Genomic DNA, 51,707 nt, shown 5'->3' on the forward strand with positions numbered 1-51,707 from the left:
GCTCCATGGACTCACGCAGAGGACCCCCATGCCCCCCTCGCTCGCCGCGACCACCGAGACACCCCCGCACACCGGTGGCCTGCTCCTCCTCGTCGACGGCACCGCCGGCCTCCTCACGGTCGCCGCCCTCGGCATCGCCCTGCTGCTGTTCCTGATCATCAAGGCGAGGCTCCAGCCCTTCGTCGCCCTGCTCGGCGTCTCCATAGCCGTCGGCCTGCTCGCGGGTCTCTCCGTCACCGAACTCTTCGGCACCGTCCAGCGCTCCGACGCCGTGTCCACCATCGAGTCCGGGATGGGCGGCATCCTCGGCCATGTCGCGATCATCATCGGCCTCGGCACCATGCTCGGCGCGATCCTCGAAGTCAGCGGCGGCGCCGAGGTGTTGGCGTCCCGGCTGCTGAACCTGTTCGGCGAGAAGCGGGCACCCCTCGCGATGGGCCTCACCGGCCTGATCTTCGGCATCCCGGTCTTCTTCGACGTCGGCATCTTCGTGCTCGCGCCGATCGTGTACGCGGCGGCCAAGCGCAGCGGCAAGTCGATCCTGCTCTACTGTCTGCCGCTGCTGGCGGGCCTCTCCATGACCCACGCCTTCCTGCCCCCGCACCCCGGCCCGGTCGCGGCCGCCGGTCTGCTCCACGTGGACCTCGGCTGGGTGATCCTCATGGGCATCGTCTGCGGCCTCCCGGCGGTGCTGGCCGCGTGGGCCTACTCCGCCTGGGTCGGCCGCCGCATCTTCGTCGCCGTACCGCAGGACATGGTCGAGGCGGCCGCGGAGGCCCGGCAGGCGGTCATCGAGGAGCAGCGCGCCCAGGGCGTCGCACCCCGCGAGGACCCCGTCCCGCTCGGCACGGTCCTCGGCATCATCGGCACGCCCCTCGTCCTGATCCTCGCCGCCACCTTCTCCTCGATCGCGCTCGACCCCTCCACCGGCCGCTCGGTGATCGAGTTCTTCGGCAGTCCCTTCGTGGCCCTCACGATCGCCCTGGTCCTCGCGTACTACCTGCTCGGCATCCGCCGCGGCTGGTCCCGCAAGTCCCTGGAGACGGTGTCGACCGCGTCCCTCAAGCCGGTCGGCAACATCCTGCTCGTCGTCGGCGCGGGCGGGGTCTTCGGCGCGGTCCTCAAGGCCAGCGGGGTCGCCCAGGCCCTCTCCGACACCTTCAACGACGTCGGTCTGCCGGTGCTCGTGCTGTCGTACCTGATCTCGGTGGTCCTGCGCGTCGCCCAGGGCTCGGCGACGGTCGCGATCGTGACGACGGCCGGCATCGTGGCGCCGCTGCTGTCCGAGGGCCACCACTCCCAGGCCTTCGTCGCCCTCGTCATCATGGCCATCTCGGCCGGCTCCATCTTCGCCTCGCACGTCAACGACGGCGGCTTCTGGATGGTCGCCAAGTACTTCGGCATCAGCGAACGCGACACCCTGAGGACTTGGACCGTCCTGGAGTCGGTCCTGTCGGTGGCCGGGTTCGCGGTGGCGGCCGTACTGAGTGTGTTCGTGTAGGTGTTGTAGCCCCATGTAGGCGTCCGATAACGATGTAGGGGCCGGCTGTGCCGGGCACAGGATCGTCGACCATACTGCCCGCTGTGGAGCAGCGCATAGGTTCGAGCAGCCAGCCCCTGGAAGGCGCCGGATTCGACCCGGCCTACATCCCCGGGCTCACCTCGCCCGTGTCCGGCGAGGCGGAGTCCGTCCCGGAGAAGGCGGAGGTGACCGCGGAGGACGCGGTCGAGGAGCCTGCCGAGGAGGCCGTCGAGGAGGAGGCTCCCGACGGCCCCGTCTTCGAGGCCTCCGACCGCCGCGCGAGGATCGTCGCCGACCACCAGGGCGTCCGCCTCTCCCTCGACGACCAGTCCTGCGAGTTCCGCTGGGACGAGATCGGCGCGGTCGAGACGGAGACGCCCCGGTTCGGCAAGCGCTACACCATCACCGTCCACACCCCGGACCGCCGTTGGTACCCGATCGAGATCGAGGCGGCGTCACGATCCGACTTCGCCAAGTGGGACGAGCAGTTGGACGCGGTGATGGACGAGTACTTCGAAGAGGAGTCGACGGAAACCGACTAAGGGGCGCGGGGAACTGCGCGACCAGCCACAACGGACCCGCAGCTCCCCACAACCCGTCACCCCCGTCGGCGCCCTAGCAGTACTGCGCCTGCTTCCCGATGGACCGATACATGCAGTCCGAGTTCTCCAGCAGCTGCAGCACCGCGTCCCGGTTCCGTGACGTCTCCCGCTCGATCACCTCGTCGGGCGGGTAGAAACCGCCCCCGGAACTCGACGACGGATACATCTCGAAGGTGTACGAGAAGATCTTGTGCGTGCCCCAGAGATAGTCGTCGATCGACCCGTCGGTGATGTACAGGTCGCTCGCCTGCTCCGCCGTGTACCCGTTGCTCGCGGCCATCTTCTGCCCGACCGCCTTGAACACGGCGTTGTCGTCGGCCGTCATCCCGGTCGCCGTGTCGGAGTACGTGTACCCGTAGGGCCACAGCACCAGTTCGCTGTACGTGTGGAAGTCGATGTTGGTCTTGATCTGCTGCACCCCGCCGACGACCCGGCTGCGCACGAAGTTCGCGACCACCTTGACCTCGGGCGCCGACTCCGCCGCCGTACCCCGGTAGGTCTCGGAGGACGTCGAGCCGGAGGAACCGCCGCAGCAGCCCCAGCGGTAGGCCCAGTTGCGGTTGAGGTCCGTACCGACCGCGGAGGAACCGGAGTTGGGCTGCCGGTTCTTGCGCCACGAGCGGTACGAGCCGGACGCGATGTCGTACTCGCCGCCGTCCGGGTTGAGGTCGGGGATGATCCAGATCTCCCGGTTGTTGACCATGTTGGTGACCCGGGAGTCCGAGCCGTACCCCGCGCCGAGTTCGCGCAGCAGGTACAGCGCCATCTCCACGGTGAGGTGCTCACGGGCGTGCTGGTGGTGGGTGAACAGCACCTCCGGCTCGGCCTCGTCGGTCGCCACGTTGTCGCTGATCTTGATGGCCACGATGTCCCGGCCCTGGTACGACGTGCCGATGACCCGCTTGCTCATGATGTTCGGGTAGGCGGCGAGCCGTTGGTCGATCTCGGCGTTCATCTCGGCGTAGTTGTGGTAGCGCGAGTCCGCCGAGGGGAAGTCGAAGAGCCGGGCCTCATCGGGTGCCGCCCGGTCCGGGGCGGTGCCCAACGGCTGGACCTCGTAGCCGAGTTGGCGGAGCTTCTTGATCTGCGAGGCGTGGCCGGAGACGACCACCGTCTCCTCGTCCGCCTCGTCGACCGTCACGCCGGCCTGCTGGATCGCCGTACGGGTCACGGGAGTCGTGTGCTGCTGGATCTCGTACTGCCGGACGTCCTCGGCGCTCGGGGCCGCCTTCGGGGCGCTGTCGGCGTTCGCGGAGAGCGGGGCCGCGAGGGCGAGGGCCATGAGGGAGGCGACGGCGGCGAGGGTGGCGTAACGGGTGCCGCCACGGGCGCCGGAACCGCGTATGCGAAGTCGCATGAAGTCTCCTGTGTTCTCCAGGGATTCCGGGATCTCCGGAAGCGGGGAGTGGAGCGGGGGGTGGTTCAGCGACGTACAGGTGCGGGTGTGCCGCTTATCGTCCGTGCCTGACATGGTCAGGTCAAGAGGGGGTGGGGTCGGCGCAGTGTACGCGGATCGGCGCACCAGGACCCGGTCCCGGCGGAAGTACACCCGCGGGTGTGAGCCGTACGTGCATATATGTAAGAACCGGGACCACAGTGGGATCCCCGCCCCCCACTCCGGAGGACTGGCTGATCATGCGGCACCTGCCGGTCGAGACGACCAGTTTCGTCGACCGGCGCCGTGAGCAGGCCGCGGGCCGCGAACTGCTCACCCGCGCCCGCCTGGTCACACTGACCGGCCCCGGCGGCGTCGGCAAGACCCGCCTCGCCGCCCGCATCGCTGCCCGCGCGGAACGCACCTTCCCCGACGGCGTCCGCTTCGTCCACCTCGCGGGCCTGCACGACCCGGACCTGGTCCCGCTCGCCGTCGCCGACGCGCTCGGCCTCCACGACCACTCCGCCGGGCCGCCCTCGGCCGCCCTCGTCGACCGACTCCGCGACCGCAGGCTGCTGTTGGTCCTCGACAACTGCGAACACCTGCTGCCGGCCTGCGCCGACCTCGCCGCCGCGCTGCTGCACGGCACCGCCGGGGTGCGGATCCTCGCGACCAGCCGGCACCGGCTCGGTCTCACCGAGGAGAACCTCCTCGACGTACGACCGCTGCCGGTCCCCGATCCGGACGGCGACCTGTCCGCCGCCGACGGCTACCCGGCGCTGGCCCTCTTCGCCGACCGGGCCGCCGCCGTCGTGCCCGGCTTCGCGCTCACCGCCGGCAACCGGGCCGCCGTCGCCCGACTGTGCCGGCGTCTCGACGGACTCCCGCTCGCCATCGAACTCGCCGCGGTCCGCATGCGGGTGCTCGGTGTGGAACAGCTCCTGGAGCGCCTCGACGACCGCTACCGCCTCCTGACCTCCGGCAGCCCGGCCGCCCTCCCGCGCCACCGGACCCTGCGGGCCGCCGTCGACTGGAGCCACGACCTGTGCACCGCCCGCGAACAGCTGGTCTGGGCCCGGCTGTCCGTCCCGGCCGGCGGCTTCGACCTGGAGACCGCGGAGGAGGTCTGCGCGGACGGCGACCGCCTGCACCGCGCCGACGTCCTGGACGCGGTCGCCGGCCTGGTCGACAAGTCGGTGCTCTCCCGGGAGGCCGGCCCCGAAGGGGTGCGTTACCGGTTGCTGGACACCCTGCGCTGCCACGGCCTGGAGCGGCTGCGGGAGGCGCCCGGCGAGGAACTCGCCACCCGGCGCCGGCACCGTGACTGGATGCTGCGGCGGGCCGCCGCCTGCGAACGGGCCTGGTTCGGACCCGGGCAGCGGGACATCGTCGCCCGGCTCCGCGCCGACCAGGACAACCTGCGGGCCGCGCTCGACTTCAGCCTCGGGACCCCCGCCGAGGCGCTCGCCGGGCTGCGGCTCGCGGGCACGCTCTGGTTCTACTGGCACGCCTGCGGAGCGCCCCGCGAAGGACGCCACTGGATGGAGCGGGCCCTCGCCGCCAACCCGGAGCCGACCCCCGAGCGGGCCCGGGGACTGTGGGTGGCCGGACTGCTCGCCGGCTGCCCCGAGGACCTCACCCGGGGCCTGCGCCGGGCCGAGGAGGCCCGGGACCTGGCCCGCGAGCTCGGCAACGCCGCCGAAGCCGCCCACGCCGAGTACGTCATCGGTGTCGTCCGGCTCTTCGCCGACGAACTCCCCGCCGCCCTCGCCCACTTCGAGGCCGGCGTCGCCCGCGGCCCGGTCCCCGGCCAGCACCTCAGCCTCGTCGGCCTCGACCAGGTCGAACTCGCCTGCGCCCTCGGCTTCCTGGGCCACGCCGACCGGGCCGTCGAGGTCTGCGAGCGGACGCTCGGGCTCTGCGAGGAACACGGCGAGGAATGGGTCCGCTCCTACGTCCTGCGCATGCTCGCCCTCGCCCACACCGTGAAGCAGGACTGGCCCCGCGCCGAGCGGTACGCCCGCGACGCCCTCCGCCTCAAACTCGCCGTCCACGACGTCATCGGCCTCGCCCTCACGCTGGACCTCGCGGCGCGGATCGCGGCGGAGCGCTCCGCGTGCGAGCGGGCGGCGGTCCTGCTGGGCGGGGCGGACCGCGCCTGGACCGCCGTCGACCAGGGGCGCTGGGGTTCGAAGGCGCTGAACTCCGCGCGCCGCGAGACGGAGAGCCGGGCCAGGTGCGCGCTGGGGCGGGCCGCGTTCACCTCGTCCTACGACCGCGGAGCGGGGCTCAGCCTCTCCGAACTCGTCGGCTACGCCCTCCAGGAACCGGCGCTCACCGCCCGGCGCTCACCGGAGGGCCCGGAGGTCCGCCTCACCCCCCGCGAGGCCCAGGTCGCCGAACTCGTCGCCGAGGGGCTCGCCAACCAGCAGATCGCCGACCGGCTGGTCATCGCCCGCCGTACGGCTGAAGGACACGTCGAACGGATCCTCAACAAGCTCGGCTTCAACACGAGAACGCAGATCGCGACATGGGTTACTGCGCAGCGTTGACGGCTGAGGGCCGGTGGGGGCTGGTCGCGCAGTTCCCCGCGCCCCTGAGGAAGAACACCGTCCCTGTGATCAAAGGACACCTATGCCCAACCTCCCCACCCCCTTCGACCACCGCATGTCCGTCCACTCCACCGACGAGGAGTTCCTCGCCGCGGCCCTTCCCTTCCTCGGCGAAGCCCTCGATGCCTCCGGTGACCCCCCGCCCGCGGCCGTCACCTCCCCGCACAACCTCGGCCTGCTCCGGGACGCGCTCGGCGGGGACGCCCAGCGGGTGGTCCTGATCGACCACACCGACTGGTACACCGGATCCGCCGCCAACGCGGTGGCGCAGGGCGCCGGTTACCTCGCCGCCCACGCCGGACCCGGCGGGCGCATCCATCTGCTCATGGAGCCCGTCTGGAACGGCAGGGCCGGCCGGTCCCCGCGGGAGGCCGCCGAGTGGATCAGGTACGAGGCGCTCGCCAACCTGCTGTTCGCGCCGCTCGCCACCACCGCCCTGTGCGTCTACGACACCCGCACGGCGGGAGCCGCGATCGTCGAGGCCGCCCGCCGGGCCCACCCGGGGACCGGCGTGTACGAGGAGCCCGTACGGCTCGCCGCCGAGCTGGACGCCGTACCCCTGGCTCCGCCGCCGCCGGACGCGGAGCTGCTCGGCTACCTGGGCGCCGAGGCCGTACAGCTCAGGGTGCGGGGCCGTGGGCTCGCGCCGGCGGACGCCGAGCTGTTCGCGACGGCCGTCGAGGAGGCGGCCCGGGCCGTGGGGCAGCGATCCGGTACCGCGCTGCTGTGGGGCCAAGGGGCGCACTGCGTATGCGAGTTGCGCGCCGAGCGGCCGGTCGACGATCCCCTCGCCGGATTCGTGCCACCGGACGCCACCGACCTGGAGCCGGGCCAGGGGCTCTGGTACGCGCGTCAGGTGTGTGCGTACGTCGACGTGCGCGACGACCGGGACGGCTCGACCGTACGACTTCAGTACGCGTAGCCGTGCAGGTGTGGCGCAGGTAGGGAATCAGGTAGTACTCCCCGTGCGGCCGTACCCCCGCGGGAGCCACCCTGGGTACATGCTGCGACTTTCCGGCGGACGGCTCCCGGATCCCGACCCTCGCTACGCCGACTACCCGCAACCCCCGCTGGGAGCAGGTCACTTGAGCGTCGAGTACGACCCCCGCCCGTCCGCCGTGCGCGAGGCCAGGGCCGAGGTCCGCAAACAGCTGGAGGGGTGGGGGCTCGCGGAGGCCGCCGACGTGGTGGACACCGCCGAGCTTCTCGTGAGCGAACTGGCCACCAACGCCCTGCTGCACTCGGCGAGCCGCTTCACCCTCACCCTGTCGGCCGCGCACGGCGTGCTGCGCTGCGAGGTCGCCGACTCCGGCCGCCGCGCGCCGCGGGTGCTGGACGCCGGCTCCTCGGAGAGCGGTCGGGGGATGTTCCTGGTGGCGGCGCTCGCGCTGCGCTGGGGCTGTCTTCAGAACGACGGGCCGGGCAAGACGGTCTGGTTCGAACTGGGCACCTGCGGGGCCGGGGGCTGCGCCGGCGAGGTCTGACTTCCTTCACCGTATGCCCTCTTGTCGGTCCGAGATCTTTAGGGTTTCTTGACCTTCATGGCGGACACCACGGACAACACAGTGACCGGTGAGGCGACTTCCGTACCCCGCAAGTCCAGTTGGCGGTACATCGGCCCGGGGATCGTCGTCGCGGCGACCGGTGTCGGCGCCGGTGACCTGGTCGCCACGCTCATCGCGGGCAGCAACTTCGGCTACACACTGCTGTGGGCGGCGGTGATCGGCTGCCTGGTGAAGATCTCCCTCGCGGAGGCGGCGGGCCGCTGGCATCTGTCCACCGGCCGGACCCTGTTCGACGGCTGGGCGAGCCTGGGCCGTTGGACCACCTGGTTCTTCGCCGTCTACGTGGTGATCTGGGGCTTCGTGTACGGCGCGGCGGCGATGTCGTCGAGCGCGCTGCCGCTCCAGGCGCTGTTCCCGGACGTGATGGACCTCGAATGGTGGGGCGTCGGCTGCGGGTTGGTCGGTCTGGTCTTCGTCTGGTTCAACAAGTACGCGGTCTTCGAGAAGGTCATGACGGTCCTGGTGGGCGTCATGTTCGTGGTGACGGTGTACCTGGCGATCAGGGTCACCCCGAACCTGGCGGACGCCTTCGCGGGCCTGCTGCCCGTCCTGCCCGACGAGAAGGACTCGATCCTCAACACCCTCGGCCTGATCGGCGGGGTCGGCGGCACGATCACGCTGGCCGCGTACGGCTACTGGGTCAACGCCAAGGGGTGGACCGACACCGGGTGGATGAAGGTGATGCGGCTCGACAACCGGGTCGCGTACATCACCACCGGCATCTTCGTCGTCGCCATGCTCTTCGTCGGCGCGGAGCTGCTGCACTCCGCCAACGTGGCGATCGCGAGCGGCGACAAGGGGCTCATCCAGCTGAGCGACATCCTGGAGGACGAGTACGGCACGGCCACGGCCAAGTTCTTCCTGATCGGCTTCTTCGCCACGTCCTTCACCTCGCTGATCGGGGTGTGGCACGGGGTGAGCCTGATGTTCGCGGACTTCGTGGCCCGCTTCCGGGGGCAGGGCGAACAGAAGGGCGAGGAGGTGGCCTCCGGGGTGCGCGAGCGCTCCTGGCCCTTCCGCGCGTACCTGCTGTGGCTGACCTTCCCGCCCATCGTCCTGCTCTTCCAGGGCCAGCCGTTCCGTCTGATCATCATCTACGGCGTCCTCGGCGCGGCCTTCCTCCCCTTCCTGGCCGCCACCCTGCTCTGGCTCCTCAACTCCCCCCGCACACCGAGGGAGTGGCGCAACGGCCCGCTGAGCAACGGGATGCTGGCGATCGCGGGCCTGCTGTTCCTGACCCTGTGCGTAAAACAAATCTGGGACCAGCCGTGGTCGGAGTTCTTCTGACGGGGGGGTTCGTGGTCGGGGGGCTTGATGACGCGGGGTCGGGGTGTGGACGGGGGGCCACGCGGGCTCCCGGGGTGAGGCTCCGGGTGCGGGGGTGCGGTAGCGGTCGTGGCGAAGAGGCGGTGCTGGTTTGGCCGACGTGCGGGTGGGCGGGAGACGGTGAGGTGGGCGGAAGAGGGCAGGCCCGCGGGAGAGGTGAGGGGCGGGCGGCCGGGGCCGGGGCCGGGGCCGGGGGCGGGGTCTGGGGCGACGGGCGGAGCGGGAGAGTCCCGGGAACCCGGCGTCTCCTCGGCCGGAGCGGACGGGCGTCAGGAGCTTCCACCTCGGCCTGCTCGCCCTAGCGGGCAACGCGCACCTGGTCGAGGTGGTCCGGGACATCCGCAAACGGTCCCGCCTGTACGGACTCACTCCGCTGGTGAAGTTGGTCGCCCGCGACGAGGGGGCGGTACGGGCTGTGATGACGCGGCATATCGGGCATGTGCGGGGGTTGTGGGCGGCGCGGTAGGGGGGCGGGGTCGCGGGGTCGGTCGGGTCTCGGGAGCCGGGTTCCTGTGGCGTGGAGGCTCGGGTGGGCATGCGGGAGAAGGTCAAGCTGGCGGGCAGGAGAGAGTGAGGGGGCGGTGAGACGAGCGCGAGGGTGTTCCTGGACGTCCCGTCCGGCGGGGCCGGGGGGCCATCCCCGCGTCGGCCGCCGGGAGGGGCGGATATCCTCGGCCCCCGGGAACCACACCACCGACGAGGGCCGACGAAGATGACCACCCCACCGACTCCCTCAGGACCGACCCCGCCCACGGACCCACCCCAGGCAACACCGGACGCCACCGCGCAGCCCTACGACTCCTCCCCGGAATCGGACTGGCTCATCGCCCCACCGACCCAGTCCGCCACTCCAACGGCAACTCCCGAGCCCCTCCCGGCGCCGCCGGTCGACCCGCAGGCGCCGGTCGAGCCGCTCCCGGCGTCGCAGACCTCGGTCCCGCAGATGTCGGTCCAAGCATCCCCGGCTCCACAGGCCCCGGTTGGGCCGCCGCCGGCGCCGCCCGTCCCGGCCCCGCACGCCCCGGTCGAGCCGCCCCCGGCCTCGCACATGCCGGTTCAGCCATCCCCGGTCCCGCAGACCCCGCCGCCCCCGGGTGCGTGGGCGCCTGTCGCGCACCCCTCGGTTTCAGCGGTTCCCGGCGTGCAGTCACCTGCCGATGCTGGCCCCGTCCCACCGGTCGCCGACCCCTCGGTGCCCCCTCCCGTGGGCGCCCACCCCGGTTTCGGTCCGCCCGCTTCCGCCGTTGCGCCCGGTTTCGGTCCGCCGGTGCCTTCGCCGTACGCACAACCCGCCCCGTATCCGCCCCCGCCCCCGTACGGGCAACCCGTCACCCCGCAGCCGTACCCCGTGCCCCCGCCCCACCCCCAACAACCCACCAACGGCCCGGAGTTCATGGCCGTCGACCGGCGTAACTCCATCGTCGTCGACTCCGCCGGTGTCGCCTTCGAGGATCACGGGTACTCCGCCGAGTTCCCCTGGCACGAGATCCGCAGCGTCCACTACAAGGCCGGCCCCAACGGCAAGACGCTGATGATGGCCGTCGTCCACCTCGACGGACGCTTCTACGAGTGCGTCGTGGACGCGAAGAACCGGGACCTGCTGGGCCGGTGGTTCGCCCAACTGGCCCCGATTCTCGGCTACTACAAACCGCTGGCGTGAAGCCCGGACACTCCGGAGTCGTCCGCGAACTCCGCTGAGCCCGAAGATCGCAGAGACGGAGAACCCGGCCGCCGCACCCCGATCACCGCCTACGGCAACCCGTGCACATGCGGCCCCACCGCGTTGGACCACGCATTCCCCGCCGCCGCGTCCCAGTTCGTCGACCAGGTCATCGCGCCACGCAGGTCCGGGTAGGTCCTCGACGGCTTGAAGGACCCGCACCCCGTGCCCTTCGTCAGGCAGTCCAGGGCGTTGTTCACCACGCTCGGGGAGACGTACCCGCTGCCCGCCCCGCTCGTGGAGGCCGGGAGGCCGAGGCCCACCTGGGACGGGGACAGCCCGCCCTCCAACTGGATGCAGGCCAGCGCCGTCAGGAAGTCCACCGACCCCTGCGAGTACACCTTGCCGTCGCAGCCCAGCATCGAACCGCTGTTGTAGTACTGCATGTTGACGACCGTGAGGATGTCCTTCACGTTCAGCGCGGTCTGGAAGTACGTGTTCGACGTCGACTGCATGTCGATCGTCTGCGGCGCCATCGTCAGCACCAGGGACGGCCCCGCCTTCGCCGACAGCGACCGCAACGCCTGTGACATGTAGGTCGCGTTGAGCCCGTTCTCCAGATCGATGTCGACCCCGTCGAACCCGTACGTCTGCATCAGCCCGTACACCGAGTTCGCGAAGTTCGCCGCCGAGGACGAGTCGCTCACCGACACCGTGCCGTTCTGGCCGCCGACCGAGACGATGACCTTCTTGCCCGCCGCCTGCTTCGCCTTGATGTCCGCCTTGAACTGGTCGACGGTGTACCCGCCGAGCCCGGCCGAGTCCAGGTTGAAGGTCACCGCACCCGGCGTCGTCGTCGCGTCCGCGAACGCCACCGCGATGATGTCGTACTGCGACTGCACGGCCGACAGCTTCTGGACCGTCGCCCCGTTGTTGAAGTTCTGCCAGTACCCGGTCACCGCGTGCTTCGGCACCGTGCCCCCGCCGCCGCCCGTGGCCGAGGTCCGGCCCGTCACCGTCGCGGACTTCGCCGACTCACCCGCCGAGTTCGTCGCCGTGACCTGGAAGCCGTACGACGTCGACGCGGCGAGCCCGGTCACGGTCGCCGAGGCCCCCGTCACCGCCAGGACCTTGGTGTCGTCCCGGTAGACGTTGTACCCGGTCGCTCCCGACACCGCGTTCCAGGCCAGCGAGACCGACGAGGACGACGTACCGGAGACCGTCAGGCCGGCCGGCACCGAGGGGATCGTAGGGGCCGGGTCGCCGCCACCGCCGCCGTCGGGGCCGTAGACCGACACGTCGTCCGCGAGGTACGCGGCCTGGCCGTACCAGCCGTGGGTGTAGACCGTCACCGAGGTCGTCGAGGCGCCCGTCGTGAAGGTGGTCGTCAGCTGCTTCCAGGACGCGGAGTCCGGGGTCCAGGTCGACACGTCCGTGGTGCCGGTGCCGGTCGCGCCGAGGTAGGCGTAGCCGCCCTGCACCCACGCGCTCAGCGTGTACGTGGAGTTGGGCTTCACGGCGACCGTCTGAGTGCAGCGCGCGTTGTCCTGCCCGGCCGGTGTCGCCTTCAGCGCGGCCGAGCCGCCGTGCACGGGGGAGGAGACGGTCGTACCGCTGCTCGCGGAACAGGTCCATCCCGACAGGCCGGACTCGAAGCCGGCGTTCTTCGCGTTGTTGATGTCGGCGGCGGAGGCGGGGTGCGCGAACCCCAGGGCGAGGGCCGCGACGGCGGTCGTCGTCCAGAGCGTCCGGAGCCGTCTTCTGCTGAGTATGGGCATGACAAGAGAGTTGGTCCAGACCAATTCCTTGTCAAGGGCGGCGGGCGCAACTCGCCCTTCTCCGGCTCACGCACGTGGCAAGTGCGCCCCATCTAGGCGGGAATCGCCCGCTTTTGATCCCGCAGACAGGTCAGGAAGTCACAGAATCGCTGTTCTCCGGTCACAGAGCCGTGGTTACAGTGCTCAGGTAGTCACGCAGTGAAGTCGACCGGGTGCGCCGGAGTGATCCGTCGGGCCCTCGGGCATGGGATACAGGGAGCTGCGCGTGCCAACTGCCATCGCAGTGACCGGTGCCGACATGGCGCTGCCGGCGCAGGACGAGCGGACCCTGCCCGCCGTCGTGCTCGACGGCCTCGACCGGCAGCCGCTGGACCACTCGCTCGCCGCGCTCCAGACGCTGATCGACCAGCACGGCCATGTGATCGTCGTGTACTCCCATGCCGTGTCCCCGGCGGTGGACCAGCGGCTGCGCACCGTGCGGTCCCTGCTGGAGAGCGACCGGATCGCCCTGTTCCAGCCCGATCTGCCGCCCCTCGGACTCGCCGTCCTGGCGCGTCAGTTGCGACAGCTGGCCTCCTGCGACCTGAGCCCGGGTGTCCTCGCCTCGGCGGGCCGGTTGCTCACCCACTACCTCCACGCGGGCGCGCTGCTCGGCTCGGTGGCCAAGCTCGACCGGGTCCCCGTCGCGCTCAAGTCGCACGCCAAGTCCTGGGTCCCGGGCAGCCAGTTCGCCGTCCTCGCCCACCCCCAGCCGCAGCTCGTCAGGCTCGCCCCGGACGCCACGCTCGCGGGGCCGGAGTTCGCCACCTCGATGCTGGTCGCCCGCGGCCAGCTCCAGTCCGACTGGGTCTCCGGGAGCCTCGCCAAGTCCTGGCGGATCCAGGGGCTGCGGGAGACCCCGCTGCCCGCCGAGTCCGTCGAGTGGTGGGGCACCGGCAAGCTGATCGAGTTCTGCACCTTCCTGCCCGACCTGTCCGTCCTTTACCAACTGGTCACCTCGGTACGGCAGAACATCTGTCACTGGTGCGGTATCGACGTCATCGGAGACCGCTGCGTCTTCTGCTCGGCCACGGCACCGGTGGCGCCCGTACCGGAATTGCAGCAGCAGCAAAGGCACCAGCACCAACTGCCCGCCGGGTGAGCCGTACCGGATCGCCCCCGTCCCCGACTCCGCCCGACCGAGCCCCCCAACGAGGTTGTACGGTTCATGAACTCCCGTCAGCGCCGCGGCGTGATACTCCTGCTCCTGTCGGTCCTGGGCGCCCTCGCGGCCTTCGCCGGCGTGCTCTCCGTCATCAACGACGTGAAGTCCAAGGTCGGCCCCGAGGTCGCGGCGTACGAGGTCAAGGACGACATCCAGCCGTACACCCGGCTCACCGCGGCGCAGTTCGAGAAGACGGAGATGCCCGAGCGCTGGCTGTCGCCCAACGCGATCACCGATCTGGCGGCCATCAAGGACAAGATCGCCGTGACGACGCTCAAGAAGGGCTCCCTGCTCCAGAGCGACATGGTCGTCGACCAGCCCGAGCTCCAGCCGGGGCAGCAGGAGGTCGCCATCATGATCGACGCGGCGACCGGTGTCGCCGGCAAGATCACCGCGGACTCCCGGGTCAACGTCTACGCCACCTTCGAGGGCCAGAAGGAGGGTGACCCCGACCAGTCCAAGATCATCGTGATGAACGCCCGCGTGCTCGACGTCGGCGACATCACCGCCCTCCAGCCGGACGCCGACAGCCGGGAGGCGACCCGGGCCCGGCCCATCACCTTCGCCCTGTCCACCCTGGACGCCCAGCGCCTCACCTACGCCGAGTCCTTCGCCAAGCGCGTCCGGCTCGCGCTGGTCGCCCCCGGGGACACCGGCACCATCCCGGAGCAGGACCGCACCTACGAACTCACCAAGGACAAGTGAGAGGCCGCCATGCCCACGAGGATCCTCCCGGCAGTCGGCGACGCGGACGCGGTCCGCTCCCTCACCACGCTGCTCAGCCAGCTCCCGGACGCCGAACCCGTCGCCCCGGTCACCGACTCCACCCAGCTCATCGACACCCTCGCGCGCCTGGCGTCCGAGTCGATCGACGAGCTGCCCGAGGTCGTCGTGGTGCACGAGCGGATCGGGCCCGTCCCGGCCCTGGAACTGATCCGCGAGGTCGCCCTGCGCTTCCCGGCTGTCGGTGTCATCCTCGTCACCTCCGACATCAGCCCCGGCCTCTTCCAGGCCGCCATGGACTACGGCGCCCGCGGCCTCATCGCCCTCCCGCTCGGCTACGAGGAGCTCGCCACCCGGGTGCACGCGGTCGCCCAGTGGTCGGTGGGCGTACGACGGCACCTGGGCGCCACCACCGACGTGTTCACCGGCGTCGGCGGCACCGTCGTCACCGTCAGCGGCGCCAAGGGCGGTGTCGGCGCCACCACCACCGCCATCCAGCTCGCCCTCGCCGCCCAGGCCTCGGGGCGCACCACCGCCCTGCTCGACCTGGACCTCCAGACCGGTGACGTCGCCTCCTACCTGGACGTGCAGTTCCGCCGCTCGGTCGTCGACCTCGCCGCCATCACCGACATCTCCCCGCGCGTCCTCGCCGACGCCGTCTTCGCCCACGACACCGGCCTCGCCCTGCTGCTCGCCCCCGGCGAGGGCGAACGCGGCGAGGAGGTCACCGAGCGCGCGGCCCGCCAGATCGTCTCCGCCCTGCGCTCCCGCTACGAGGTCGTGGTCGTCGACTGCGGGGCCCAGCTCAGCGGGGCGGGCGCGGCGATCGTCGAGATGGCCGACACGGCTCTGCTGGTCACCACCCCGGACGTGGTCGCCGTACGCGGCGCCAAGCGAGCCGTGCGGATGTGGGACCGGCTCCAGGTCCGCAAGGCCGAGGAGACCACCGTCGTCGTCAACCGGCACAGCCGTGGCACGGAGATCCAGCCCCCGCTCATCCAGAAGATCACCGGCACGGGCGTCGCGGCGACCGTGATCCCCGCGAACTTCAAGGAGCTCCAGGGCGCGGTGGACGCGGGCCGGGTCCACGAACTCGACGCCAGGAGCACGGTGAAACAGGCCCTGTGGACCCTCGCTGGCGAACTGGGCCTGGTCAAGGGCACAGAGGCGAACTCCCACCGCAACGGCGGCCGAGACCGCGCCTCACTGAGCTTCCGACGACGGAGGGAGCTGGGGAGATGAGGGGCGCGGTGGGGTGGGGTCGGCGTTCGGATCCGGGCCGGGGCGGGAGGGGGCGCTTGCCGGTCGGGTCGGGGGGCGCGGGTGGGTGCGAGGAGGGGCGCCTGCCGGTCGAGTTGGGCGGCGCTGGCGGGTGCGAGGTGGGGCGTTTGCCGGTCGGGTCGGGGGGCGCTGGCGGGTGCGAGGAGGGGCGCCTGCCGGTCGAGTTGGGCGGCGTGGGCCGGCGTGGACAGCCGCGAGGCCGGGGCCCGGCGACCGGGGACACCGTGGCCGGGGGTTCGCTCTCCGGTGGGCCGGGTGAGGGGGGCCCGCTTTCCGAGGGCACGCGTGTCGAAGAGGCGGTCCCTAGTACCGAAGGGGTGCTCCCGAGTACCGAAGGGGCGCTTCCGCGTGCTCAAGGGGTGCTCCCGGGAGGCCCGCTCACCGTAGGCACGCGTGCCGCCTCCAGCGACACCGGGCCGGCCAACGGGCGTGGTCCGGCCCGGTCCCGCCGCGACGACGGGCAGGTGACGATCGAGTTTCTCGGGATGACCCCGCTGATCCTCATCACCCTGGTGCTGCTGTGGCAGTTCGTGCTGCTGGGGTACACCTTCACGCTCGCGGGGAATGCTGCGGACGAGGCGGTACGAGCCGCGACGGCGGCGGCGCCGGGGGAGCGGGAGGCCGCGTGCGAGCAGGCGGGACTGGACAAGCTGCCGGGCGCCTGGAGCGGCACGGTGAACTGCGCGACCGGCGGCGGCTATGTCACGGCCGACGTCCACCTCGACGTCCCCGTCCTGTTCCCGGGCACCATCGCCTTCCCCTTCCAGGTCGACGGACACGCGGGCGCCGTGGAGGAGGACAAGGACTGAGATGCCGTACTCCCGAAAGAGCCTTCGTGACCGCGGCCAGGTGGCGCTCGAGTACCTCGGCTTCATCCCGATCCTGATCCTCGTCGCCATGGCCGGCGTGCAGATCGGGCTCATCGCCTACACCGCCCAGCAGGCCGGCACCGCGGCCAGGGCCGGCGCGCGGGCCGCCTCGCTCGACCTGAGCGCGCAGGACGGCTGTGTCAACGCGATCAGCGACTGGCTGTCCGTCGCCTGCACCGAGGGCGGCGGCGACGACACGGTCACCGTCACCGCCACCGTCCAGATCCCGTCGATCGTCCCCGGCTGGGACTTCGACCCCGCCGTCAAGACCGCCACCATGCCGCTCGACCACTGAACGAGGTACCCCCATGAGCCTGCGGTCCCGCATCAACACCCCCGAGGAGAACGGCAGTCGGGGCGAGGACGGCCACCTGGTCTCCTCCTACCGGGCCAAGCTCCTCGAGGAGATCGACCTCGCGGAGATGAGCTCGCTGGCGGCGGCCGAGCGCCGGGCCCGGCTGGAGCGGGTGCTCGGGCACATCATCAGCCGCGAGGGCCCGGTCCTGTCGACCGTGGAACGCTCCCAGCTGATCCGGCGGGTGGTCGACGAGGCCCTCGGCCTCGGCATCCTGGAACCGCTGCTCGAAGACGCCTCCATCACCGAGATCATGGTCAACGGCCCGGACTCGATCTTCGTCGAACGCGGCGGCCGCGTCGAGCAGTTGCCGTTGCGCTTCCCGTCGCACGACCAGCTGATGCAGACCATCGAGCGAATAGTCTCGACAGTCAACCGGCGCGTGGACGAGACGAATCCGATGGTCGACGCCCGCCTCCCGTCCGGCGAGCGCGTCAACGTCATCATCCCGCCGCTCTCCCTGACCGGCGCGATCCTCACCATCCGCCGCTTCCCGAGGTCCTTCACCCTCCAGGAACTCGTCGGCTTCGGCTCGCTCGACGAACAGATGCTGTACCTGCTGGCGGGCCTGGTGCAGGCCCGCTTCAACATCATCGTCTCGGGCGCGACGGGCACCGGAAAGACCACCTTGCTGAACGCCCTCTCCGGCCTGATCCCCGAGGGCGACCGCATCATCACCATCGAGGACTCGGCCGAACTCCAGCTCCAGCAACGGCACGTGGTCCGCCTGGAGTCCCGCCCGCCCAACGTGGAGGGCCAGGGCCGCGTCACCATCCGCGACCTGGTCCGCAACTCCCTTCGCATGCGCCCCGACCGGATCGTGGTCGGCGAGGTCCGCGGCGGCGAGTCCCTCGACATGCTCCAGGCGATGTCGACGGGCCACGACGGCTCACTGGCCACCGTGCACGCCAACAGCGCCGAGGACGCGCTGATGCGGCTGAAGACCCTGGCGTCGATGTCGGAGGTCGAGATCCCCTTCGAGGCGCTGCACGACCAGATCAACAGTGCCGTCGACGTGATCATCCAGCTCACCCGGTTCGCCGACGGCGCCCGCCGCATCACCGAGATCGCCCTGCTCGACAGTCACGGCAGCGAGCCGTACCGGCTGGCGACGGTGGCCCGCTTCAACGCCCAGCCGATGGCGGCGGACGGCCGGATCTACGGCCGGTTCGAGTACTTCCCGCTGCCGCGCCGTACCGTCGACCGCCTCTACATGGCGAGTCAGCCCACGCCCCAGGCCTTCGGCGTGGCCGAGTCCGCAAGCCAGTTGGCCATCCGAGAAGCCAGGTAGGACAGGTAGGAAGCACCTCATGGACCTCGCGACCCTAGTCGATCTCACCACCGGCATAGCCTTGCTGACCTGCGTGGTCGCCGTCATCGGCGTCCACGTCTACGCCAAGGGCCGGGCCCAGCGGGCCGCCCTGGTCGACCGGCTGACGGCGGCGGGGCAGGTGTCGTACACCGGCCGCCGACGGCACTTCCGGGACCTGGACCGCCGGCTGCGCCGCACCCGGCTCGGCCGGCAGCTGGAACTGCGCCTCGCGGCCACCGGGCTGGACGTGACGCCGGGCGAGTTCTTCGCCGCGATGCTCGCCGTGGTGGCGGGCCTGTGGCTGATCGGCCAGGAGACGCTGGCCCCCTTCTTCGGCCCGATCCTCGGTCTCCTCGGCGTCTGGGCGGCGGTGCAGTTCCTCAACTGGCAGCGCCAGAAACGCATCGAGAGGTTCATCAACCAACTCCCCGAGCTGGCCCGCATCCTGGCCAACGCCACCCACGCCGGCCTCGCCCTGCGCACCGCCATCGGCATGGCGGCGGAGGAGCTGGAGGCCCCGGCCGGGGAGGAACTGGCCAAGGTCGCCAACGAGTTGGCGGTCGGGGTGTCCATGGAGGACGCCCTGGACGAGATGGCGAAACGGCTGCCGTCCCGCGAGCTGGTGGTCCTGGTGACCACCCTGGTTCTGTCGAACCGGGCCGGCGGCCAGGTGGTCAGCGCGCTGCGCAACCTCACCGAGACGCTGGAGGAGCGCAAGGAGACCCGGCGCGAGGTCCGCACCCAGCTCTCCCAGGTGAACATGACGTCGTACGCCGTCCCGGTCCTCGGCATCGGCTCGCTGTTCCTGATGAACGGCGTCAAGGACGGCGCGCTGGACCGCATGACGGGCTCACCGCTGGGCCAGGCCGCCGTGATCATCGCGTTCGGCCTGTACGCCGTGGGCTTCGTCCTCATCCGCCGCCTGTCCCGCATCGACGTCTGAGGGGGCGGCCGTGATCGCAATCGGACTGGCCCTGCTGATGGCCGTGAGCGTGTGGGGCGTCTTCGCCGGCATCCGCATGTACCGCGCGGAGGCGAAGCTGCCGAGCGACCTGGTGCTCGCGCTGGAGGTCGGCTCGACCCGCACCGGCGCGGTGGACTCCCTGGTCGACCGCATGGGCATGCGGTACGCCCCCGCGGTGCTGCGCCTGATGGGCCCCAAGCAGGTCGCCAAGTACCGCCGCAGGATCGACCTCGCGGGCAACCCCGGCGGCCTGACCATCAACCGCTACGCGGCCCGCCGGGCGGTCTACGGCTTCCTCGGCGCCCTGGGCTTCCTGGTCTTCCTGCTCCGCGGCCAGATCCTGGTCGCCCTGCTGCTCCTCGCCTTCGGGGCGTTCTGGACGGAGGTCGGCATCTGGTCGGCGATCCGGGTCAGGAAGGACGTCATCGAGCGCACCCTCCCCGACTTCCTGGACGTGCTGGCGGTGGTGGTGAGCGCGGGCCTGGGCTTCCGCCAGGCGCTGGACCGGGTGGCCTCCAAGTACGAGGGCCCCTGGGCCGACGAACTGCGCATCACGCTCCGCCAGATGGACCTCGGCATGAGCCGCCGCCAGGCCTTCGCGGAGCTACGGCGCCGCAACGACTCCGAACAGGTGGCGATGTTCGTGACGGCGCTCCAGCAGGGCGAGGAGCTGGGCGCGCCGATCGTGGACACCCTGGTCTCCCTGGCCAAGGACATGCGCCGCACGGACGCCCAGAACGCCCGCCGCAAGGCCGCCCGCGCGGTCCCCAAGGCCACGATGATGATCACCACGTTCATGGTCCCGGCCACGATGCTGCTGCTGGCCGCGGGCCTGCTCCTGGGCTCGGGGACGGACTTCGGGTCGATCACGGGGGAGTAAGGGGGGTGGGGGAGTAGGAGAGCTGGGAAGTGGGGGAGTGCGGGAGCTGGGGAGTGAGGGAGCTCGGGAGTGAGGGAGCTCGGGAGTGAGGGAGCCGGGGGTGGGGAGGTGACGATGACGGAGACAGGGAGGCGCCCGCCCGCGGAACGGGAGGCGGAGCCGGAGGCGACGGCGGAGCCAGAGGCGACGGCGGGGGCGAAGGCGGAGCCGGAGACAGCAGCGGGGGCGGCCGCGAAGGCGGCGGCGGGGGTTCGAGGCGGGCCTGCCGATTCGCGACCGGTGAATCCGCACGGCCGCGCGGCCGCCGACGGCGCTGCGCCCCCACAGGGGCCACCCGCACCCGACGACGACGGCCGCACGGATGGTGCGGGTGGGAGATCCCAGGACGCTCACCCCCACGCACCCGCACCCGCCCTCGACCTCCAGGTCAACGCCCTCCAAGCCATGTGCCGCCAGGTCTTCGGCTTCCGCCTCGCGATGATCGCCCTGGCCGCCCCCGCCGCCCTCCTCAACGCCAACCCCGGCCTCGGCACCCGCCTCGTCGGCGCCGCCGTGGTCGTCACCTTCATGGTCTCGTACGCCCTCTTCAGGGACTGGGAACGCTTCGGCCCCCTCCTCCTGCGCCACCCCACCCTCCTCGCCGCCGACACCGTCTTCGGCAGCCTCCTGCTGATCTCCGCAGGCCCGGACACCACGCTCGCGTACGTCAGCGTCTGCACCCCCCTCCTCGCCGGCATCGCCTACAGCTGGCGGGGCGCCGCGGTCTTCGCCTCGCTCCAGTCCCTGATCCTGCTCCTGGCCCAGACGGCGCTCCCGCACTCGCACGCCACCCCCGCGGACACCCTCCTCCTCCCCGGCTTCTGCGTGATCACCGGCGCGGTCGGCTCCACCCTGCGCAACCTCCTGCTCCGCTTCGGCACGGCCACCCAGGCCCTCACCGCGATGCGGGCCCGCCTGGCGGTGACGGAGGCGATCAGCGAGGAACGGGCGCGGCTGGCCCGGGAGATGCACGACTCCGTGGCCAAGACCCTGCACGGCGTGGCGCTGGCCGCCGAGGGCCTGGCGACCTCGGCGGCCGCCCCCACCCCCGACCCGGCCCTCCTCAAGCAACAGGCGGAACTCGTCGCCCGAGCAGCCCGCAGAGCGGCGACGGAATCCCGCGAACTCCTCACGGACCTGCGCAGCGAACGGCCTCACAGCACGGACGTACTGACGGAACTCGCGACCAGAACGGCGGAGTTCGCCCAACGCACCCCGCTCCCCACCACCTACCGACCCCCCACCCACCCCCACCCCGCCCCCGTGATCCCGCCCCCGGTGGCCCGCCACCTCCTCTCCATCACCGAGGAGGCGATGGAGAACGCCCACCGCCACGCCGAGGCCACCCTCATCGACGTGACGGCGGACATCCAGGACGGCCTGCTCAGGATCACCGTCCGGGACGACGGCCGCGGCCTCCCCGCCGACACCACCCTCGACGACCTCCGCAGGACGGGCCACTTCGGCCTGGTCGGCATGGTGGAACGCGCCGCGTCGGCGGGTGCCCGCATCCAGCTGGGCGAAGGCCCGGACTCCCGGGGCACGGAAGTACTCCTGGAACTCCCCCTGCCACCCGCGGAGACGGACCGATGACCCCCCACCCCACCACGAGAGGAGGCCGCGCAGTGCAGAACGACCCCCAGCACTCCGTCACCCCGTTCGCGCTGTTCCCGACGGCCCCGCCCAGCCCTGTCGTCCGGATCGTCGTCGTCGACGACAACCCGGTGGTCCGCGCGGGCCTCACGGCCCTCCTCTCGGGCCGTGAGGACATCACGGTCGTGGCGGAGGCGGCGGACGGCCGGGAGGCGTACGAGGCCGCGACCCGGCACCGCCCCGACGTGATCCTCCTCGACGTCCGGATGCCGGGCGTGGACGGCCTCTCGGCGCTGCCCTACCTCGTGCCGATCGCACCGGTGCTGATGCTGACGTACAGCGGAGAGCCGGACACCGTCCGCGAGGCGCTGCGCGGCGGAGCCGACGGCTACCTGGTCCACGGCGAGTTCACGACGGACCAGCTCGCCGCGGCCGTACGGGACACCGTGCGGGGTGTCACCCACCTGACCCCGACGGCGGCGAGCGCGTTGCTGCAGGAGCTGCGCGATGCGAATGCACACGTAAATGGACGTCCGACTCCCCCTCTCCCGCCGATATCTGAGAAAGTACTTTCGCAAATGCAACCACCTGTGGGACAGTTGCCCTCGGACCGGTCGCGTTTCCAACTCAGCGCAAGGGAGGCGGAGATCATGAACCTCATCGCATCCGGCATGACCAACCAGCAGATCGCCGCCGCCTGCTTCATCAGCGAGAAGACGGTCAAGAACCACATCAACCGCATCTTCGCCAAGCTCCACAGCAGCAGCCGCTCCGAGGCCGCGGCCAAGTGGCTGGGCACGGCGCCGGGTTCGCACCGGGGGGTGGGGTGACCGATGAAGACACCGGCTTGGGCCCGGATTTGGGCCCTGGGACCCTCCATCGAACCGCCGACTCCGATTTACGTTCCCAAGGTCGACAGCGATGACGCCGAAGGGGCCCACCATGAGCAACCGGTTCAACGACGACAAGGGTCAGACCGCGGTCGAGTACCTGGGGATCATCGCGGTGGTGGTGGCGATCGTGCTGGCGATCACGGGCACGGACATCGGTCAGGCCATCTACGACGCGATCGTGGACAAGATCGACGAAGTCATCGGCGCCTGACGCAGGTTCGACGGCACAGCGACGCAGGGCAGGCTTTCCCCATCTACATCACGGTGGTGGCGGGCCTGCTCTTTCTCGCGTTCGCCTTCCTGGCAGTCGGTCAGGCCGGAGCCAATCGGAACGGCGCCCAGACGGCCGCCGACGCCGCGGCGCTTGCGGCAGCTCTCGACACCAGGGACCAACTCACCGAGGAGTGGGTGCAGAACGTCCGGGACCCCAACAAGTGGCTGGACATCTTCCACGGCCTCGGGGTGCCGTTCGACGGCTGCGCCCGGGCGGACCAGCTGGCCGCACAGAACGACGCCACGGTCACCTGCACACCGCTGGAGGGGATGCCGCCGGGCTACCAGGTCGAGGCCACCACCAACAAGACGGTCGGTGACTCCATCGTCCCCGGCACCGAGAACAAGAGGTCCAGGGCGCCGGCCACGGCGGTCATCGAGTCGGCCTGCGAGTTCGTGCTCCCGGGGGAGGGGGCCGACGCGGACCTGCTGCCGACGCTCACCTGTGACGACGGCAAGTGGACCCTGGATCCGGAGGATCTCACCGACCTCCCCGGGCCCGAGGATCTCTTCGACGTCCATCTGGCCGATCGACAGACGAACAACTAGTGGTGAAGGAAGCGCAGTGATGAGCATTCGGTTCACGGCGAAGGCCCGCAGGGGGATGGTCGCGCTGACGATCGCGGCCGGTCTGGCCGTCGGCGTGGCCGGCTGCGGAAGCGGGGGCGACGACGACAAGAAGCCGGAGGCGTCCGCGTCCGCCTCCAAGGGCAGCTCCGGAGCGAGCACGCAGGAGGGCACGGACGAGCCGATCGCCGAACTCAAGGGAGAAGACGGACTCACCCTTCAGATCGACTCCGTGCAACGGGACTCCGGAGGATTCCTCACGGTGAGCGGCGAGATGAAGAACGACGGTGACAAGGCGGCCCGGGTCTCGGTGCGGACAGCGGGAGACGAGACCGAGATCATCCGGCACGGCTCATCGCTGGGCGGCGCGACCCTCGTCGACTCCAAGTCCAAGAAGCGTTACTACGTCCTGCGCGACACCGACGGGCGCCCCCTCACGACCACGGGCATGCCGAGGATCGACGCAGGTGCCTCCATCCCGGTGTTCATGCAGTTCCCGGCGCCCCCGGCCGGTACCACCAGCGTCGACTTCCAACTCCCCACATTCGCCTCGGCCACCATCCAGATCTCAGGTTGAGGCACCCATGACCACCACCCCCCGCCTCCCCCTCACCGTGACCGCCGCCACCCTCCTCACGGTCATGTTCCTCCCCGCCGCGCACGCCGACGACGGTGGCCCCAGCGTCCCCCCGGGCACCGAACCCTCCGCCACCGCCCCCGTCCAGGTCGACCCCAACGACCCGGACCTGAAACTCCCGGAAGGCGCCACGCTCGCCGAACCGAAGGTGCTGGACATCAAGCAGGTCGTCGAGGACCAGAGCGGGGACGAGCGCCGCGAGGACACCAACGCGGACGTGAAGTTCGCCCTCCAGGCGGAGGTCCTCTTCGGCAAGGACAGCGCGAAGCTGAACGGCGAGGCGAGAGCCCGCATCTCCGCCATCGCCGCGGAGATCAAGAACCAGAAGGCCACCCGGATCCGCGTCTTCGGCTTCACCGACAACCTCGGCAGCTACGCCCACGGCCTCACCCTCTCCCGCCAACGCGCCAACGCCGTACAGGACGTCCTCGACGAGGAACTGAACGACTCAGCCATCACCTACGAGGTCCGCGGCTACTCCGAGGACTACCCGATCGCCTCCAACACCACAGAATCGGGCCGCAAGAAGAACCGCCGCGTGGAGGTGTCGTTCCCGCGGGGGGAGAACTGACCGTCCACCCGTTGTCGTAGCGACGATTCAGCACCTCGTACGGTGACCCCGTGGGACTCTTCGACAAACTGACCGGAACCCGGCACCCGACCGAAGGCGCCCCATCGGCGCCCGCCGACGCGGTGCGGACAGCCCTCTTGGCCCTCAACCGGCCGGATGTTCCCTACACCATCCGCGACACCACCGAAGACGCCGAACTGGTCGCGGAGTGGCGGCTGTCGGAGCCCGCATGGCAGCCCCTCTTCGTCCGGTCCCAGCTGTCCCGCGCCGTCAGGATCAGCATGCGCCTCGACCACGAGGAGCAGGACGTACGGGCCCTTGAGGAATCGTGGGCGGTCGAACGCATCGGGAATCCACCGAGCCTCCGGGTCTCCTCGCAGTACACGCGAGGGCCGGCCAGGACCGTGTCCACCCACCGGAAGATCCAACGCGGGCCCGACGGTCGGGTCGAGGCGAACGCCTTTTTCCACTTCGACAGCTCGGAACTGCGCGAACCCCTGCGGAACACCGTCCTCGAACTGGGCTGGACCTGGCGCGGAGTCGTCTTCGGCAAGCTGTGAGACGGGCCGGAGCCGAGGACCGGGGCCGACCGCGGTGGCAGCAATCACTCGTTGCACCGCGGTGATACTTTGCTTACGCACCGCAGATGAACTCGCTTCGCACACCGGAGACTTCCGCCACTTGAGGGGCGGGAGGGAACACGGGGGACAGGACATGTCAGGCGCCACGGACATCGACGATCCGGCAGCCTTGAACCGCGCGGGCACGGGAGCGCGTGAGACGGCGGGACAGACCCGTACCGCAGGCGCGCACCCGGTGGACGAGACGCGGTCGGCCGCACGCGATCTCAGCGGCGGCAACTGGAGCGGCGGCCTGGGCGGGGCACTCAACGGCTTGGCGCAGACCTGGTCGAGCCAGGTCTCGGCGCTCGCCGCAAAGTGCGACAGCCTCGCGGGCCAGTGCGGAGGGTCGGGCCTGCTCTACCAGAACACCGAGGCGGACAACACACGGACGATGCGCTCACTGTCGGCCGGATCCTCACCTTTCGGGTGAGCCGGTCCCGCCGCCGACCGCGTCGCAGCCTACGGGCGAACACCACACGACCGGGGGACTCACCACAGCCATGCCGACGTACGAGCAGCTGTACCACCTCAACCTCAGCAACCTCAGTGCGGCCGCCGACCGTTGGGAGGAGACGGTCACCAAGTTCAAGAGCCTGCACACCGCTTTCGGCGACGAGGTCGCCAAGCCCTTCAAGCAGGCCGGCTGGCGGCAGCCGGTGCTGACGGCGGCCAAGGCGGACAACGACGTACGGGCCGCCCAGCAGGAGTTCGCGGATGCGCAGAAGGAGGCGGAAGGCATCGCCGGTGTGCTCACGACTCTGCACGCGGAGCTGAAGAAGGCCAAGGACGACCTCCACCACCTCGCGGAGGTTGAGGCCAAGAAGCAGGATCTGCATGTCAGCGCCGCCGGTGTGGTCACCCCGCGGAATGACGTCAACCAGCAGACCTGGGCTCACCACGACCCCGACGGCCAGGCCCTCATCCGCGAGCAGCAACAGGCCTGCGACGCCTTCGCCCGCCGTATCGAAGCCGTCCTCCAACGCGCCGCGGACGCGGACGAGACCGCATGTTGGGCGCTGCGCCGCGACCTCGGGAACTACACGGACAACTTCAACTCCCAGGTCGTCACCTCCCTGGACGCCGCCGACGCCACGCACGCGGCCGAGCTGATGAAGAAGGGCGACAAGCTCACCGACACCGAGCTGACCGAACTCAACCACCTGATGAAGGCCAACGCGAAAGACCCGGTCTTCGCCACGGACTTCTACAAGCAGCTCGGCCAGGAGGGCAGCCTCAAGCTCTACGGCCAGCTCGCGCTCCAGACCACCGACGCGAGCGACGAACGCAGGAAGCTGCTCCAGGAGATGCAGCGCAACATGGGCAACACCCTGGCCACCGCCACGAATGCGGGCAAGGATCCGCACCTGGACAAGCAGTGGACCGACGAGTTCCGCAAGCTCGGAACCCAGCATGTGCGGCTTTACCCGGACAGCATGAACGAGGGCCCCTACGGCTACCAGCTCCTCGGCGGCATCCTCCGCCACGGCGACTACGACCCCTCCTTCCTCACCCCGATCGCGGAGCACGTCACCCAACTGCACGCCAAGGACCCGTACTTCTTCGCCGGCACGAAGGGCGACTTCGGCGACCCGCAGTACGGCTTCAACCCGTCCGGCAAGAACGGCGCCGGGTACGACCCGATGAACAGCGTGCTGGAGGCGTTGGGCCACAGTCCGAAGGCGGCGACGGACTACTTCTCACCACCGATGCAGGAGTACGCGCAGGACGGATCCCCGAAGGGTGATCCGCAGGCCATCCTCGACGTCGACGGTTCGACCAACTACCTGGACTACCTCGTCAACAAGGACTACGAGTCCTTCCCGGACATCACGGGCCACGCCCCGGACGACGTGGCGAAGTCCATGAACAACTTCCCGGACTCCCTGGGGCATGCCCTGGAAGCCGCCACGACCGGTCGCTCCTGGGACGGGAACCCCCATGCCGATTCCGTTCCACACACGGACGACCAGGCCACTCTGGCCAGCCAGATCGTGAACAAGTTCGGTGGCGAGGAGGGCCCCGAACTCCTCAATGGCAAAGACGGTGCTCCCTATGAGGCCGCTCGGGACAGCCTGGGCAACATCGCCGCCGAATACATGGGGGATGTACAGCGTGCAGTGTCCAGCCAGGACAGCCTGTCTGTGCACGGCGTTCCCGCGCAGTTGGACCCCGCGCACACCGAAGCGTTCCTCGCGCAGGTCGGCCAGGACCCTGATGCCTACGCGGCGATCACCGCGTCGCAGCAGGCGTACACCACAGCCGAGGTCGACCGGGCCATGAACGGCGCAACGCAGTCCACTGTGTCCGTCGAAGAAAGAGCATCCAGTGCTGTCCGCCCCGGTGCCACCGTCGCAGGCATCATGAGCGAGGCCCGAGCGGACGCGGTATTCGAGAATCAGCGCGCGAGTGACGCGGACTTCAACGAGTCGGCCGAGACTGCCAGCAAGTGGGTTGGCCGAGGCCTGGGGCTGGCCACTGGTGCGATCAAGGTTCCCGTCGTCGGTGACGTAGCGGGCTGGGCGATCGAGGACATCCAGTCGAGTGTCATGGAAAGCATCCAGCGCGACACCACGTCGCAGGCGCAGGATGAGGCGGTCCGGGACTACACCAACGGCAGCACGCAGGCCCAGCGGTCGGCTCAGGCTGCCGTCGAGCAGGCAGCGCAGCGAGGCCACTACAACTCCGACACCGTGCGTGACATCCAGAACGCGGTGGCGGGGGAAGCCTTCCAAAGCCACGCTGCCGGAGCCAAATGGGAGGACGCGCACCATGGGTGACGTTCGGCGGATTCCGAGGGCGCGAGGATGGGCAGTGCTGACGGCGCTGGCGTTGCTGCCGGGGTGTTCGTCCGGGCAGCAGGTGGACTACGACTTGCCCGAGAGCCTTTGCGGAATATCCGTCAGCCGGGAGGCGATTCATTCACTCTTCCCGCCAGGCAGGGAACTGACACTGACCGGTGGCTCTCTGGCGGACGGTCAAGCACAGTCGTCCTGCTCATACCTGGTGGACGGGAACACAGCGCTGACTCTTGCGGATCAGCGTTACCAGGAGAAGCTGACTGCCCGGGAAGTCCTTGCGAAGACCGTTCCAGCCAGTCAAGCCGACGAGATCACCGTCTCCTCTTCGGGCCGCATCGCAACGTACCGAGGACACGCCGTGGGCGTAGCGGATTGCTCAGGGCTTCCGTCAGACGTCGAGGGTGAGGAGGCCCAGAGCTACGCACTCACAGTGGGCGTCGGAAGTCCCAAGAACTGGAAAGAGGCACAGACCGAACTCGCTGATTTCCTGAAGACGTTCCTCAGCGCAGCCGCGAAGGCGGATGGATGCTGATCTGGCGGACCCCCGATGGCGAGCCGGGGCGCTTCCGACGTGCCTACTGCTGGGGCGGCCATTGGCTGTGAGGCTGGGCGGGCTGCTGCTGGTAGGGATTCTGTTGTGACGGGTACGGCTCGTGCCCGTGCCGGGGATGGCCAATCGGGCCGGGGCCGACGTTGTCGTTCTGGCTCCGCCGGGAGCGCTTGACGAGCAGGAATACGACTTGGGCGGTGACGGCCAGGCCGTTGTCCCCGTCCGCTTCGTGTGCCGGCCGGTCCAACGCCAGTCGCTACTGCACACCGAGCGAACCCAGAGCGCCGCCTGACGGATCACGGTGCCTTCGAACCATCCTGCTCAGCAAACGAATTCGGGTTGGCTTCCTTCAACGCGCTTGCTTCCTGCAGCACTCGAAGGAAGCACACACGTCTTTGCACGGCTCGACTGGACTGATCCACGATCATCGTGATCTGCTGTTGGGCACCACACGTTCAGTCACGGGATGACCACACCATGAGAGCGGAAACGGCGGGCGGCCCGGCGGTCGGCGTCGGCAATCTCGAACGGGCCAGGCTGGCCGCCGAGATCCACGACCTGTACGACGGGCGAGGCAGCGGTGAGCGGCTGTTGGCGGCGTTCCGGGCGGCCGCCCTGTATGTGCCGCTCGTGGAGGACGAACCCATGTGTTCCGCCGCGGTGGACGGTGTTCAGTGGCTGTACGCCTTCACCGCCGCCGGTGAGTTGGAGCGCTTCGCGCGCGCTCGCGCCGAGGCACCGAAACAGCCCGGTCCGGTGAGCGGCCGTATCGCCTACTGGACGGTCCTCGGCTCGCGGCTGCTGGACGTCGCCGTACCCGTCGCAGTCGCCGAGACCCGTGCCGCCACCGGGGTCTCGGTGGACGTGGCCGGTGTCCGCCCGCTCCTCATGCCTCCCTTGTCCAAAGTCGTGCCGGACCCGGTGGCCGTCGACCTTCTGGACGGCGCGTGAGCGACGGCTACGGCGCGGACCCCGAGGTCCTCAAGCAGGCCGCCCAGGGCATCAACCGGACGATCGAGGAGCTCCAGGACGTCGGCATGGTCGGCGGGGGTGCGGTCGGACGCGGTTTCGGAAGCCTGCAGCTGACGCAACTGCAGATGGGCCACACCGGGTTGGCCAAAGCCTTCGCCACCTTCACCGAGCGCTGGGAGTGGGGCGTGAAGGCGCTGGTCGACGAGGGCAACGCGATCGCCGAGAAGCTCGACCTGGCGGCCGGGTACTACCACGAGGCCGAGGAGTACGCGATCGGGGTCGCCAAGGACTACGTCGTGGGCGCCTACGGCGACCCGGCCCTGTCCGGTGAGGACGCGGAGCGGATGTCGTGGAGCCAGGTCGGATCCTCGGTGCAGGGGACTTTGACGCCGGACGTCACCCCGCAGTCGGCGTCCGCATCCCTGCAGCAGATGGGACAGGCCTGGGATGGCACCGAGAAGGACCTGACCACCAGCGGTCAGTACGGAACACAATTGCGGATCGGCGAGGAGTTCGTGGACGCTGCCGCGCCTGAGGACAGCGACTGATGGGTGTCCTGGGTGAGTTGGGCGACCTGGCCGACGGCCTTGAGCAAGGCATTTCCGACGGAGTCAACGCACAAGCGGGCGCCTTGGGGGAGGCGCTGGACGGCGTCGGGCTGAAGTCCGCCGGGGAGAAGGTCCGTGACGGCGCCGAGTACCTCACCGGGGCGGTCGGCGCCATGGTGCCCGAACGGGAGCTGGGCGAGAGCGGCGAGCCGGGCGAACTCATCCACGGCTCGACTGGTGACATCGAGGAGGCCGTCCAGCACCTCAAGGCCTTCGCCACCGCCTTCGAGAACGCCGGGCAGGCGCTCGGGAAGCTCGACCCCGGCCACTGGACCGGCACCGCCGCCGACTCCTTCCGTGACTCCTTCACCACCCACCCGAAGAAGTGGCTGACGGCGTCCGACGCCTGTACGGCCGCGGCGAACGCGCTGGCGGAATACGCGCACACCGTCACCTGGGCGCGCGGCCGGGCGGCCGAGGCGATCGAGAAGTGGCAGGCCGCGGAGGCGAAGAGCTCCGCGGCCCGGCGGACGTACGAGCAGCAGGTCTGGGAGTACAAGAAGGCCTCACTGTCCCTCGGGTCCGTGCCGCTTTCCGGCGCCGAAGCTCCCATGGATCCCGGGGACTTCGTGGATCCGGGCGAACTGGGCCGTGCCGAGGCCCGGGAGATCCTCGAGAGCGCCCGCCACACGCGTGACTCCGCCGCCGAGACCGCCACGGCCAAGGTGAGCAGTGCCTACGAGGCGGCCCCGGCCGAGCCCGGCACCTGGGCCAAACTCAAGGCCGGGCTGATGGACGCCCCCCTGGCCGTCAACATGGAGCTGGAGCATTTCACCGGCGGTGTTCTCAAGGGTGGTATCGGGCTGACCCGCATGATGCGGACGCTCGACCCGATGGACCCGCACAACCTCACCCACCCCGCGGAGTACCTGCGGAACGTCTCCCTCACCGGTATGGGGCTGCTCACCTCGGCCAACCACCCGGTGCGCACCGCCAGGTCGATGCTCGGTTCGGGCTGGTCCAGCGACCCCGCCGAAGCGCTCGGCACCCTCACCTTCGACCTCGCGAGCGACGCGCTCACCGGCGGCGCGGCGACCGGCGTGGGAGCGGCCCGCCGCACCATGGCAGCGGTCGCGGAGGACGCCGTGGAGACGGCGGCGGCGCGGGCCGCCCGGGAGACGGTCGGGACGGTGGCCGGACACTCCGGGGAAGCGGTCGGGGAGGCCGCGGCCAAGAGTGGCCCGTCGTGGGACGACTTCTTCCTCAAGGAGCACGCCGCCGAGGAGGCCGCCGACGCCACGGCCGACGTGGGCAAAGGCTCCGCCCGTGACCCGTGGGACTGGGACGGCCCCTCGACCCCCGCCGAACACGAGTCTGCGATGGCCGACATCTCTCATGATGCGGTCACCTTCGAAAGCAACGCGGACGCCATGAGATACGGCGCCGAGCACTGGAACGACTATGTGGAAAACCTGCCGACCGACCAGCGGGAGGCGGTCCGGAGCTATACGGGAATCGAATTCGCGCGTGTCAACGGCTTCCTCAGGGATGGCGATTTCGCCACAGATGCCGTACGTGAGCACATCGAGCACATCGACAAAGCGCTCGCGGGGAGCCCGCTCCCCGAGGACGTCATCGTCAGGCGCGGCACGAACCTGGAGCACCATCTGCGCGAGATGGGCACCGACGACCCGTCGGCCATGGCCGGCAGGAAGTTCACGGATGATGCCTACATGTCTACGTCATTGGGAGAGGTGGCGTCAGGGTTCGACCACAAGAGCGCCGTCCTCCATCTACGAGTGCCCGCAGGAACCCCGGCCCTCTGGGTGGAGAAACTGACCCATGCCGTCGGTGAGCGTGAGCTGTTGCTCGGCCGCGGCTCCGAATACAGGATCACCAAGGTCTTCCAGGACGACGCGGGCAAGTGGCAGGTCTACGGAGAGATGCGCTGATGAACGAGCAGCACGGGCCGGACGAAAATTCCGAGGAGCGGCCGTTCTCCCGGTTGGCGGATGATCTTCGACCACGGCTGATCAGTGGGCCGACCGACTACGAGCGGCGGGCGGACGGCCCGGTGCAGTTTGTCGAGGTGGCCAACGCTGAGGGCGTTCTGGGGCTGCTGTACGCCTCGGATGCGGAAGGGGCCGTCGGCTTTGTCGTTCGTAAGGAAATGGGCTACCACGCCACCAAGTCCGTCCAGTTCTGGAAGGGGCTGTGGAGATCCGCGTTTCGACGGGGACTCGCGCCCACCGAGGCCTTGGCCGAGATGGCACAGCAGGAGGGCGGTCACCCGGTTCCGGGGCGAGTGCTGTCCGGGCCCTGGCAGGAGGCGCCCGACCTGGCAGCCCTCCGGGAAGAGATCGTCGGTGACAGCAGGTGGGTTCCGAGTCCGTCTCGACTGAAGGTCAAAGTACATCCCGTGATCGCCCTCCACGGCCCGAAGTTCCGCGCCCCCGAGGTGACCTGGGGCATGCGGCGTGCCGCCCGGCGCCACCCCGGCAAGGGGCTGTTCGCCGTCGATCCGGCCTACGACCCGCACGACGACGACATCCCGTGGCACAAGTCGCTGGGTGGCTGGCCCATCGACGAGCACGGTGAGCTCGGCGACTTCAGGTTCAACCCCCGGTACGAACCCACCCTCACCGCCCTGCGGTGGCGCGCCCCGGAGAACGAGGTGGAGCGTGCGATGCAGGGCGTCTGGTCACGCACCAGCACCGCCGAGGCATTCCTGGACGCTCTCCGCGAGGCGACTCTGTTGGTGCCCGTCGACTCGGACGGCAAGCAACTTCTCTTCGGCCGGACCCACGACGGCCGGCGTGTCCTGGACGTGTACACCAGCGCTCACTACGCCTCGCACGACGACCGGCGGCTACGGGCCATGACCGGCGCCGAGTTGGCCAAGGGCCTGTTCGGCTGCTCCATCGCGGTCAACGCAGGCAGCCGGCCCAACATGAGGATCCCGGCCTCCGACCTTGCCGTCAGCGCCTTTGGCTGAGCCGGACCACGCGTACGCCCGTCACTCCACCACAACCTCCACCCGCGCCCCCACCTCAACCCCCCACGCCTCCATCACCCCGGCCCCCGCCTCCACCACATGCCGCGACCGCACCCGCGGCAGCCCCAACCGCCCCGGGCTCATCGTGCGGACGGCGATGACGTTCAGGCGGTGGTCGAGGTACGCGACGTCGATGGGGAAGCGCATGCGGAAGGTGTGGATGCTGCTCGCGGGGGAGAGGAGGAGAGCGCCCTCCACGGAGTCCCGGCCCAGCAGGCCCCTCGTGCGGGCCCGGTAGGACGTGGCGATCTCCAGGGGGACGCGCAACTCGCCGACGATCAACTCTCCGTGTCCGTCCCGCCAGCGTCCCATGCCGCAGCCACCTCTCTCGGTACCGTGAGGTGGCCATCCTCCATCCCAGGCCCGGGGCAGGTGACCGATGCGGAAGATCGTCCTGATGATGTCCGTTTCCCTCGACGGGTATTTCGAGGGGCCCGACCACGACATCAGTTGGCATCTGGTCGACGAGGAACTCCACCAGCACATGAACGACGTCACCAGGCGGATGGGCGGTGACCTGATCGGGCGGGTCACCTTCGAGCTCATGGACGGCTACTGGCCCACGGCCGACGCCGCCCCGGACGTCACCCCGGTGGAGGCGGAGTTCGCCCAGCTCTGGCGGGAGTTGCCGAAGTACGTGTTCTCGCGGACCCTCGACCACGTCGACGACCCGAACGCCACGATCGTCCGGGAGGTCGTGCCCGAGGAGATCAGGAAGCTGAAGGAGCAGCCGGGCGGCGACCTGGTCGTCGGCGGGGCCGACCTCGCGGCCGAGTTCCTGCGGCTGGGTCTCGTCGACGAGGTGCGCATCTACGTCCATCCCGTCCTCGTCGGCCGGGGCAGGCCCCTCTTCCCGTCCGCCGACACCCTGACCTCGCTCCACCTGGTGGAGACCCACACCTTCGGCAACGGGGTCGTGCTGCTCCGGTACGAGCTGTAGAGAAGGTACGGCCCCGTAAAGGAGTTGTTCCCTGCCCCCGCCGTGGGTAGGAAGGTCCGCATGACCGCACTCGGCGCAGTGTTCCGTCCCCAGCTTCCCCCCGAGCGGCTGCGGGCCCTCGCCCGGCTCGCGGACGAGGCCGGACTCGAAGAGCTCTGGCTGTGGGAGGACTGCTTCCTGGAGGGCGGGATCTCCACCGCCGCGGCCGCCCTCGCGTGGACCGAGCGGCTCCGTGTCGGCGTCGGACTGCTCCCCGTCCCGCTGCGGAACGTCGCCATCACCGCGATGGAGGCGGCCACCCTGCACCGGATGTTCCCGGGCCGGCCGATCCTCGCCGTCGGACACGGCGTACAGGACTGGATGGGCCAGGTCGGCGCCCGGGCCGAGTCACCGCTCACCCTGCTCCGTGAGCATCTCGACGCGCTGCGCGCCCTGTTGAGCGGGGAGCGCATCACCACGCGGGGCCGGTACGTCTCCCTGGACGGCGTCGCCCTCGACTGGCCGCCCGACGGCCCCGTCGAGGTGCTCACCGGCGCCACCGGACCACGCACCCTGCGTCTCGCCGGGGAGTGCGCCGACGGCACCGTCCTCACCGCCGGCACCTCGCCCGAGGGCGTCCGCCGAGCCCGCCGGCTCATCGACGAGGGACGCCAGAAGGCGGGCCGTACCGGACAGCCGCACCAGGAGGCGGGCCGTACCGGACAGCCGCACCAGGAGTCGGGCCGTACCGGACAGCCGCACCAGGAGTCGGGCCGTACCGGACAGCCGCACGACGAGGCGGGCCGTACCGAACCGCCCCACCGGGTCGTCGTCTACCTCCTCACCGCCACCGGGCCCGACGCCACCGCCCGGCTGCACGCCGAACTCGCCCAGGAGGGCCACGCCGATGTCCCCGACCTCGGCGTCGCCGGGGACGCGGACACCGTCGCCAAGGCCGTCCAACGGCTCGCCGACGCCGGCGCCGACACGGTCGTCCTCCAACCCACGGCCGACGAACCCAACCCGGAAGCCTTCGTACGCTTCACCGCCGAGCAGGTCCGCCCGCTGCTGCCCTGACCCCGGCCCCGCCCCGCCCCGCCCCAGAAAATGGGCGGCGCTCACAGCCGTCGTACTGCCACGATCGACCCCATGACCACCCCCCGCACCCACACATTCGAAGACCTCCTCGCCGAGGGAGCCGCCGTTCCCACCGCCGGATGGGACTTCTCGTGGTTCGAGGGGCGGGCCACCGAGGCGCGGCCCTCGTGGGAGTACGCCCGCTCGCTGGCCGGACGGCTCGCCGCGGCCGGCGCCTCCCTGGACGTCCAGACCGGCGGCGGCGAGGTCTTGGCCTTCGCCCTCGACCAGGAAGAGGGAATCCAGGCACCCCTGCTCGCCGCGGCCACCGAGGGCTGGCCGCCCAACGTGGCCAAGGCCACCGCCCTGCTGCGCCCCCGCGGGATCGTGGTCGTCGCCGCCGCGGAGGACGCGCCGCTGCCCTTCGCCGACGCCACCTTCGACCTGGTCAGCAGCCGGCACCCGGTCAGCCCCCAGTGGGCGGAGATTGCCCGCGTGCTCCAGCCCGGCGGCACCTATTTCGCCCAGCACGTGGGCCCGCGCAGTGTCTTCGAGCTCGTCGAGCACTTCCTCGGCCCGCAGCCGCCGGAGCAGAGCTCCGACCGTCACCCCGACCGCGAGCGCGCGGCCGCCGAGGCGGCGGGACTGGAGGTCGTGGACCTGCGCGCCGAGCGGCTGCGGATCGAGTTCCACGACATCGCCGCCGTCGTCCACTTCCTGCGCAAGGTGGTGTGGATGGTCCCGGACTTCACCGTGGAACGTTACGAGCCCCAACTCCGGTCCCTGCACGAGCGAATGGAGTCCGAGGGCCCCTTCGTCGCCCACAGCACCCGGCATCTCGTCGAGGCACGCAAGCCGTACCTCGGTTAATCGCAAAACCGGGCAATAGGGGCACCTCGTGTCGTTCCACCCCAGATTTCCATGGTCTTCACGGGGTTTCCACATTGTTATCCCAGGCGGCTCGCGTCCGGGCCGCTTCTGACGTAAATTCAACACGAGGCAATTCGCGCCAGCAAAGCTGCGCGGTGGCACCGCGCAGAGGAGGGGGCTGCGCGGTGCCGCGCCCACTTCCCGGCGTCAAAGAAACGTTCCGACCCGGATTCACCCACGCGGGCGATGCCGTACGCCCCCATGATTCCGCCGTGATTCAGCCACGAAACCCCCATGAACTGGGCTTCGACCCGCCACCACGCCGTCGCTGCGCGACTCCGGAGAGTAGTTGTGGCACGCCGATGCACGCAGCATCACTTACGAAGGGTTATGGTGGAAACCCCCCCTCGGGCCGGTCCGTCTCCCCCCCACGGACCGGCCCGTTTTTTCATGACCGAAGCAGGGGTGCCTGCCGGGAACGGGGGCACCGCATCCACATAGGGGCGCGCCGAGCACGGGGTGCGGGCGGCCGACGGCGAGCCGCACTCGCCAACCAGGCGCAGCCACCCCATCATTAGGCGCCCCTCAACCCCCGGTACCCTTCAGTGCGCGGGGACCGCATCCGCACGGAGGGGCGACAATCACGTGAACCTGCGCGACAAGCTGCGCGGCCTGCTCGTCAGGCTCTACGCACGCCGGGTGGAGGGCCACCTGGACCACGCCCAGGTGCCCAAGCACATCGGTGTCATCGTCGACGGCAGCCGGCGCTGGGCGAAGGCCGCCGGTTCCAGCCCCGTGGACGGCCACCGCGCCGGTGCCGAGAAGATCGAGGAGTTCCTCGGCTGGTGCACCGAGACGGATGTCGAGGTCGTCACCCTCTGGCTGCTGTCGACGGACAACTTCAGCCGCCCGCCGGAGGAGCTCGGCCCCCTCCTCGGCATCATCGAGGACGTGGTGCGCACCCTCGCCGCCGACGGCCGCTGGCGGGTCCACCACGTCGGCACCCCCGACCTGCTGCCCTCCCCGATGCAGACGGCGCTGAAGGAGGCGGAGGAGTCCACCGCCCACGTCGACGGGATACTCGTCAACGTCGCCATCGGCTACGGCGGCCGCCAGGAGATCGCCGACGCCGTGCGGGCCATGCTGCTGGACGCGCACGACAAGGGCACCTCGATGGAGGAGCTCGCCGAGGCCGTCGACACCGACATGATCGGCCGCCATCTCTACACCGGCGACCAGCCCGACCCCGACCTGGTGATCCGGACCAGCGGCGAACAGCGGCTGTCCGGATTCATGCTGTGGCAGACGGCCCATTCGGAGTACTACTTCTGCGAGGTCTTCTGGCCGGCCTTCCGCAAGGTCGACTTCCTGCGAGCCCTGCGCGACTACGCGGCCCGCCACCGGCGCTACGGCGGCTGACCGGGGCACTCGCAGGCAGTCGACACGGCACTCGCGGGAAGCGGCCGTATACCCCCTTTGGGACGGAAGTAACAAGGAGTTCACCAGCGCGCCGTCATATGCGCTGGCATGGCACCGCATGTTCGAGGGCATAAGCCAAGCAGGTCGATGCCCGAACCACGGGTGTCGGATCTCAGCGGGCGGCACGGGGCCGTCCGCCCGGGAGGCCCTTTGCACCAGCCTTACCGTGCGGTTGTGGCACGGAAGAAGCAGTGGAGGGCCGGTTCCCGGCCCGTGCAAACGGGCCGTCGACCGGTCCAGCTCCACTCCGTCGCTCCCCGACCTCATCCGAGGGGGTACGTCCTTCCGTGGTGACCAGCACAAAGCGCCGTATGCCTGACCGGCGCACCTATGTTCTCGACACCAGCGTCCTGCTGGCCGACCCGAACGCCCTGAGCCGCTTCGACGAGCACGAGGTCGTGCTCCCCATCGTCGTGGTCACGGAGCTGGAGGCGAAGAGGCACCATCCCGAACTCGGCTACTTCGCCCGGCAGGCCCTGCGTCTGCTCGACGAGTTCCGGGTGCGGTACGGCCGTCTCGACGCCCCCATCCCGATCGGGGAGCTGGGCGGGACCGTCCGTGTCGAGCTCAATCACTCGGACCCCAGTGTGCTGCCCAGCGGCTACCGCCTGGGGGACAACGACTCCCGCATTCTCGCGGTCGCCCGCAATCTGCAGGCCGAGGGGTTCGACGTCACCGTCGTGTCGAAGGACCTCCCGCTCAGGATCAAGGCGTCCTCGGTCGGTCTCCTCGCCGAGGAGTACCGCGCCGAACTCGCCATCACGGACTCCTCCGGCTGGACCGGGATGTCCGAGGTGACCCTGCCCGGCGAGCAGGTGGACATCCTCTTCGAGGAAGGCCACGTCTACGTCCCCGAGGTCTCCGACCTTCCCGTGCACACCGGCCTGACCATCCACTCCGAGCGGGGCAAGGCGCTCGGCCGGGTCTCGCCCGAGGGCAACATCCGTCTGGTGCGCGGTGACCGGGAGGCGTTCGGCATCAAGGGCCGCAGCGCCGAGCAGCGCATCGCGCTGGACATCCTCCTCGACCCGGACGTCGGGATCGTGTCCATGGGCGGCCGGGCCGGCACCGGCAAGTCGGCGCTCGCGCTGTGCGCGGGCCTGGAGGCGGTCCTGGAGCGCCGCCAGCACCAGAAGGTGATGGTCTTCCGTCCGCTGTACGCGGTCGGCGGGCAGGAACTCGGCTATCTGCCGGGCTCCGAGTCCGAGAAGATGAGCCCCTGGGCGCAGGCGGTCTTCGACACGCTGTCCGCGGTCACCAGCCGCGAGGTCATCGAGGAGGTCACCGCGCGCGGGATGCTGGAGGTCCTGCCGCTCACCCACATCCGCGGCCGCTCGCTCCACGACGCGTTCGTGATCGTGGACGAGGCGCAGTCCCTGGAGCGGAACGTCCTGCTGACCGTTCTGTCCCGAATCGGCGCCAATTCGCGGGTCGTTCTGACCCATGACGTGGCACAGCGGGACAATCTCCGCGTCGGTCGCTACGACGGTGTCGTCGCCGTGGTGGAGAAGCTGAAGGGGCACCCGCTCTTCGCGCATGTGACGCTGACGAGGTCCGAGAGGTCCCAGATCGCGGCGCTTGTGACCGAAATGCTGGAGGACGGCCAAATCTGAGGTAGTACCCGCCTGTTGGCGCCGTCCGGAAAGGCCAAGAGCCTAGCCGGGCGGCGCCTTCGTGTGTCGGCGTTTCTTGAAATCCCTGGGGTCAAACGGGATGTGAGCTTTCACACGCAACTCAGAATTGCCACCCGGCGTCCGGTTACGGCAGAGTCTCGGTTCTGTCAGGCCCCGCATACGGCACACCTGTACCCCCAGCGGTACGGCACCACAGCAGCACCACGTTCAACTCCATAACGTCCGCCGTATGCCGCCCGCGCACTACGCGGCGCTCCCCGCAAGGGAGTTGCCCACCGGGCCCGTGCCTCCCGTGACCCCGTTAGTTGGGAGGCCAGTGTCCAGGGGCACGATTGCGTCCGCCAGGGTCACCGAAGCGGGCGATGCTGGAAGGAAACCGTGTGAGCCCGATTTCGGTCCGGGGATTCGCAGTGGCCTCCGCCACCGCGGTCACCGCTGTAGGTAGCGTTGTCGGAGTCGCCTCCGGCAGTGTCGCGCAGCCGAACGACGCAGAGGCGACGGCAGCGGACACGACGCTCCTGGCGGACATCCCCGCGGGTGAGCAGGCTCAGGTGCAGACCGCGTCCCTCACGCAGCAGGCCGACTACCAGGCCATCGCCGCGGACGCGAGCGCCAAGAAGATCGCTGAGGAGTCGGCCCGCAAGGCCGCCGCCAAGTCCGCGATCGAGAAGAAGGAAGCCGCCGAGCAGGCGGCCAAGGAAGCCAAGGAGCGCGCCGAGGCCAAGGAGAAGGCCAGCCGCAGCGCCTCCAGCTTCCCGGTGCAGAGCTCGTACACCGTCGCGCAGATCCAGTCGATGGCTGCCTCGATGGTGCCGAGCGGGCAGTTCCAGTGCTTCAGCAACATCGTGGACCACGAGTCCAGCTGGAACTACCGGGCCGTCAACGCCTCCTCCGGCGCCTACGGTCTCTTCCAGGCCCTGCCGGGCTCCAAGATGTCGTCGGTCGGTGCCGACTGGCAGACCAACCCGGCGACCCAGATCAAGTGGGGCCTCAACTACATGGACAGCCGGTACGGCAGCCCCTGCGAGGCCTGGTCGTTCTGGCAGGCCAACCACTGGTACTAGGCCGCAGCCGTGAGCCGGAACTCCGCGCGTGGATTCGCCGTGGTCTCGGCCACGGCGGTCACCACTGTCGGTGCCGTCATGGGGGTCGCCCAGGCCGGCACCGGACAGTCCACCGACGACGCGCAGGCGTCGGCCGGTGACGCGACGCTCCTCGCGGACATACCCGTCGGCGAACAGGCCCAGGTGCGCGCAGCCCCGCTGGCCCAGCAGGCCGAGACACAGGCCGTCGCCGCGGACGCCGTAGCCAGGAAGTCGGCGGAGGAATCGGCCCGCAAGCAGGCCGCCAAGGACGCGCGGGCCAAGCGCGAGGCCGCCGAGGAGAAGGCGAAGAGGGAGCGGGAGGCCAAAGGCATCTTCCCGCAGCAGTCGTCCTACACCGTCGCCGAGGTCCAGGCCATAGCCCGCCAGATCGTGCCCAGTGGGCAGTTCCAGTGCTTCAGCAACATCGTGAACCACGAGTCCACGTGGAACTACCTGGCGGTCAACCCGTCCTCCGGCGCCTACGGCCTCGTCCAGGCGCTGCCCGGCAACAAGATGGCCTCCGCCGGTGCCGACTGGCAGACCAACCCGGCGACCCAGATCAAGTGGGGCCTCAACTACATGAACAGCCGGTACGGCAGCCCCTGCGGCGCCTGGTCGTACTGGCAGGCCCACGGCAACTACTGATCACCGGCCGTCCCTTTCGCTCAACCCCACGCAGCCCCTCCCCGTCCTAGGGGGAGGGGCTTTCGCCCTGTACGGTCGGACCGGACGACTCCAGGGGGGAGTGGTGGGGAGAGACGGGGGAAGAGGACGGATCATGTCGCGAGTGCCAGGGTGGATCGGTCGGCTCGGTGCCCGCCTGACCGATGTGGGTGAGCGGTTGGACGAGCGCCGCGCCGAGGTGGCCCGTGAGGAGGCCGAGGCGGACCCCGCCCCGCCGCCGCCCGCGCGCAGGCCGAGGAAGCCCGCGGGCCCCGCGTCCCGGCCCGTGGTGCTCGTCCCGCGCCCCGATCCGGCGCAGGCCGTGCCGTGGGGCGTCCGGGTGGCCGCCGAGGCCGGCTGGCGGCTGCTGGTGCTCGCGGGGACCGTGTGGGTGCTGATGCGGGTCATCAGCTCCGTGCAGCTCGTCGTCTTCGCCTTCGTCGTCGCCCTGCTCATCACCGCGCTGCTCCAGCCGACGGTGGCCCGGCTCATGCGGCACGGCGTCCCGCGCGGCCCCGCCACGGCGCTCACCGCGATCCTCGGGTTCGTCATCATCGGGCTGCTGGGCTGGTTCGTGACCTGGCAGGTCATGGAGAACATCGACAACCTCTCCGACCAGATCCAGAACGGCATCGACGATCTGCGCAACTGGCTGCTGAAGAGCCCCTTCCACGTCACCGACAAGCAGATCAACCAGATCGCCAAGAACCTGCGGGAGGCGGTCGGCGCCAACACCGACCAGATCACCTCCGCCGGCCTGGAGGGCGTCCAGGTCGTCGTCGAGGCGCTCACCGGCATCCTGCTGACCTTCTTCTCCACTCTCTTCCTGCTCTACGACGGCCGCCGCATCTGGGAATGGACGCTGAAGCTGGTCCCCGCGGCCGCCCGTCCCGCCGTGGCCGGCGCCGGCCCGCGCGCCTGGCGCACCCTGACCGCCTACGTCCGCGGCACCGTCCTGGTCGCCCTCATCGACGCCGTCTTCATCGGCATCGGCATCTACTTCCTCAAGGTGCCCATGGCCGTCCCGCTGGCCGTCTTCATCTTCCTGTTCTCCTTCATCCCGCTGGTCGGCGCGGTCGCCTCCGGCGCCCTTGCGGTGCTCGTCGCGCTGGTCACCCAGGGCGTGTTCACCGCCGTGATGACGCTCGCGGTGGTCCTCGCCGTCCAGCAGATCGAGGGCCACATCCTCCAGCCGTTCATCCTCGGCCGCGCGGTCCGCGTCCACCCGCTCGCGGTCGTCCTCACGGTCGCCACCGGCGGCATGGTGGCCGGCATCGGCGGCGCGGTGGTGGCCGTACCGCTGGTGGCGGTGACGAACACGGTGGTGAGCTATCTCAAGGCGTACGCCGAGGAACAGTCGGTCGGCCCGCCCGGGGACGAGCACGAGCTCGAGGAACAGGACGAGACGGCCGTAGAAGAGGACCAGGGGCCGGAGGAACCGCCTCCGGGACCCGACAAAGCTTCCTCGGATTCGGTCAAATGAGCGCCGAACGAACTGTTTTGAACAGCCAGCCGAACTCAACTTCCGTCAACTAACGGCAGCTGGGAAACCCGCACCCGGAATATGCGTCCGGACTGATACACATTCCCTCCTCAGCGCTACGCGTCAGGCGTGTGTGCGAGGCGGCGGGGGGTGTGATGTCGGGCCACGAACACCTGGCTCAGGCCCTGGCCGAGTGCGGCCGTGACAGCTTCACCGGCGAGCTGCGGGTTTACGGCACCCCCGGCGGCACCTTCCACTTCGGGGACGGCCGGGTGGTCGCCGCGGAGTCCCCGGGCGCCCCGGGCCCCGAGGCCCTGCTGCTGCGCTCCGGGCGGGTCAGCGGCGAGCAGTGGGCCGAGCTGGTGCGGGAGTCGGGCGGCTCGCGCTGGCCGGCGACCGCGCTGATCGCGCACGGCTACGCGGGCGCCGCGCAGCTGAGGGTGGTGTGCGCGCTCGCCCTGCACGACGCCGCCTTCGCGATGGCCGCGGGCCGGGTGGACAGCTGCGAACGCGTCACCTCCACCGAGCTGTTCGCGCAGGTCCCGCTGGGTGAGCCGCCCCTGCGGCTGCTCCAGGACGCGACCCGCCGGCTCACCGCCCTGGCCGCGCTGCCGCACCCCGTCCACCCCGACCGGGAACGGCCCGTGCCCTCGGGCACCGACCACGGATCCACCGCGCTGCGGCGCGAGTTGCTCAGCCACGCCGACGGCCGCCGCACGGCCCGCGATCTCGCCTTCCGGGTCGGGCGCGGGGTCTACACCGTCACCGTCGAGGTCGCCCGGATGCTCGACGAGGGGCTCCTGGTGTGCGTCGCGCCGCCCGCGCCCGTCCCGGTCAGCTCGCTTCCGGACGGCCACGCGCTCCGGCCCCGCAAACCCCCGCAGGGGGAGGAGCCCCTGCCTGCCACGCACAGCGATCTGCCCCGCCGTAAACCAGGCAGCTTCTTCCGTCTCCGGAATGGAACACCCAAATGAAAAAGCCGATCAGATGTGAACGAATTCAGGGGAGTTGAGTACATGGATCACAAAGCCCTGGCGCTCGAAATGCGCGGTCTGCGCGAACAGGTCACCGGAATCACCGATACCGCGGTCGCCGCCGCGGACGGGCTGCTCATCGCCGCGGACACCGCCGACTCGATCGACCCGGAGGGTCTCGCCGCGCTCGCCGCGGCCGGGCTCGGACTCGCCCGGCGCACCGCCGGGGCGACCGCCCGCGGCACGCTGCGCCGGACGGTGACCTACGGCAGCCACGGCTGTGCCGCCTTCTACGCCGTCGGCGACACCGCCCTGATGGTCGTGCTCGGCGACGAGGGGATGGACGTGGAGCACCTGCACCGGGCGACCCAGCCGACCCTGAACCGGATCGGCTCGATCCTCACCGACAAGGCGACCGAGAAAGCATCAGAAGGAGTCTGAAGGGATGGCGACGAAGCGTATGACCCCAGGTTTCTCCGACCAGGTGATGGGCCTGGTCAAGTCCCTTCGCACGGACGCCCCCGAGTGCGTCGCGTCCGGCGTGGTCGACATGTCCACCGGCATGCTGCTGTCGTACGAGACCGTCGAGAACCACCCGCCGGAGGTGCTGGACCTCCTGGCGGGGGCGACTCTCGACCTGTTCCAGGGCCGTACCGTCGTGATGATCGAGGACGTCTTCAAGGAGCGTCGCGGGATCAGCAGCGACAACCACTTCTTCCAGGAGATCCTGGTCAACAGCGAGAACCTCACGCACCTGTTCGTGCGGCTGGTCGAACAGCAGGACGTCGTGGCCGTCGTGGTGTGCCGCAAGTCGGTCAACGTCGGCATGCTGTTCGCCCAGGTCCGGCGGGTGGTGAAGGAGTACAGCCTCTGAGCGGCCGGCCGGCTGCGGGCGGTTACTCCGTCCGCAGCCCGTCCGGGCGCATCAGCCTCAGCAGCGGCGGCAGGCTCAGCAGCGTCACCACGAGGACGACACCCGCGCCCACGCCGGTCATCGACAGCACGCTCGACCAGTCCACCCGGACCGGGGTGTCGGTCATCTTCAGCAGGACCGCACCCAGCGTCAGCCCCACCGCCGAGGCCAGCAGCAGACCGAGCCCGACCGGGATCGCCGTCTGCCACAGCACCGACAGGCTCAGCGTGCGCCGCCTGGTACCGAAGGCGACCAGCGCCGACAGCAGCTTCTTGCGCTCGCGCAGCTGCTCCAGCTGGGAGACCAGCAGGCTCGCCCCGATCAGCGCGAGGACACAGACGGCACCCACGAACAGGCCGGTGCGGATGGAGGAGTACTCGTCGTTGCGCTTGACGGACACCCAGGTCATCGGCTCCTGGTTCGGGTCGATCCGGGCGGCCGTGTTGCGGACGTACTCGCGCGCGTCCGGCAGCGAGTCGTCCAGCCGCACATAGATCTGTCCGCGCACGGCCGTCGCCGCCCGCGCCGGGAAGGCGCCGGGGGTGACCAGGATGCCGCCGCGCCGGTAGCCCGTCGGGTCGTCGATGGACTCCGCCTGCTTGACGACCTTCGGGACCGTCCAGGTGATCGAGGTCGGCTTCTCCGGGTCCTCGGAGGTGTCGAACCAGAGCTTCGTGCCGGGCTTGGCCGCCACGGTCGACTCGTCGTCGGCGTTCTGACTCCCGGAGGAGCCGTCGTCCGCCTTCGGTGTGACGTGGGAGGCGAAGACGTCGCCGTCGCGGCAGGAGGGCAGCTTGGCCACCTCACGCAGGGACGTGCAGTCGGCGACCGTGACCCGGGCCCAGTTCGCGTCGTCGCCCGGCCCGTCGTTGGCGTAGCCCTCGTCGAAGGCGTACACCTGCCGGACGCCCCTGGTCTCCGCCAGTTGCCTCGCGGTCGGTGCGAGCGCCTTCCCCTTGGGGACGCTCACCTGCATCTGCGCCCGCGAGAGGTCGTAGGCGGTGTCCTTCGTGTAGTCGCTCGACGTGCCCGCGAACAGCATCTGGAGCGCGATCGCCCCGGCCACCGCCACCGCGATGCCGTTGACCATCCGGGCCGCCGTGCCGCTGCTCAACTGGAGCCTGCGCACGGCCAGTTGCCAGGACACCGCGCCCGCGCCCAGCCGGGCCACGACCGCCTCGACGATCCACGGCAGCAGCGCGGTCACACCGACGAGGAGCAGGATGACACCACCGGTGACCATGTACTGGTTGAAGTCGCCGCCGTCCCGGCCCTGTCCGACCATCGGGTACAGCATCCCGAGCCCGGCCGCCGGCAGCAGCAGCCGCCACCACAGCCTGCGCCGCGCGGGCTTCGCCGTACGCACCACGCCGAGCGGCTCGATCACCACGCCCCGCAGGGCGAACAGCGTCACCAGCACGGCCGCCGCCGGCACCGCGACCGCGACCAGCAGGGCCAGCAGCGGCGAGGGGTTGAGGTAGCTCGGGAACACGCTCTGCCCGAACATCTCGACGGAGCCCGCCACTTCACGGCCGATCAGGAAGAACACCGTGCCGAGGACCAGCCCCAGCACCGCGCCCGCCAGCGCCTCGCCGGCGGCGATCCGCCGGGTCGAGCGGCCGTCGGCACCCACCAGACGCAGGGCCGCGAGCCGCCGGTCGCGCCGCTCGCCGCCGAAGCGGACGGCCGCGGTGATGAACACGGCGACCGGCATCAGCAGCACCACGAAGACGACCAGGACCAGCAGCACCAGCACCGGGTCGGATTCCGACTCGGTCGGGTTCGGGTTGCCGTACTCGTCGATCCGGGTGATCCCGGCGCCGTCGGGGGTGAGCCCCTCGGCCCCGCGGTAGAAGGCGAGTTCGTGGGAGCCGATCAGCCCGCTCTCGGCGATCGTCCCGGTGATCCGGTTGGGCAGCCGCTCCCGCAGGAGCTTGCCGTCGGAGGACTCCAGCAGTTTCTTCAGCGCGGGGGAGACGACCATCTCGCCGACCGCGGGGAACTCGTCGATCCCCGGCGGCAGCGGCGCCTTCGGCCCCTCGGGCTCCAGGTCCCGGCCGCGGATGTCGGTGTCGCGGAAGGTGGTCGACGCGTTCGCCGACAGCAGGGTGTTGTCGGCCCTCTTCAGATGTTCCCCGTAGTTGGTGTCCGCGCGGGCGTCGCCCCGCTCGTGCCGGACCGCCAGCGCGTTCGGCAGCGCGGTGGTCAGCAGCAGCAACGCCACCCCGAGCCCGACGCCGACCGCGGTCAGCAGCGCGCGGACCCATCCCTCGCGTCCGCCCGCGAAGGCGAACCGAACCCCCATGGCGAGGTCTCGCCACGTCCCCCGGCCGAGTCTCATACGACGCGCTCCATGTCCCGGGACTTGCCGTCCCGTACGACGATCTCGCGGTCCGAGTAGGCGGCGACCCGTGCCTCGTGCGTGACGAGGACGACGGCCGCGTTGGTGGACCGGGCCGCCTCGGTGAGCAGCTCCATGACCCGCTCGCCGTTGAGTGAGTCGAGCGCGCCGGTCGGCTCGTCCGCGAACAGCACGCGCGGGTTGGTCACCAGGGACCGGGCCACGGCCACCCGCTGCCCCTGACCGCCGGACACCTCACCGGGACGCTTCTTCCTCAGGTCGTCGACCTCCAGGCGCTCCATCCAGCCGAGCGCGGCCTTCTCGGCCTCCTTGCGGGAGGTGCCGTTCAGCCGCAGCGGCAGCGCCACGTTCTCGACGCAGGTCAGCTCGGGCACCAGCTGCCCGAACTGGAAGACGAACCCGAACTCGGAGCGCCTCAGCGCACTGCGCTCGGCGTCGTTCATGGTCGCCATCTCGCGGCCGTTGTAGAGGATCGAGCCGGAGTCGGGTGTGACGATCCCGGCCAGACAGTGCAGCAGGGTCGACTTGCCGGACCCGGAGGGGCCCATGACGGCGACGACCTCACCGGGGTGGATGGAGAACTCGGCGCCGTCGAGCGCGAGGGTGGGACCGTACGCCTTGTGCAGTGCGTCGGCGACGAGCAGGGAACCGGCCGGGGTCACTTGACCACCACCTCCGCGAGCTTCTCGAGACGCGCGGCGGTCAGCTCCAGCCAGCGCAGGTCGGCTTCCAGGTGGAACAGGGCGTGGTCGCAGATCAGCTGGTCCGCGAGGTCGCCCCGGCGCTTGCGGTCCGTGAGGATGCGCATCATCCGCAGGTGCTCGGCGCGCTGGGTGTCGAGGATGTCGGCCGCGTCGCGGTGGGTGAGCAGCGCGAGCACGACCTTGGTGTACAGCGTGGACTGGAGGTACGGCTCGGGCTTCTCGGGCGTCGCCAGCCACCGCTGTACGTCGGTGATCCCGGCGTCCGTGATGGCGTACCGCTTGCGCTCGGGGCCGCCGCCGGGCTCGATGCCGTCGACTTCGACGAGCCCGTTCTTCAGCAGGCGGGACATCGTCGAGTAGACCTGGCCGTAGTGCAGCGGCCGGTCGTGACCGAACTTCTCGTCGAAGGCCCGCTTGAGGTCGTAGCCGTGGCGGGGGCCCGACTCAAGGAGCCCTAGAAGGGTGTGACCGATGGACATGGGGAGGACTGTACATGCGGTGTATACCCCGCATGTATACGCGGAGTGTGTACAGGGCTGTCAGGGGGTGAGCAGCCGCAGGTGGGGGCCGATTGTCACGGTTCTGCTACCGGGGGCCCTCCGTGTCCCGGGAGCCCCCGGGGGGCCGGCCTCGGCGCGGCAGGGGGCCGGCGTCCCCGGGCAGCCGGCCGGCCTCCTTCAGTGCTTTCCGCAACAGGAACTCGATCTGCGCGTTGGTGGACCGCAGCTCGTCACCGGCCCACCGGGCGAGCGCGTCGTGCACCGCGGGATCCAGTCGCAGCAGCACCTGCTTGCGCTGCTGCCGACCTTGGGGGGCCGAACCCCCGGAGGGAACCGTCACTGGTAGAGCGTCCCGGTGTTGAGGACCGGCTGCGGGGCCCGGTCGCCGCACAGCACCACCATCAGGTTGGACACCATCGCCGCCTTGCGCTCCTCGTCCAGCTCGACGATGTCCCGCTCGGTGATCCGTGCCAGCGCCTCCTCGACCATGCCGACCGCGCCCTCCACGATCTGGCGCCGGGCCGCGACGACCGCCCCGGCCTGCTGCCGCTGAAGCATCGCCGAGGCGATCTCGGGAGCGTAGGCGAGGTGGGTGAAGCGGGACTCGATGATCTGGACGCCGGCCGTCTCCACACGCGCGTGCAGCTCGGCGGCGAGCTTCTGGGTGATCTCGTCGGCGTTGCCGCGCAGTGAGAGCCCTTCCTCGTCGTGGGCGTCGTAGGGGTACTCGATCGCGATGTGCCGTACGGCCGTCTCCGTCTGGGTGGCGACGAACTTCACGAAGTTGTCCACCTCGAAGGTGGCCTGCGCGGTGTCCTCGACCTTCCACACCACGACCGCGGCCAGCTCGATCGGATTGCCGTAGGCGTCGTTGACCTTGAGGACGGCGGTCTCGTGGTTGCGGACCCGGGTGGAGACCTTGGTGCGGGAGGTGAAGGGGTTCACCCAGCGCAGGCCGTCCTGGCGGATCGTGCCCTTGTAGCGCCCGAAGAGCTGCACCACCCGCGCCTCGCCGGGCGCGACCGTGTTCAGGCCGCGCAGCGAGATGAACGCGGCGACCAGCACCAGGGCGCCGGCGATCGCGAAGCCGGGGCTCTCGCCGCTGAGGGCGAGCAGGTAGACGGCGAACAGCAGCCCGAGCAGGCCCAGCAGGAGCGCGAGCGCGCCGCCGATGCTGTGCGCGGGCACCTCCCGCACGCGCGGGGCGGGCATGTCGGGTGCGTCCGCGGCGGGCACGGAATCTTGTGCGGACATGGAGGATCCCCCGTTTCGTCAACTATCTCACTTCTAGCTAAGTGATATCACTTTACCCCCGCTCGGCAACCTTGAAGCCCTTTCGGAGGTCTGGTTCCGAGGAGGCGGGTGCTGATTCTCACGCCCCTGTGAGACCGGATCGAATGCCCTGTGTCATATAGACCGGTGTTAGCTTTCTGAGCTGACCTGAGCCACGAACCTGTGTGGCCGCCGATGAGGAAGCGGAGCGAGTCGACCCATGGGACGAGCGGAAGAGAGAAGAGCACGTCAGCGCGGTGGCCACCGCGCGGCGCCGCCCACGCGCTCGTCCGGGACGCCGAGCGAGGGCCTTGCGACCGGCGGCAGGGCCGCGGCGCGCAAGGCGGCCGCGCGGGGTAAGAAGGGCGGGAAGAACGGTAAGAGCGGCATACGCCGGCTCTTCACCTGGAAGAAGATCCTCGGCACGTTCTTCGCCTTCTGCCTGATCGGCATCGGCGCCTTCATCGTGATGTACATGATGATCGACGTGCCCAAGGGCAACGCCGCCGCGCAGGAACAGAGCAACATCTACAAGTACAGCGACGGCTCGGTCATGGCCCGCGAGGGCGACACCAACCGCGAGATCGTGGACCTCTCCGAGGTGCCCAAGCAGGTCCAGCAGACCTTCGTGGCCGCGGAGAACAAGTCCTTCTACACGGACGCCGGCATCGACCTCAAGGGCACCGCCCGCGGTCTGCTCAACACCCTCTCGGGCAAGGGCAAGCAGGGTGGCTCCACGATCACCCAGCAGTACGTCAAGAACTACTACCTCGACCAGGACCAGACCGTCTCGCGCAAGCTGAAGGAACTGGTCATCTCGCTCAAGGTGGACCGGGAGAAGTCCAAGGACTACATCCTGGCCGGCTACATCAACACCAGCTACTACGGCCGCGGCGCCTACGGCATCCAGGCCGCCGCCCAGGACTACTACCGCGTCGACGCCCAGAAGCTCTCCGTGGCCCAGGGCGCCTATCTCGCCGCGCTGCTCCAGGCGCCGAGCCAGTACGACTGGGCGGTCGCCACCCCCACCGGCAAGAAGCTGGTGCAGGAGCGCTGGAACTACGTCCTGAACAACATGGTCGAGCAGGGCTGGCTGAGCAAGACCGAGCGCGCGAAGATGACGTTCCCGGTGCCGAAGGAGCCCAAGGCCGCACCCGGCCTCGAAGGGCAGAAGGGCTACTTCGTCAAGCTCGCCAAGCAGCAGCTCGAGAAGCAGATGGTGGCCAAGGAGGGCATCACCCAGGACGAGGCGGAGGCCCGGGTCGAGAACTCCGGGTGGACCATCACCCTGAACATCGACAAGAAGAAGCAGGCCCAGCTGGAGAAGGCGGTCAAGACCCAGCTGACCAGCAAGCTGGACCCGAAGAAGCGGGCGGTCGACAAGAACGTCCAGGCCGGCGCCGCCTCCGTCGACCCCAGGACGGGGAAGATCGTCGCCCTGTACGGCGGCTCGGACTACACCAAGCACTTCTACAGCAACGCCAACCGCACCGACTACCAGCCCGCGTCGACCTTCAAGCCGGTGATCCTCGCCGCCGCCCTGGAGAACAACTCCGAGACCGAGGACGGCAAGCCGATCGGCGCCAACACGGTCTACGACGGCACCAGCAAGCGCCAGGTCGTGGACCGCGACGGGGACAAGGTCGGATTCGCCCCCGAGAACGAGGACGACCAGGACTACGGCAAGCAGGTCACCGTCCAGACGGCGATGAACAAGTCCATCAACTCCGTCTTCGCGCAGATGGGCGTCGACGTCGGCATGGACAAGGTGCTGGCGACGGCCACCAAGCTCGGCATGGACACCGGCAAGCTCAGGCCGCTGCCCGCCTACACCCTGGGCACCATGGGCGCGAGCCCGATTCAGATGGCCGGCGTCTACGCGACCCTCGACAACCACGGCAAGCAGGTCACGCCGACCATCATCAAGTCGGCCGAGCAGGGCGGCACCGCGTACCAGATGCCCGACCCGATCGGCGAGCAGGTCATCAGCCGGGAGACCGCCGACACCGTCACCTCGGTGCTGACCGGCGTGGTCAACGACGGTACGGCCAAGGTGTCCGTGGCCCAGAACCCGGACCGCGACGGCCGCAAGGTCGCCGGCAAGACGGGTACCTCCGACGACAACAAGTCGGCCTGGTTCACCGGCTTCACCCCGGACCTGGTGACCTCGGTCGGGCTGTTCGGCGAGGACTACAAGACCCACGGCCAGAGCAAGATGTACAACACCGCAGGGCTCCCTCGCGTCAACGGCGGTGGCTTCCCGGCGCAGATCTGGGCGGCCTACACCTTCGGCGTCGCGGGCAAGAACACCAAGTTCGACCTGGACACCGACCAGGGCGCCGCGGTCCAGCCCACCTGGACCCCGAGCCCGTCGGCGACCCCGTCCGAGACCCCGTCGGAGACGCCGACCACGGAGAAGCCGACGGAGACACCGACGGAGACCCCGACGACCACCGCGCCGTCGACTCCGCAGAACACCCCGACGACCAGCCCGCCGGTGTCGGTCCCGCCGTCGAGTCCGCAGAACACCACGACGACACCGGCGAACCCGTTCGACCCGGCCGCCGATCAGTAGCGACCGACACGGCGATCGGCAGCGACCGACAGAGAGGGGGCGCCCGGCAC

49 protein-coding genes and 1 pseudogene are annotated in these 51,707 nt (G+C 70.1%); 42 read left to right on the plus strand and 8 right to left on the minus strand.

Annotated elements, in window-relative coordinates:
- The first annotated feature begins 28 nt into the window (after nucleotides 1-28).
- A complete protein-coding gene (locus ACFULQ_RS31695; protein ID WP_383550642.1) occupies nucleotides 29-1,501 on the plus strand; it encodes a GntP family permease in 1,473 nt (490 codons plus the stop codon).
- An 83-nt stretch (nucleotides 1,502-1,584) separates the two neighbouring features.
- The gene (locus tag ACFULQ_RS31700) at nucleotides 1,585-2,064 is read left to right on the plus strand and encodes a hypothetical protein (RefSeq protein WP_383550560.1); all 480 of its coding nucleotides are present in this window, start codon (nucleotides 1,585-1,587) and stop codon (nucleotides 2,062-2,064) included.
- A 73-nt stretch (nucleotides 2,065-2,137) separates the two neighbouring features.
- Here ACFULQ_RS31700 and ACFULQ_RS31705 read toward each other — a convergent pair whose 3' ends face one another.
- Complete coding sequence (locus ACFULQ_RS31705; protein WP_383550562.1) at nucleotides 2,138-3,481, minus strand: M14 family metallopeptidase; 1,344 nt, start codon at nucleotides 3,479-3,481, stop codon at nucleotides 2,138-2,140.
- A gap of 278 nt (nucleotides 3,482-3,759) precedes the next feature.
- On the opposite strand from ACFULQ_RS31705, the gene ACFULQ_RS31710 reads away from it, so the two are divergent.
- From ACFULQ_RS31710 to ACFULQ_RS31735, 6 genes and pseudogenes are all read left to right on the plus strand, one after another.
- Nucleotides 3,760-6,051 carry an ATP-binding protein gene (locus ACFULQ_RS31710; RefSeq protein WP_383550564.1) on the plus strand — a complete coding sequence of 764 codons (2,292 nt, stop codon included), beginning with the start codon at nucleotides 3,760-3,762 and terminating at the stop codon, nucleotides 6,049-6,051.
- 82 nt (nucleotides 6,052-6,133) lie between these two features.
- A complete protein-coding gene (locus tag ACFULQ_RS31715; RefSeq protein WP_383550566.1) occupies nucleotides 6,134-7,033 on the plus strand; it encodes an anti-sigma factor RsbA family regulatory protein in 900 nt (299 codons plus the stop codon).
- A gap of 79 nt (nucleotides 7,034-7,112) precedes the next feature.
- Complete coding sequence (locus tag ACFULQ_RS31720) at nucleotides 7,113-7,595, plus strand: ATP-binding protein (protein ID WP_383550568.1); 483 nt, start codon at nucleotides 7,113-7,115, stop codon at nucleotides 7,593-7,595.
- 57 nt (nucleotides 7,596-7,652) lie between these two features.
- Nucleotides 7,653-8,963 (plus strand): Nramp family divalent metal transporter, encoded by a 1,311-nt coding sequence (locus ACFULQ_RS31725; protein ID WP_383550570.1) that lies wholly within the window; start codon nucleotides 7,653-7,655, stop codon nucleotides 8,961-8,963.
- Nucleotides 8,964-9,279: 316 nt separating this feature from the next.
- Nucleotides 9,280-9,468: pseudogene (locus ACFULQ_RS31730) on the plus strand (GntR family transcriptional regulator); the annotation flags it as partial.
- 882 nt (nucleotides 9,469-10,350) lie between these two features.
- On the plus strand, nucleotides 10,351-10,662 hold the full coding sequence (locus ACFULQ_RS31735) for a hypothetical protein (RefSeq protein ID WP_383550572.1): 312 nt from the start codon (nucleotides 10,351-10,353) through the stop codon (nucleotides 10,660-10,662).
- A gap of 89 nt (nucleotides 10,663-10,751) precedes the next feature.
- Here ACFULQ_RS31735 and ACFULQ_RS31740 read toward each other — a convergent pair whose 3' ends face one another.
- Entirely contained in the window at nucleotides 10,752-12,440 is a 1,689-nt protein-coding gene (locus ACFULQ_RS31740; protein WP_383550574.1) for a chitinase, read from the minus strand.
- Between the two features lie 244 nt (nucleotides 12,441-12,684).
- On the opposite strand from ACFULQ_RS31740, the gene ACFULQ_RS31745 reads away from it, so the two are divergent.
- The 22 genes from ACFULQ_RS31745 (at nucleotide 12,685) to ACFULQ_RS31850 (ending at nucleotide 33,087) form a co-directional block, all read left to right on the plus strand.
- On the plus strand, nucleotides 12,685-13,581 hold the full coding sequence (locus ACFULQ_RS31745; protein ID WP_383550575.1) for a hypothetical protein: 897 nt from the start codon (nucleotides 12,685-12,687) through the stop codon (nucleotides 13,579-13,581).
- 66 nt (nucleotides 13,582-13,647) lie between these two features.
- Nucleotides 13,648-14,349: a Flp pilus assembly protein CpaB gene (gene cpaB, locus ACFULQ_RS31750; RefSeq protein WP_383550577.1), complete on the plus strand. Its 702-nt coding sequence runs from the start codon at nucleotides 13,648-13,650 to the stop codon at nucleotides 14,347-14,349.
- Nucleotides 14,350-14,358: 9 nt separating this feature from the next.
- Nucleotides 14,359-15,609: a CpaE family protein gene (locus ACFULQ_RS31755; RefSeq protein ID WP_383550579.1), complete on the plus strand. Its 1,251-nt coding sequence runs from the start codon at nucleotides 14,359-14,361 to the stop codon at nucleotides 15,607-15,609.
- A gap of 524 nt (nucleotides 15,610-16,133) precedes the next feature.
- Nucleotides 16,134-16,457 carry a pilus assembly protein gene (locus tag ACFULQ_RS31760; RefSeq protein WP_383550644.1) on the plus strand — a complete coding sequence of 108 codons (324 nt, stop codon included), beginning with the start codon at nucleotides 16,134-16,136 and terminating at the stop codon, nucleotides 16,455-16,457.
- 1 nt (nucleotide 16,458) lies between these two features.
- Nucleotides 16,459-16,812, plus strand: a complete 354-nt coding sequence (locus tag ACFULQ_RS31765) for a TadE/TadG family type IV pilus assembly protein (protein ID WP_383550581.1) — start codon at nucleotides 16,459-16,461, stop codon at nucleotides 16,810-16,812.
- Nucleotides 16,813-16,825: 13 nt separating this feature from the next.
- Nucleotides 16,826-18,163, plus strand: coding sequence for a CpaF family protein (locus tag ACFULQ_RS31770; RefSeq protein ID WP_383550583.1), 1,338 nt, complete (start codon nucleotides 16,826-16,828; stop codon nucleotides 18,161-18,163).
- A gap of 19 nt (nucleotides 18,164-18,182) precedes the next feature.
- Nucleotides 18,183-19,127, plus strand: a complete 945-nt coding sequence (locus ACFULQ_RS31775; protein ID WP_383550585.1) for a type II secretion system F family protein — start codon at nucleotides 18,183-18,185, stop codon at nucleotides 19,125-19,127.
- 13 nt (nucleotides 19,128-19,140) lie between these two features.
- Complete coding sequence (locus ACFULQ_RS31780; protein WP_383550646.1) at nucleotides 19,141-20,028, plus strand: DUF5936 domain-containing protein; 888 nt, start codon at nucleotides 19,141-19,143, stop codon at nucleotides 20,026-20,028.
- 114 nt (nucleotides 20,029-20,142) lie between these two features.
- Nucleotides 20,143-21,660: a sensor histidine kinase gene (locus tag ACFULQ_RS31785; protein ID WP_383550587.1), complete on the plus strand. Its 1,518-nt coding sequence runs from the start codon at nucleotides 20,143-20,145 to the stop codon at nucleotides 21,658-21,660.
- Nucleotides 21,657-22,490 carry a response regulator gene (locus ACFULQ_RS31790; RefSeq protein WP_383550589.1) on the plus strand — a complete coding sequence of 278 codons (834 nt, stop codon included), beginning with the start codon at nucleotides 21,657-21,659 and terminating at the stop codon, nucleotides 22,488-22,490. The genes ACFULQ_RS31785 and ACFULQ_RS31790 overlap by 4 nt, the downstream gene beginning before the upstream one ends.
- Nucleotides 22,491-22,602: 112 nt before the next feature.
- Nucleotides 22,603-22,764 carry a Flp family type IVb pilin gene (locus ACFULQ_RS31795; protein WP_249125848.1) on the plus strand — a complete coding sequence of 54 codons (162 nt, stop codon included), beginning with the start codon at nucleotides 22,603-22,605 and terminating at the stop codon, nucleotides 22,762-22,764.
- Complete coding sequence (locus ACFULQ_RS31800; protein ID WP_383550648.1) at nucleotides 22,761-23,375, plus strand: pilus assembly protein TadG-related protein; 615 nt, start codon at nucleotides 22,761-22,763, stop codon at nucleotides 23,373-23,375. Before ACFULQ_RS31795 ends, ACFULQ_RS31800 begins: the two co-directional genes overlap by 4 nt.
- 19 nt (nucleotides 23,376-23,394) lie before the next feature.
- Nucleotides 23,395-23,970 (plus strand): hypothetical protein, encoded by a 576-nt coding sequence (locus tag ACFULQ_RS31805; protein WP_383550591.1) that lies wholly within the window; start codon nucleotides 23,395-23,397, stop codon nucleotides 23,968-23,970.
- A 7-nt stretch (nucleotides 23,971-23,977) separates the two neighbouring features.
- Nucleotides 23,978-24,601, plus strand: coding sequence for an OmpA family protein (locus ACFULQ_RS31810; RefSeq protein ID WP_383550593.1), 624 nt, complete (start codon nucleotides 23,978-23,980; stop codon nucleotides 24,599-24,601).
- Between the two features lie 50 nt (nucleotides 24,602-24,651).
- Entirely contained in the window at nucleotides 24,652-25,161 is a 510-nt protein-coding gene (locus ACFULQ_RS31815) for a hypothetical protein (protein ID WP_383550595.1), read from the plus strand.
- Between the two features lie 154 nt (nucleotides 25,162-25,315).
- Nucleotides 25,316-25,654 carry a hypothetical protein gene (locus ACFULQ_RS31820; RefSeq protein WP_383550597.1) on the plus strand — a complete coding sequence of 113 codons (339 nt, stop codon included), beginning with the start codon at nucleotides 25,316-25,318 and terminating at the stop codon, nucleotides 25,652-25,654.
- 70 nt (nucleotides 25,655-25,724) lie between these two features.
- Complete coding sequence (locus ACFULQ_RS31825; protein ID WP_383550599.1) at nucleotides 25,725-28,001, plus strand: hypothetical protein; 2,277 nt, start codon at nucleotides 25,725-25,727, stop codon at nucleotides 27,999-28,001.
- 34 nt (nucleotides 28,002-28,035) lie between these two features.
- Nucleotides 28,036-28,554 carry a hypothetical protein gene (locus ACFULQ_RS31830; RefSeq protein WP_383550601.1) on the plus strand — a complete coding sequence of 173 codons (519 nt, stop codon included), beginning with the start codon at nucleotides 28,036-28,038 and terminating at the stop codon, nucleotides 28,552-28,554.
- A 495-nt stretch (nucleotides 28,555-29,049) separates the two neighbouring features.
- Nucleotides 29,050-29,523, plus strand: a complete 474-nt coding sequence (locus tag ACFULQ_RS31835) for a hypothetical protein (RefSeq protein WP_383550603.1) — start codon at nucleotides 29,050-29,052, stop codon at nucleotides 29,521-29,523.
- Nucleotides 29,520-30,092, plus strand: coding sequence for a hypothetical protein (locus ACFULQ_RS31840; protein ID WP_383550605.1), 573 nt, complete (start codon nucleotides 29,520-29,522; stop codon nucleotides 30,090-30,092). Before ACFULQ_RS31835 ends, ACFULQ_RS31840 begins: the two co-directional genes overlap by 4 nt.
- On the plus strand, nucleotides 30,092-32,044 hold the full coding sequence (locus tag ACFULQ_RS31845; protein ID WP_383550607.1) for a putative T7SS-secreted protein: 1,953 nt from the start codon (nucleotides 30,092-30,094) through the stop codon (nucleotides 32,042-32,044). The genes ACFULQ_RS31840 and ACFULQ_RS31845 overlap by 1 nt, the downstream gene beginning before the upstream one ends.
- Complete coding sequence (locus ACFULQ_RS31850) at nucleotides 32,044-33,087, plus strand: type VII secretion system-associated protein (RefSeq protein ID WP_383550609.1); 1,044 nt, start codon at nucleotides 32,044-32,046, stop codon at nucleotides 33,085-33,087. Before ACFULQ_RS31845 ends, ACFULQ_RS31850 begins: the two co-directional genes overlap by 1 nt.
- 21 nt (nucleotides 33,088-33,108) lie before the next feature.
- On the opposite strand, the gene ACFULQ_RS31855 is transcribed toward ACFULQ_RS31850, so the two are convergent.
- Nucleotides 33,109-33,459, minus strand: coding sequence for a DUF192 domain-containing protein (locus tag ACFULQ_RS31855; RefSeq protein ID WP_383550611.1), 351 nt, complete (start codon nucleotides 33,457-33,459; stop codon nucleotides 33,109-33,111).
- 67 nt (nucleotides 33,460-33,526) lie between these two features.
- Here ACFULQ_RS31855 and ACFULQ_RS31860 point away from each other — a divergent pair, with 67 nt between their 5' ends.
- From ACFULQ_RS31860 to ACFULQ_RS31910, 11 genes are all read left to right on the plus strand, one after another.
- On the plus strand, nucleotides 33,527-34,087 hold the full coding sequence (locus ACFULQ_RS31860; protein ID WP_383550612.1) for a dihydrofolate reductase family protein: 561 nt from the start codon (nucleotides 33,527-33,529) through the stop codon (nucleotides 34,085-34,087).
- Between the two features lie 60 nt (nucleotides 34,088-34,147).
- A complete protein-coding gene (locus ACFULQ_RS31865) occupies nucleotides 34,148-35,143 on the plus strand; it encodes an LLM class flavin-dependent oxidoreductase (protein ID WP_383550614.1) in 996 nt (331 codons plus the stop codon).
- 72 nt (nucleotides 35,144-35,215) lie between these two features.
- Nucleotides 35,216-36,013: a methyltransferase domain-containing protein gene (locus ACFULQ_RS31870; RefSeq protein WP_383550616.1), complete on the plus strand. Its 798-nt coding sequence runs from the start codon at nucleotides 35,216-35,218 to the stop codon at nucleotides 36,011-36,013.
- 645 nt (nucleotides 36,014-36,658) lie between these two features.
- A complete protein-coding gene (locus tag ACFULQ_RS31875) occupies nucleotides 36,659-37,432 on the plus strand; it encodes an isoprenyl transferase (RefSeq protein WP_123762818.1) in 774 nt (257 codons plus the stop codon).
- A gap of 347 nt (nucleotides 37,433-37,779) precedes the next feature.
- Nucleotides 37,780-39,105 carry a PhoH family protein gene (locus ACFULQ_RS31880; RefSeq protein WP_383550618.1) on the plus strand — a complete coding sequence of 442 codons (1,326 nt, stop codon included), beginning with the start codon at nucleotides 37,780-37,782 and terminating at the stop codon, nucleotides 39,103-39,105.
- A gap of 401 nt (nucleotides 39,106-39,506) precedes the next feature.
- Nucleotides 39,507-40,190 carry a lytic transglycosylase domain-containing protein gene (locus tag ACFULQ_RS31885; RefSeq protein WP_330264689.1) on the plus strand — a complete coding sequence of 228 codons (684 nt, stop codon included), beginning with the start codon at nucleotides 39,507-39,509 and terminating at the stop codon, nucleotides 40,188-40,190.
- A 9-nt stretch (nucleotides 40,191-40,199) separates the two neighbouring features.
- The gene (locus tag ACFULQ_RS31890) at nucleotides 40,200-40,856 is read left to right on the plus strand and encodes a transglycosylase SLT domain-containing protein (RefSeq protein ID WP_383550620.1); all 657 of its coding nucleotides are present in this window, start codon (nucleotides 40,200-40,202) and stop codon (nucleotides 40,854-40,856) included.
- Between the two features lie 133 nt (nucleotides 40,857-40,989).
- Complete coding sequence (locus tag ACFULQ_RS31895) at nucleotides 40,990-42,357, plus strand: AI-2E family transporter (protein ID WP_383550622.1); 1,368 nt, start codon at nucleotides 40,990-40,992, stop codon at nucleotides 42,355-42,357.
- 155 nt (nucleotides 42,358-42,512) lie between these two features.
- Nucleotides 42,513-43,331 carry a MarR family transcriptional regulator gene (locus tag ACFULQ_RS31900; protein ID WP_383550624.1) on the plus strand — a complete coding sequence of 273 codons (819 nt, stop codon included), beginning with the start codon at nucleotides 42,513-42,515 and terminating at the stop codon, nucleotides 43,329-43,331.
- Nucleotides 43,332-43,373: 42 nt separating this feature from the next.
- Entirely contained in the window at nucleotides 43,374-43,772 is a 399-nt protein-coding gene (locus ACFULQ_RS31905) for a roadblock/LC7 domain-containing protein (protein ID WP_383550626.1), read from the plus strand.
- Nucleotides 43,773-43,776: 4 nt separating this feature from the next.
- A complete protein-coding gene (locus ACFULQ_RS31910) occupies nucleotides 43,777-44,205 on the plus strand; it encodes a hypothetical protein (protein ID WP_383550628.1) in 429 nt (142 codons plus the stop codon).
- A 22-nt stretch (nucleotides 44,206-44,227) separates the two neighbouring features.
- On the opposite strand, the gene ACFULQ_RS31915 is transcribed toward ACFULQ_RS31910, so the two are convergent.
- The 5 genes from ACFULQ_RS31915 to ACFULQ_RS31935 form a co-directional block, all read right to left on the minus strand.
- Entirely contained in the window at nucleotides 44,228-46,585 is a 2,358-nt protein-coding gene (locus ACFULQ_RS31915; RefSeq protein WP_383550630.1) for an ABC transporter permease, read from the minus strand.
- Nucleotides 46,582-47,268 (minus strand): ABC transporter ATP-binding protein, encoded by a 687-nt coding sequence (locus tag ACFULQ_RS31920; protein ID WP_383550632.1) that lies wholly within the window; start codon nucleotides 47,266-47,268, stop codon nucleotides 46,582-46,584. Before ACFULQ_RS31920 ends, ACFULQ_RS31915 begins: the two co-directional genes overlap by 4 nt.
- On the minus strand, nucleotides 47,265-47,789 hold the full coding sequence (locus ACFULQ_RS31925) for a PadR family transcriptional regulator (RefSeq protein ID WP_383550634.1): 525 nt from the start codon (nucleotides 47,787-47,789) through the stop codon (nucleotides 47,265-47,267). The genes ACFULQ_RS31920 and ACFULQ_RS31925 overlap by 4 nt, the downstream gene beginning before the upstream one ends.
- Before the next feature lie 106 nt (nucleotides 47,790-47,895).
- A complete protein-coding gene (locus tag ACFULQ_RS31930) occupies nucleotides 47,896-48,150 on the minus strand; it encodes a hypothetical protein (RefSeq protein WP_383550636.1) in 255 nt (84 codons plus the stop codon).
- A complete protein-coding gene (locus ACFULQ_RS31935; RefSeq protein WP_383550638.1) occupies nucleotides 48,147-49,064 on the minus strand; it encodes an SPFH domain-containing protein in 918 nt (305 codons plus the stop codon). The genes ACFULQ_RS31930 and ACFULQ_RS31935 overlap by 4 nt, the downstream gene beginning before the upstream one ends.
- A 238-nt stretch (nucleotides 49,065-49,302) precedes the next feature.
- Here ACFULQ_RS31935 and ACFULQ_RS31940 point away from each other — a divergent pair, with 238 nt between their 5' ends.
- Nucleotides 49,303-51,657, plus strand: a complete 2,355-nt coding sequence (locus tag ACFULQ_RS31940; protein ID WP_383550640.1) for a transglycosylase domain-containing protein — start codon at nucleotides 49,303-49,305, stop codon at nucleotides 51,655-51,657.
- Nucleotides 51,658-51,707 lie beyond the last annotated feature (50 nt).

Source organism: Streptomyces sp. NPDC057253, from assembly GCF_042669125.1.
GTDB lineage: Bacteria > Actinomycetota > Actinomycetes > Streptomycetales > Streptomycetaceae > Streptomyces.

Excerpts from the sequence above, each read along its gene's own strand:
- ACFULQ_RS31695 (WP_383550642.1), top strand. The coding sequence starts at position 29 with ATGCCCCCCTCGCTCGCCGCGACCACCGAGACACCCCCGCACACCGGT.
- ACFULQ_RS31705 (WP_383550562.1), bottom strand. The coding sequence starts at position 3,481 with ATGCGACTTCGCATACGCGGTTCCGGCGCCCGTGGCGGCACCCGTTAC.
- ACFULQ_RS31710 (WP_383550564.1), top strand. The coding sequence starts at position 3,760 with ATGCGGCACCTGCCGGTCGAGACGACCAGTTTCGTCGACCGGCGCCGT.
- ACFULQ_RS31715 (WP_383550566.1), top strand. The coding sequence starts at position 6,134 with ATGCCCAACCTCCCCACCCCCTTCGACCACCGCATGTCCGTCCACTCC.
- ACFULQ_RS31720 (WP_383550568.1), top strand. The coding sequence starts at position 7,113 with ATGCTGCGACTTTCCGGCGGACGGCTCCCGGATCCCGACCCTCGCTAC.
- ACFULQ_RS31725 (WP_383550570.1), top strand. The coding sequence starts at position 7,653 with ATGGCGGACACCACGGACAACACAGTGACCGGTGAGGCGACTTCCGTA.
- ACFULQ_RS31740 (WP_383550574.1), bottom strand. The coding sequence starts at position 12,440 with ATGCCCATACTCAGCAGAAGACGGCTCCGGACGCTCTGGACGACGACC.
- ACFULQ_RS31745 (WP_383550575.1), top strand. The coding sequence starts at position 12,685 with ATGGGATACAGGGAGCTGCGCGTGCCAACTGCCATCGCAGTGACCGGT.
- cpaB (WP_383550577.1), top strand. The coding sequence starts at position 13,648 with ATGAACTCCCGTCAGCGCCGCGGCGTGATACTCCTGCTCCTGTCGGTC.
- ACFULQ_RS31755 (WP_383550579.1), top strand. The coding sequence starts at position 14,359 with ATGCCCACGAGGATCCTCCCGGCAGTCGGCGACGCGGACGCGGTCCGC.
- ACFULQ_RS31760 (WP_383550644.1), top strand. The coding sequence starts at position 16,134 with ATGACCCCGCTGATCCTCATCACCCTGGTGCTGCTGTGGCAGTTCGTG.
- ACFULQ_RS31765 (WP_383550581.1), top strand. The coding sequence starts at position 16,459 with ATGCCGTACTCCCGAAAGAGCCTTCGTGACCGCGGCCAGGTGGCGCTC.
- ACFULQ_RS31770 (WP_383550583.1), top strand. The coding sequence starts at position 16,826 with ATGAGCCTGCGGTCCCGCATCAACACCCCCGAGGAGAACGGCAGTCGG.
- ACFULQ_RS31775 (WP_383550585.1), top strand. The coding sequence starts at position 18,183 with ATGGACCTCGCGACCCTAGTCGATCTCACCACCGGCATAGCCTTGCTG.
- ACFULQ_RS31785 (WP_383550587.1), top strand. The coding sequence starts at position 20,143 with ATGACGGAGACAGGGAGGCGCCCGCCCGCGGAACGGGAGGCGGAGCCG.
- ACFULQ_RS31790 (WP_383550589.1), top strand. The coding sequence starts at position 21,657 with ATGACCCCCCACCCCACCACGAGAGGAGGCCGCGCAGTGCAGAACGAC.
- ACFULQ_RS31795 (WP_249125848.1), top strand. The coding sequence starts at position 22,603 with ATGAGCAACCGGTTCAACGACGACAAGGGTCAGACCGCGGTCGAGTAC.
- ACFULQ_RS31805 (WP_383550591.1), top strand. The coding sequence starts at position 23,395 with ATGAGCATTCGGTTCACGGCGAAGGCCCGCAGGGGGATGGTCGCGCTG.
- ACFULQ_RS31810 (WP_383550593.1), top strand. The coding sequence starts at position 23,978 with ATGACCACCACCCCCCGCCTCCCCCTCACCGTGACCGCCGCCACCCTC.
- ACFULQ_RS31820 (WP_383550597.1), top strand. The coding sequence starts at position 25,316 with ATGTCAGGCGCCACGGACATCGACGATCCGGCAGCCTTGAACCGCGCG.
- ACFULQ_RS31825 (WP_383550599.1), top strand. The coding sequence starts at position 25,725 with ATGCCGACGTACGAGCAGCTGTACCACCTCAACCTCAGCAACCTCAGT.
- ACFULQ_RS31835 (WP_383550603.1), top strand. The coding sequence starts at position 29,050 with ATGAGAGCGGAAACGGCGGGCGGCCCGGCGGTCGGCGTCGGCAATCTC.
- ACFULQ_RS31845 (WP_383550607.1), top strand. The coding sequence starts at position 30,092 with ATGGGTGTCCTGGGTGAGTTGGGCGACCTGGCCGACGGCCTTGAGCAA.
- ACFULQ_RS31850 (WP_383550609.1), top strand. The coding sequence starts at position 32,044 with ATGAACGAGCAGCACGGGCCGGACGAAAATTCCGAGGAGCGGCCGTTC.
- ACFULQ_RS31855 (WP_383550611.1), bottom strand. The coding sequence starts at position 33,459 with ATGGGACGCTGGCGGGACGGACACGGAGAGTTGATCGTCGGCGAGTTG.
- ACFULQ_RS31860 (WP_383550612.1), top strand. The coding sequence starts at position 33,527 with ATGCGGAAGATCGTCCTGATGATGTCCGTTTCCCTCGACGGGTATTTC.
- ACFULQ_RS31865 (WP_383550614.1), top strand. The coding sequence starts at position 34,148 with ATGACCGCACTCGGCGCAGTGTTCCGTCCCCAGCTTCCCCCCGAGCGG.
- ACFULQ_RS31870 (WP_383550616.1), top strand. The coding sequence starts at position 35,216 with ATGACCACCCCCCGCACCCACACATTCGAAGACCTCCTCGCCGAGGGA.
- ACFULQ_RS31895 (WP_383550622.1), top strand. The coding sequence starts at position 40,990 with ATGTCGCGAGTGCCAGGGTGGATCGGTCGGCTCGGTGCCCGCCTGACC.
- ACFULQ_RS31900 (WP_383550624.1), top strand. The coding sequence starts at position 42,513 with ATGTCGGGCCACGAACACCTGGCTCAGGCCCTGGCCGAGTGCGGCCGT.
- ACFULQ_RS31905 (WP_383550626.1), top strand. The coding sequence starts at position 43,374 with ATGGATCACAAAGCCCTGGCGCTCGAAATGCGCGGTCTGCGCGAACAG.
- ACFULQ_RS31910 (WP_383550628.1), top strand. The coding sequence starts at position 43,777 with ATGGCGACGAAGCGTATGACCCCAGGTTTCTCCGACCAGGTGATGGGC.
- ACFULQ_RS31915 (WP_383550630.1), bottom strand. The coding sequence starts at position 46,585 with ATGAGACTCGGCCGGGGGACGTGGCGAGACCTCGCCATGGGGGTTCGG.
- ACFULQ_RS31925 (WP_383550634.1), bottom strand. The coding sequence starts at position 47,789 with ATGTCCATCGGTCACACCCTTCTAGGGCTCCTTGAGTCGGGCCCCCGC.
- ACFULQ_RS31935 (WP_383550638.1), bottom strand. The coding sequence starts at position 49,064 with ATGTCCGCACAAGATTCCGTGCCCGCCGCGGACGCACCCGACATGCCC.
- ACFULQ_RS31940 (WP_383550640.1), top strand. The coding sequence starts at position 49,303 with ATGGGACGAGCGGAAGAGAGAAGAGCACGTCAGCGCGGTGGCCACCGC.